Genomic DNA, 43,679 nt, shown 5'->3' with positions numbered 1-43,679 from the left:
ACATGCAGGTAGGGGTTTTGTCTTTGTGGGCAAAAAAGCCTGGGCTTGTTTGAATCTCTGTGAGCGCAGATGGCACCGGCTTTGCCGGTGTTCGCGGGTAAACCCGCTCCTACAAGGAAGGGTGCAACGCCAGGCAGGGGCGCGCACCCTCCAGGCAAATGCCGCCTCCCACAATTCGAGCCAGAACACTAGAATAGCCATCACGCACCTATTCAGAAGCGCCCTATGTCCAATTCTGTCGAACCTGAAACCTTGGCCCAGTTGCCGTTGGACGAGCTTGTCGCCTGCCATGAATGTGACCTGCTGCTGCGCAAGCCCGTGCTGCAGCATGATGAGAAAGCCCAATGCCCGCGCTGCGGCTACGAGCTCTATGCTCACCGGCACAATGTGGTCAATCGCAGCCTGGCCTTGGTACTGACGGCCCTTTTGCTGTTCGTGCCGGCCAATTTCCTGCCGATCATGCAGTTGCACCTGCTGGGTCAGACTTCGGACGATACGGTCTGGAGTGGTGTGCTAGGCCTGTACAACTCGGGAATGCGCGGTGTTGCCGTAGTGGTGTTGCTCTGTAGCATGGTCATTCCGCTGGCGAAGCTGCTCTGTCAGCTGGCCGTGCTGTTGAGCATCCGCTTGAACTTCGGGCGTGACTACGGCCTGGTCTTCTACCGCATCTATCACCACCTGCGTGACTGGGGCATGCTCGAGGTCTATTTCATGGGGGTGCTGGTGGCCATCGTCAAACTGGTGGACCTGGCCGAACTGACTGTGGGCCTTGGGCTGTTCTGTTTCATCAGTCTGTTATTGATCCAGGTGTGGCTCGAGGTGGTGATGTCGCCCCACCAGATCTGGAGTGCGCTATCGGGGGAGGACCTGCATGCGGGCGATTGACGCAGGCATTGTTGTCTGCAATGAGTGTCACGAGCTGAACAGGCAAGAGCCAGACAGCACTTCGCAAACCTGCACACGCTGCGGCGCTATTGTGCATGCACGCCGGCCGAACAGTATCGTGCGCACCTGGGCGTTGCTGATTGCGGCGTCGATCCTCTACATCCCAGCCAACATACTGCCGATCATGACCGTGAGTACCCTCGGTCAGGGCAGCCCGGACACCATCATGTCCGGTGTCATCACCCTGCTCAAGCATGGCATGGTGCCCATTGCGGCTGTGGTGTTCATTGCCAGTATCCTGGTCCCCACGTTCAAGCTGGTGGGCATCGGCTTGCTGTTGTATTCCGTTCAGCGCCGGCAACCGCTTTCGGCCCGGCAGCGGATATTGATGTACCGCTTCATCGAATTCATTGGGCGCTGGTCCATGCTGGATATCTTCGTCATTGCCATCCTGGTGGCAGTGGTGAATTTTGGCCGAATAGCCAGTGTCGAAGCCAACCTGGGCGCTGTCGCCTTCGCAACTGTGGTGATCCTGACAATGCTTGCCGCTTTAACTTTCGATCCCCGACTGATTTGGGATAACACGGAGTCGGATGACGACCATGAGTGACCTGCCAACGGCTAAAACCCGACCAGCCTCGAACTGGTCGGCCATCTGGATCCTGCCTTTGATTGCGCTGATGATCGGTGGCTGGCTCGCGTGGCAGGCCTACCGCGACGCTGGCGTGGAAATTGAAGTCCGCTTCGAGTCGGGAGAGGGTATCGTCGCCAACAAGACCGAGGTCATCTACAAAGGTATGCCGGTTGGCAAGGTGAAAAGCCTGGTGCTCGATGCCAAGGGCGACAGGCAGGGGGTGATCGCTACCATCGAGATGAACAAGGCCGCCGAGCCCCATCTGAACAAAGGCACGCGTTTCTGGCTGGTGAAGCCGAGCGTCAGCCTGGCGGGTATATCCGGCCTTGAAACATTGGTGTCGGGTAACTACATCGCTGTTAGCCCGGGGGAGGGGGAGCGTACCAAGCGCTTTGTGGCATTGAAGGTGGCGCCACCGCTCTCGGATTCTGAACCAGGCCTGCACTTGACCCTCAAGGCCGACAGGCTGGGCTCGCTCAACCGTGACAGCCCGGTGTTCTACAAGCAGATTCAGGTTGGCCGGGTGAAAAGCTACCGCCTGTCCGAGGACCAGAACACCGTCGAGGTGAAAGTCTTCATCGAGCCGGCGTACGCCAGCCTGGTGCGCAAACACACGCGTTTCTGGAACGCCAGCGGTGTCAGCATCGATGCTTCGCTTTCGGGTGTGAAGGTGCGCAGTGAGTCGTTGTCGAGCATTGTGGCGGGTGGTATTGCCTTCGCTACGCCGGAGTACCGCAAGGACAGCCCGCCCACCGATCCGAGCCTGCCGTTCCGCCTGTACGAGGACTTCGATGCAGCCCAGGCCGGTATCCGGGTAAAAGTGAAGCTGAGCGATTATGAAGGCCTGCAGGCGGGTCGCACGCCGGTCATGTACAAGGGCATCCAGGTGGGCTCGCTAAAAGCCCTGAAGATGGAAGACAACCTGGCCAGCGCTTCGGCCGAGCTGACACTCGACCCGCTGACTGAGGACTACCTGGTAGAGGGGACGCAGTTCTGGGTAGTCAAGCCGTCGATTTCTCTGGCGGGTATCACTGGCCTGGAAGCACTGGTCAAAGGTAACTACATCGCCATTCGTCCTGGTGAGAAGGGTGCACGGCCAGAGCGTGAGTTCGAGGCGCGTGCCAAGGCGCCGCCGCTCGACCTCAAAGCGCCGGGCCTGCACATGGTGTTGTTCGCCGACACCTTGGGTTCGCTGGAAATCGGCAGCCCGGTGATGTACCGCCAGGTGAAGGTGGGTAGCGTGCAGAGCTATCAGTTCGCCCGTAACAGCAACCGCATCCTGATCGGTGTGCATATCGAGAAGGAGTACGAGAAGCTGGTCAATGGTTCGTCGCGCTTCTGGAACGTCAGTGGGATCACCCTGACCGGCGGCCTGTCGGGCATCAAGATCAAGAGTGAGTCGCTGCAAACGCTGATGGCCGGCGGTATTGCGTTCGATACGCCACGGCTCGATGTTCCGCTCAAGCGACACATTCCACGCTTCCGCCTGCATGACAGCCAGGAAGCGGTAAACCGTGCGGGTACGTTGATCACCATCCGTGTAGAGCGTGCCGATGGCCTGAAGCCGGGCACGGCCATCCGCTTCCGCGGCCTGGATGTGGGCAGCATCGAGAGCGTCGACCTGACCGATGACCTGCAGGCGGTGCTGCTACGGGCGCGCATTACCGAAGCGGCGGATCGTATTGCCCGTGCCGGTACGCAGTTCTGGGTGGTCAAGCCGGCCCTGGGCCTGGTGCGCACTGAAAACCTGGACACCTTGATCGGTGGGCAGTACCTGGAAGTGCAGCCAGCCACCAAGAACCGTGGTCCACAGCGCGATTTCATCGCCTTGGCCGAAGCACCGCAGGTAGCAGGGCCAGAGGTAGGCCTGCCATTGACGCTCAGTGCGCCACGCCGCGGCTCGATCAAGCCGGGTGTGCCGGTCACCTATCGCGAGGTTACGGTGGGCAAGGTGACAGGCTTCGAGCTGGGCCAAAGCGCTGACCGCGTGCTGATTCATATCCTCATCGAGCCGCGCTATGCCGCCTTGGTGCGCAGCGGTAGCCGCTTCTGGAACAGCAGTGGTTTCGGTTTCGACTGGGGTCTGTTCAAGGGCGCTACAGTGCGTACCGAGTCGGTGGAAACCCTGATTGATGGCGGTATCGCCTTCGCAACGCCAGATGGCGAGCAGATGGGTAACCCGGCACGGCCGCAGCAGACCTTTGCCTTGTTCGAAAAGGCCGAGGATGAATGGCTGCAATGGGCGCCGAAGATTCAGATAGCCAAGTGATGTAAAAGCAGGGCCGCCACGCGCGGCCCCGCTTTTTTGTGGGGGCGACCCACATGGAGTTGTGCCCGCCAGCATAAATCGCAGGCAACAAAAAACCGACCCTAGGGTCGGTTTTTCGACTAGCGCGTCGCTTAGGCAGCTGCAGCTTCTTTCAGCGCCTTGATGTGGCCATTCAGACGGCCTTTGTGACGAGCAGCCTTGTTCTTGTGGATGATACCCTTGTCGGCCATACGGTCGATTACAGGTACAGCCAGAACGTAAGCGGCTTGCGCTTTTTCGGCGTCTTTTGCGTCAATGGCTTTAACTACATTCTTGATGTAGGTGCGGACCATGGAACGCAGGCTGGCGTTGTGGCTGCGACGCTTCTCAGCCTGTTTTGCACGTTTCTTGGCGGAAGGTGTGTTGGCCACCGTCGAGCTCCTCGAAAGACTTTAGGTAAATAGCAAACAAAATAGGCCGCGAATCATGCCGATCAGTCGAGCGGATGTCAAGGCCACCTGCAAGGTTCCGCCGAGCGGTGCGCCAACAAGCGGGAAAGATTCCTTTCTGCTGCGCGACCTGTACACTCGGGAATTTTTGGCTCCCCTGCGAAGGCGCGGGAGTATCGCACATTCGGACGCTGTCTGGCAGCGTCCTCTGTCATTGGCGTGAATCTTTTCGATGAACCTGCTCAAATCCCTGGCTGCAGTAAGCTCGATCACCATGATTTCGCGGGTGCTGGGCTTTGTTCGCGACACCATCCTGGCCCGCATCTTTGGTGCCGGTGTCGCTACCGATGCCTTCTTCATCGCGTTCAAGCTGCCCAACCTGTTGCGGCGCATCTTCGCCGAAGGCGCATTCTCCCAGGCCTTCGTACCGATTCTGGCCGAGTACAAGACCCAGCAAGGCGAGGAGGCGACGCGCACCTTCATTGCCTATGTCAGCGGCCTTCTGACCCTGGTGCTGGCCCTGGTGACCGCCATCGGCATCCTCGCTGCACCGTGGGTGGTGTGGGCGACGGCCCCGGGTTTTGTCGACAGCACCGAAAAATACGAGCTGACCACCGCCCTGTTGCGGGTGACGTTTCCTTATATATTCCTGATCTCGCTGTCTTCCCTGGCCGGGGCGGTCCTCAATACCTGGAACCGCTTTTCGGTGCCGGCCTTCACGCCCACGTTGCTGAACGTGGCGATGATCGCCTTCGCCGTATTGCTGACGCCGTACTTCAACCCGCCAATCATGGCGTTGGCCTGGGGCGTGCTGGCGGGTGGCCTGGCGCAGTTGCTGTATCAGCTGCCAGCGCTGAAGAAGATTGGCATGCTCGTGCTGCCGCGCCTGAACCTCAGGGACGCGGGTGTGTGGCGGGTACTGAAGCAGATGCTGCCGGCGATCCTGGGGGTGTCGGTGAGCCAGATCTCGCTGATCATCAACACTATCTTCGCCTCCTTCCTGGTGGCCGGCTCGGTGTCGTGGATGTACTACGCCGACCGCCTCATGGAGCTGCCTTCCGGTGTGCTGGGCGTTGCCCTGGGCACCATCCTGCTGCCGACCCTGGCCAAGACCTACGCCAACAAGGACCGCGAGGAGTACTCGCGGATTCTCGACTGGGGCCTGCGCCTGTGCTTCCTGCTGGTGTTGCCCTGCACCCTGGCGTTGGCCATTCTTGCCGAGCCGCTGACCGTTGCGCTGTTTCAATATGGCAAGTTCAGCGCGTTTGATGCGGCCATGACCCAGCGGGCGTTGATCGCCTATTCCGTGGGCTTGCTGGCGATCATTCTGATCAAGGTGCTGGCACCTGGCTTCTACGCGCAGCAGAATATTCGCACGCCGGTGAAGATCGCCGTCTTCACCCTGGTCTGCACCCAGCTGTTCAACCTTGCCTTGGTCGGCCCGCTTGCACATGCCGGCCTGGCATTGGCGATCAGCCTCGGTGCTTGCCTGAATGCCGGTTTGCTGTTCTGGAAGCTGCGCAGTCAGCAGCTGTTCGAGCCTCAGCCTGGCTGGGCAGTGTTCCTGCTCAAGCTCGTGTTGGCGGTGACGCTGATGTCGGCAGTACTGCTGGCGGGCATGCACTATATGCCGGCCTGGGAGCAGGGCATCATGCTTGAGCGCTTCCTGCGGCTTGGGGCGCTGATCCTGGCGGGCGTCGTGACGTATTTTGGCTGCCTGTACCTGTGTGGCTTCAGGCCCCGGCATTTCGCTCGCAAGGCCTTGCACTGAGGCTTTTGGCGGGTCAGGCGTCGGTTTTTCGCATTCCACGCCGCCCTTGGGCGCTGCTGCCTGTCACCAGCGCCCGGGTGTGGTTATAATCGGCCACTTTATGAGCAAGAAGCGCGTTATGCAGCTGGTTCGAGGTCTTCACAACCTGCGCCCCGAGCACCGGGGCTGTGTCGCCACCATTGGCAACTTCGACGGGGTTCACCGCGGCCACCAGGCAATCCTGGCGCGCCTGCGCGAGCGCGGTCAGGCCTTGGGCCTGCCGACTTGCGTGGTGATCTTCGAACCGCAACCACGCGAGTACTTCGCACCCGATACCGCGCCGGCGCGTCTGGCCCGGCTGCGCGACAAGATTGAGTTGCTGGCGACCGAAGGCATCGACCGGGTGCTGTGCCTGGCGTTCAACCAGCGTCTGAGCAAGCTCAGTGCCGATGCCTTCGTCAAGGCCATCCTGGTCGACGGCCTGGGCGTACGTCATCTCGAAGTGGGCGATGACTTCCGCTTCGGCTGCGACCGCGCTGGCGACTTTGCTTTCCTGGTCGAGGCCGGCGACGCGTACGGTTTTACCGTCGAGGCCGCCAACACGGTTATCCAGGACGGCCTGCGAGTCAGCAGCACCGAAGTGCGCAAGGCCTTGTCCGAGGGCAACTTCGAGCTGGCCGAACACCTGCTGGGCCGCCCGTACCGCATTACAGGCCGCGTGCTGCACGGCCAGAAGCTGGCCCGCCAGCTCGGCACACCAACCGCCAACATCCAGCTCAAGCGCCGTCGCGTGCCGCTGTCCGGGGTATATCTGGCCAGCATCGTGATCGACGGCAAAGCGTGGCCGGGTGTCGGCAATATCGGCGTGCGCCCCACCGTTGCCGGTGATGGGCGCCCGCACCTGGAGATTCATCTTCTGGACTTTGCCGGCGATCTTTATGGCCGGCGCCTGACGGTGGAGTTCCACCACAAGCTGCGTGAAGAGCAGCGATTCGCCTCCCTGGAGGCGCTGAAGTCGGCGATCGATGCGGATATCGCCGCCGCACGTGCACATTGGCACGCTCAACCGCTAACGAAGAGCCTGAAATGACCGACTACAAAGCCACGCTTAACCTTCCGGACACCGCCTTCCCCATGAAGGCCGGCCTGCCTCAGCGCGAACCGCAGATCCTGCAGCGCTGGGACAGCATTGGCCTGTACCAGAAGCTGCGCGAAATTGGCAAGGATCGTCCCAAGTTCGTCCTGCACGACGGCCCGCCCTATGCCAATGGCAAGATTCACATCGGTCATGCGCTGAACAAGATCCTCAAGGACATGATCGTCCGTTCCAAGACCCTGGCCGGCTTCGATGCGCCGTACGTGCCAGGCTGGGACTGCCACGGCCTGCCGATCGAGCACAAGGTCGAGGTTACCCACGGCAAGCACCTTTCCGCCGACCGTACCCGCGAGCTCTGCCGCGAGTACGCTGCCGAGCAGATCGAAGGGCAGAAGACCGAGTTCATCCGCCTGGGCGTGCTGGGCGACTGGGACAACCCCTACAAGACCATGAACTTTGCCAACGAGGCCGGTGAAATCCGCGCCTTGGCCGAAATGGTCAAGCAAGGCTTCGTGTTCAAGGGCCTGAAGCCGGTGAACTGGTGCTTTGATTGCGGTTCGGCGCTGGCTGAAGCGGAAGTCGAGTACGCCGACAAGAAGTCGCAGACCATCGACGTGGCCTTCCCGGTTGCCGATGAAGCCAAGCTGGCCGCCGCCTTCGGCCTGGCCTCGCTGGCCAAGCCGGCCGCCATCGTGATCTGGACCACCACCCCGTGGACCATCCCGGCCAACCAGGCCCTGAATATCCACCCGGAATTCAAGTACGCCCTGGTCGACACCGGCGAGCGCCTGCTGGTGCTGGCTGAAGAGCTGGTCGAGTCGTGCCTGAAGCGCTACAACCTGGAAGGTTCGGTCATTGCCACCGCCCAAGGTTCGGCGCTGGAGCTGATCAACTTCCGTCACCCGTTCTACGATCGCCTGTCGCCAATCTACCTGGCCGACTACGTCGAGCTGGGCGCCGGTACCGGCGTGGTGCATTCCTCGCCAGCCTACGGTGAGGACGACTTCGTCACCTGCAAGCGCTACGGCATGGTCAACGACGACATCCTTACCCCGGTGCAGAGCAACGGCGTATATGTCGAGTCGCTGCCCTTCTTCGGCGGCCAGTTCATCTGGAAGGCCAATCCGGCCATCGTCGAGAAGCTGAGCGAAGTCGGTGCGCTGATGCACACCGAAACCATCAGCCACAGCTACATGCACTGCTGGCGCCACAAGACCCCGCTGATCTACCGCGCCACTGCGCAGTGGTTCGTGGGCATGGACAAGCAGCCGAGCACCGGCGAGCCGCTGCGTGAGCGTGCGCTGAAGGCCATCGAAGACACCAAGTTCGTCCCGGCCTGGGGCCAGGCGCGCCTGCACGCGATGATCGCCAACCGCCCGGACTGGTGCATCTCGCGTCAGCGCAACTGGGGTGTGCCGATCCCGTTCTTCCTGCACAAGCAGACCGGCGAGCTGCATCCGCGCACTGTCGAACTGATGGAAGAAGTGGCCAAACGTGTCGAGCAGCAAGGCATCGAGGCCTGGTTCAAGCTGGACGCCGCCGAACTGCTGGGCGCTGAAGCCGACCAGTACGACAAGATCGCCGACACCCTCGACGTGTGGTTCGACTCGGGCACCACCCACTGGCATGTTCTGCGTGGCTCGCACGACATTGGCCATGCCACCGGCCCGCGCGCCGATCTGTACCTGGAAGGTTCCGACCAGCACCGCGGCTGGTTCCACTCTTCGTTGCTGACCGGTTGCGCCATCGATAACCATGCGCCCTACCGCGAGCTGTTGACCCACGGTTTCACCGTGGACGAGAACGGCCGCAAAATGTCCAAGTCGCTGGGTAACACCATCGAGCCGGAGAAGGTCAACAACACCCTGGGTGCCGATATTCTGCGCCTGTGGGTTTCGGCCACCGACTATTCCGGTGAAATGGCGGTTTCCGAGCAGATCCTGCAGCGCAGCGCCGATGCTTACCGGCGTATCCGTAATACCGCGCGCTTCCTGCTTTCCAACCTGTCCGGTTTCGACCCGGCCCGCGACCTGCTGGCCTCGGAAGACATGCTGGCGCTGGACCGCTGGGCCGTTGACCGTACCCTGCTGCTGCAGCGCGAGCTGGAAGAGCACTACAGCGAGTACCGTTTCTGGAACGTCTACTCCAAAGTGCACAACTTCTGCGTACAGGAGCTGGGCGGCTTCTACCTCGACATCATCAAGGACCGCCAGTACACCACCGGCGCCAACAGTGTCGCCCGCCGTTCCTGCCAGACCGCGCTGTTCCACATCAGCGAAGCGTTGGTGCGCTGGATCGCGCCGATCCTGGCATTCACCGCCGACGAAATCTGGCAGTACCTGCCGGGCGAGCGCAACGAGTCGGTCATGCTCAACGGCTGGTACCAAGGCCTGAGCGAGCTGCCGGAAGGCACCGAGCTTGGCCGCGCTTACTGGGACCGCGTGATGGCAGTGAAGGCATCGGTGAACAAGGAGCTGGAAAACCAGCGCACCGCCAAGGTCATCGGCGGCAACCTGCAGGCTGAAGTGACCCTGTACGCCGACGAAGGCCTGAGTGCCGACCTGGGCAAGCTGGGCGACGAGCTGCGCTTCGTGCTGATCACCTCGGCCGCCAGCGTGGTGCCGTTCGCACAGGCGCCGGCCGAAGCCGTAGCCACCGAAGTCGAAGGCCTCAAGCTGAAAGTGGTCAAGTCCGGCCACGCCAAGTGCGGCCGTTGCTGGCACTTCCGCGCCGATGTCGGCAGCCACCCGGAGCACCCGGAAATCTGCAGCCGTTGTGTCGACAACCTGAGCGGCCAGGGTGAGGTGCGCCACTATGCCTAACCCTGCAGCGGGGCGCTTCGGGCGCCTTGCATGGCTTTGGCTGAGCTTGCTGGTCCTGGTCATCGACCAGGCCACCAAGCTGTACTTCAACAACGCCCTGACCATGTACCAACAGATTGTGGTCATTCCCGACTACTTCAGCTGGACCCTGGCCTACAACACCGGTGCTGCATTCAGCTTCCTGGCTGATGGTGCAGGTTGGCAGCGCTGGTTGTTCGCCCTGATCGCCGTGGTGGTCAGCGCGGTGCTGGTGGTGTGGCTCAAGCGCCTGGGGCGCAACGAGACCTGGCTGGCCGTGGCGCTGGCGCTGGTGCTGGGTGGGGCGATTGGCAACCTGTACGACCGCATCGTGCTGGGCCATGTGGTCGACTTCATCCTGGTGCACTGGCAGAACCGTCACTACTTCCCGGCCTTCAACGTGGCCGACAGCGCCATCACCGTTGGTGCGGTGATGCTGGCGCTGGATATGTTCAAGAGCAAGAAGTCCGAGGATCCGGTCCATGACTGACACCCGTATCGGCCAGAACACCGAAGTCACCCTGCACTTCGCGCTGCACCTGGAAAACGGCGACACCGTCGACAGCACATTCGATAAAGCCCCAGCCACCTTCAAAGTGGGTGATGGCAACCTGCTGCCGGGCTTTGAAAACGCCCTGTTCGGCTTCAAGGCAGGTGACAAGCGCACCGTGGTGGTTGCCCCGGAGAACGCCTTCGGCCAGCCTAACCCGCAGAACGTGCAGGTCATGCCGAGGTCCAACTTCGAAGGCATGGAGTTGTCCGAAGGGCTGCTGATCATCTTCAACGACGCCGCCAACACCGAGCTGCCGGGTGTGGTCAAAGCGTTCGATGACGACCAGGTCACCATCGACTTCAATCACCCACTGGCTGGCAAGACCCTGACCTTCGAGGTGGAGATCCTCGAGGTGAAGGCCCTGTAAGCCTGGAGCCGAGCATGCAAATCAAACTCGCCAACCCTCGCGGCTTTTGCGCCGGGGTCGACCGGGCGATCGAGATCGTCAACCGCGCGCTGGAAGTCTTTGGCCCGCCGATCTATGTGCGCCACGAAGTGGTGCACAACAAGTTCGTGGTGGAAGACTTGCGTAACCGTGGCGCCATCTTTGTCGAAGAGCTGGACCAGGTGCCGGACGATGTCATCGTCATCTTCAGTGCCCACGGTGTTTCCCAGGCCGTGCGCCAGGAAGCTGCTGGCCGTGGCCTGAAAGTGTTCGATGCCACCTGCCCGCTGGTGACCAAGGTTCACATTGAAGTGGCCAAGTACAGCCGCGATGGCCGTGAGTGCATTCTTATCGGCCACGAAGGGCACCCGGAAGTCGAAGGCACCATGGGCCAGTACGATGCCAGCAACGGCGGCGCCATCTACCTGGTCGAAGACGAGGAAGATGTTGCCAACCTGCAGGTGCGCGACCCGGACCACCTGGCTTTCGTCACCCAGACAACCCTGTCGATGGACGACACCAGCCGCGTCATCGATGGGCTGCGTGCGCGCTTCCCGAACATCGGTGGCCCGCGCAAGGATGACATTTGCTACGCCACCCAGAACCGCCAGGATGCCGTCAAGCAACTGGCCGGCGAGAGCGACGTGGTGCTGGTGGTGGGCAGCCCGAACAGTTCCAACTCCAACCGCTTGCGCGAGCTGGCTGAGCGCATGGGCACCCCGGCCTACCTGATCGACGGTGCCGAGGACATGCAACGCAGCTGGTTCGACCAGGCCGCGCGGATCGGCATCACCGCCGGTGCTTCGGCCCCCGAAGTGCTGGTGCGTGGTGTGATCGAACAGCTCAAGGCCTGGGGCGCCACTGGCGCTGAAGAGCTGGACGGGCGTGAAGAGAACATCACCTTTTCAATGCCCAAAGAGCTGCGCGTTCGGTCGCTGATCTAACGGGCTGCACCTCCGCCAATGCAGGGGCTGCTTTGCAGCCCTTGCGCGACTCAAGACCGTTCCTGCAATGACCGCGCTAGCAGCGGTCATTGCTCCGGTCCTCCGTAAGCACCCTGACTCTGCCGCTTGATGCCAGCGCCACTTGATATCGGCTGCGAGCAGAGGCGCGTTCGCACATTTCCAGTGTTGCACCCAACCAGCTGTTGCCCGACGTCATCGGCACGCCCAGCGCACTGAATTTGAACTGCTCACCGCGATTGCTGGTTATTTTCAGCGGCTTGGAAAGGCGCTGTTCGCGTAGCATCTGGTGGTTATGCTCCAGCACTACCCGCCAACCATTCCCCCAATCACCGTCCAGCGCCAGCACCAGCACCGGCTGGCCCTGCAGCACGGCATGGCTGCGTGCACTGCGCAGCGCCTGCGCCAGATCACGGGCAGCCGCTGCCCTGTGCAGGTCATCGCTCATTCGGGCGTAGGCCGGCATGCCCAGCTGGGTCAGCAAGACCGCCACGGCCAAGGCCGACAACATTTGTATCAGTGTTACGCCGCGTTGCTTCACCGTGCATTCTTCCCTGGACGTGCTTGGCTATAGCTTCCTGGCGGTTGGGCAAGCGGTCCAGTCGCCCAAGTTGAAAGCAATGACGGGAAAAGTCGCAGGAGGTGCAGGGATGCACGCAAGACAATGGGGCATGACGCTCCTCGAAGTGTTGTTGGCGGTCGTGGTCGTGGCTGCAGGCCTGTTCGCAACGGCTGCAATACAGTTGCAGGCGTTACAGGCTGCGGACAGTGCGCGCCGGGATGGACAGGCGGCGATGGCACTGCACAGCGAACGTGAGCGCAGGCGGCGATGAGGCGTTGCCAGGCAGGGTTTGGATTGCTTGAGATGGTGGTGGCGCTGGCGATCGGATTGATGCTGCTGGCGGCGGCCAGTCAGCTTTTTGTGTCTGCGCACCAGACTTGGCGCCTGCAAAGTACGGCAGTGCACATGCAGGATGCTGCGCGGCTTGCATTGCTGCGCATGGCGCAGGATATCCGCATGGCCGGGATGTTCGGTTGCCTGCGCCTGACCCCAGACGACTTTCTGGTTCTCGGTGCGGAGCAGGCCTTTGCCCGGCCCTTGGCGAGCAGCCCGTCAAGTTTGAGTCTGGTCGTCGCTGAGTTGCCAGGGTATGCCGGCGACCCCGAATGGACCTTGCTGACAAACTGTATCGACACGGTGGAGGTACACAAGGCGCGCGCGCAAGGTAGCGACACGCTTATGGCCGTGCCTTTCAGCCGGCATCGCTATGTTCATATTGGAAGTACGCTTTACTTCGAGCGGCGCGGCCACAATCAGCCCTTGGTCGATCACGTGCGCGAACTGCGTGTGGTGCAGGTGGCTGGAGAGCGGATCGATCTTCAGCTGACATTGTATGAGCCGACCTTGCAACTTGAGCAGCACCATGCGCTGAGCGTGGCATTGCGCAACCCGGTGCCGGCTTCATGAACCGCCAGCGGGGTGTTGTCCTGTTGTTGGCGTTGGTGCTCAGCGTCCTGCTGGGTCTGCTTGCCACTTCTACCCTGCGCGACGCGTTGGTGGAAACGCGGATGACCGGCTACCTGAGCGATGGTCTGCTGGCGCTGGAAGAGGCTGAGGCCACTTTGCTGGCTGGGGTGCGCGAACTTGAACGCGCGCCCCCTAACTCTTGTAACGCGTGCCTGCCACCGCCCAGGCCGCATGATCTGGTTGGGCAGTGGCAAGGTACCCAGACCGGCTTTTTCCAGCTACAGAACCTGGGTGTCAGCAAACGTGCCGCGCACATGCCCGACGGGCAGCCGGTTAGCCTGTTCCGGATAACCGCCGTCAGCAAGCGAAGCCGCTCACGGCATGTACTGGAAGCGGTCTACGCCGTGGCCGGCAATCAGACACAACGCATCACCTGGCGGCAAAGATTGCGAGGAGACTGACATGCAGCAAGGCTTGAGCCTGATCGAGTTGTTGATTGTGCTGGCCGTGACCGGCATTCTGGCAGCCATTGCCTACCCCAGTTACAGCGACCAGCTTCGGCGAGCCGCGCGCAGCGAAGTGGTTGGCCTGCTGCACGATGCTGCCCTGCGCCTGGAGCGCCACCGCGTGCGCACTGGCCAATACGCCGAGGGCGACCTGGCCTTGCCCGAAGGTACCCGCTACTACAGCCTGCAGGCCCAGCGCGACAGTGACACCTTCACATTGCGCGCCCGGCGGCTACCGCATGGGCTTATGGCGCAGGATGGCTGTGGCGATTTCCAGCTCGACCAGGCTGGCGTGCAGCGCAATCCGGGTGCCGTTGAGCACAGCACGCACTGCTGGGGAAGCTGAAGGTTCAATGATGCCCGGTGCATCGCGGTTTTACTTCAGGTGTTGGATCGACAGATGAGCAAGCAAGTAGTGGTGGTTGGCGGCGGGGTGATCGGCCTGCTGACGGCATTCAACCTGGCGGCCAAGGTCGGCCAGGTGGTGGTGTGCGATCAGGGTGAGGTGGGCCGAGAGTCGTCCTGGGCGGGCGGAGGCATTGTCTCGCCGTTGTACCCGTGGCGCTACAGCCCCGCAGTAACCGCTCTGGCGCACTGGTCGCAGGACTTTTATCCACAGCTGGGCGAGCGCCTGTTCGCCAGCACCGGCGTCGACCCCGAAGTCCACACCACCGGGCTGTACTGGCTTGACCTGGACGACGAGGCCCAAGCCTTGGCCTGGGCCGCGCGCGAGCAGCGGCCGCTGAGTGCCGTGGATATTTCGGCGGCCTACGATGCGGTGCCGGTGCTGGGCCCCGGTTTCAAGCACGCCATCTACATGGCTGGCGTGGCCAATGTGCGCAACCCACGCTTGGTCAAGTCGCTGAAGGCGGCGTTGCTGGCGCTGCCAAACGTCACCTTGCGCGAACACTGCCAGATCACCGGCTTCGTGCAGGAAAAGGGGCGCGTGGCCGGTGTACAGACAGCTGATGGCGTACTGGCGGCGGATGAGGTTGTGCTCAGCGCAGGCGCCTGGAGTGGCGACCTGCTGCGTACCCTTGGCCTTGAACTGCCGGTGGAGCCTGTGAAGGGCCAGATGATCCTGTTCAAGTGCGCTGAAGACTTCTTGCCGAGCATGGTGCTGGCCAAGGGACGTTATGCAATCCCGCGACGTGACGGGCACATTCTGGTGGGCAGCACGCTGGAACACGCCGGGTATGACAAGACCCCGACCGGGGATGCGCTGGAAAGCCTGAAGGCATCGGCGGTGGAGTTGTTGCCTGAGCTTGAAGGCGCCACAGTGGTGGCGCACTGGGCGGGGCTGCGGCCGGGGTCGCCAGAAGGCATCCCGTACATTGGGCCTGTGCCAGGGCATGAAGGGTTGTGGCTGAACTGCGGGCATTATCGCAATGGGCTGGTGCTGGCGCCGGCTTCGTGTCAGCTGTTTACCGATTTGCTGACAGGGGCCGAGCCGATTATCTACCCGGCGCCGTATGCGCCAGAAGGGCGTTTGGGCTGAGGGCCTCTTCGCGGGTAAACCCGCTCCTACACGGAGCGGGTTCACCCGCGAAAGGGCCGCAGAGGCCAATACAGATTTCAACCAGTAATCGGTGCGTGTAGGAGCGGGTTTCACCCGCGAAAAGGCCGCAGAAGCCAACACAGATTTCAGCCAGTAATCGGTGCTTGCAAGTGCCGGTTCGGATAATGCTGCTCATACACCTTGCACACCCGCAGCACGTGCTCATCGGCAAAGCGCCCGGCCACCACCTGCAGGCCCACCGGCAACCCCTCGCGGGTAAACCCGCAGGGCACCGAGGCCGCCGGCTGTTGGGTCAGGTTGAAGGGATAGCTGAACGGCGTCCATTCCATCCATTGCGCCATCCCCGACCCAGGCGGCACGTTGTGTCCGGCTTCGAACGCCACCAACGGCAGCATCGGCGATACCAGCACGTCATATCGCTGATGAAAGGCATTCATCTTCGCAATCAATTCTGCCCGTGCCTCTAGCGCCTGGGTGTATTCGCCAAGGCTGATCTGTGCGCCTTGTTCGGCAATCCAGCGCAACCCCGGGTCAAGCACCGCTTTCTGCTCATCGCTCAAGGCACTTGCCAACCGCGCCGCACCGGCAAACCACAGGGTATTGAAGGTTTCCAGCGGGTCGCTGAAGCCCGGGTCCACTTCCTCCACCTGCGCACCCAGCCGCGCCAGGCGCTGCACCGCTTGTGCCACCAGTGCCTGGATCTGTGGGGCGACCTGCACGTAACCGAAGTTGGCGCTGTAGGCGATGCGTAGCCCACTCAGGTCTTGCTGCTGGCTGAGCCACGGCGCCTGCCGGGGTGCGCCGGCCAAACCGTCGCGGGCATCGGGGCGCGCGACGCAGTCGAGCATCAGCACCGAGTCGTCCACGGTACGGGTCATCGGCCCCAGGTGCGACAGCACGGTCATGGCGCTGGCCGGCCATTGCGGCACATAGCCGAAGGTCGGTTTGATGCCGAAGGTGCCGGTAAAGGCGCAGGGGATGCGAATCGAACCACCAGCATCGCTGCCCTGATGCAGTACCCCCAGGTTCAGCGCGGCGGCTGCCGCGGCACCACCAGACGAACCACCGGCAGTCAGCCTGGTATCCCAAGGGTTGCGGGTAATGCCGTAAAGCGGGTTGTCGGTCACGCCTTTCCAGCCGAACTCCGGCGTGGTGGTCTTGCCTATCAGCACTGCACCGGCTTCACGCATGAAGGCGCTGAAGGGCGCATCGATTTCCCACGGCCCGGTACCCGAGGTAGTACGCGAGCCCTTGCGGGTAGGCATGCCGCGGGTCAGGGTCAGGTCCTTGATCGAGGCGGGGACGCCATCCAGTCGACCACAGGGTTGGCCACGTTGCCAACGCTGTTCGCTGGCACGGGCGGCGGCGCGGGCACCTTCGCCGTCGACATGGCAGTAGGCGTTGACCGCCGGGTTATGCAGGTCGATGCGCGCCAGCACATCGTCGACCACCTCGACGGGTGACAACTGGCGGCGCTGGTACAGTTCGAGCAGTTCGACGGCGGTGAGTTCGCCAATCGCGGTTTTCTGGGTCATTTCAACGGGCTCCCGGGTTGGCGGCCTGGAACATGGCGCGCAACAGGACGTCGCAACCATCGGCCAGGTCCTGGGGCGCGGCATTCTCGATTTCGTTGTGGCTGATGCCACCTTCGCATGGCACGAAGATCATCCCGGCCGGGCCCAGTTCAGCGAGGAAGATCGCATCGTGACCGGCGCCGCTGACGATATCCATGTGGCTCAGGCCCAGCGCACGCGCCCCTTGGCGCACGGCCTCCACGCAATACTCGGCGAAGTACAGCGGCGGGAAGTCGGCTGTCGGGGTCAGCTGATAGCTCAGGCCATGTTTCACCGTGCTGGTTTCGATGGCTGCGCGCACTTCGCTGACCATGGCGTCGAGGTGCCCAGGGTCGAGGTGGCGCAGGTCGATGGTCATGTGCACCTGGCCGGGGATAACGTTGCGCGAGCCTGGGTGCAAGGTCAGGCAGCCGACCGTGCCGCAGGCATGTGGCTGGTGCGCGTGAGCGACTCGGTTGACCGCAGCCACCACCTCGGCTGCGCCGACCAAGGCGTCCTTGCGCAGGTGCATGGGCGTGGGACCGGCATGCGCCTCGACCCCGGTCAGAACCAGGTCGAACCATTTCTGCCCCAGGCAGCCCTGGACCACGCCGATGGTGGTGCGTTGGTCTTCCAGCACCGGGCCTTGTTCGATATGTGCTTCGAAGTAGGCGCCCACGGCATGCCCGGTAGGCACGCGCACGCCGGCGTAACCGATGCGCTGTAGTTCCGCGCCGACCGACAGGCCCTGTTCATCGACCTTGTCCAGGGTTTCCTGCAGGCCGAACTTACCGGCAAACACGCCCGAGCCCATCATGCAGGGCGGGAAGCGCGAACCTTCTTCGTTGGTCCACACCACCACTTCCAGCGGGGCTTCGGTGGTCAGGTGCAGGTCGTTGAGCGTACGCATCACTTCAAGGCCGGCCATGACGCCGTAGCAGCCATCGAACTTGCCGCCGGTGGGTTGGGTGTCGATGTGGCTGCCGGTCATGATGGGTGGCAGGGCAGGGTTGCGACCGGGTCGGCGTGCGAAGATATTGCCGATGGCGTCGACGCTGACCGTGCAGCCGGCCTCTTTGCACCAGTGTACGAACAGGTCGCGAGCCTGGCGGTCGAGGTCGGTCAGGGCCAGGCGGCATACACCGCCCTTGGCAGTGGCGCCGAGCCGGGCCAGGTCCATCAGCGATTGCCAAAGGCGTTCGTGGCTGACCAACGGGCCTTGGCCAAGCAGGTGCTGCGAGGGATCGATGCGGGTGTTCATGGTTCATCTCTCCTGAAATTACTGGGTTGCTTGTACCGGCCTATTCGCGGGTGAACCCGCTCCTACAAAGGCCTGGCAGGGGCCGGTACAGGTAAGCACGGTCGGGTCAGGCGCTAAGGGCCAGGTAACGGTTCTTGATGCTCGGGTCCTCGCGGAACTGCGCCGCACTGCCCTGGTAAGCGACGCGGCCCTGCTCCAGGACATAATGGCGATCAGCAAGGGCATCGCAGACCATCAGGTTCTGCTCTACCAGCAGGATCGACAGCCCTTCGTCCTTGATCCTTCGCAGGATCTTCACCAGTTCATCGACAATCACTGGGGCCAGGCCTTCGGTTGGCTCGTCGAGGATCAGCAGCCTGGGGCCGTTGAGCAGGGCGCGGGCAATGGCCAACATTTGCTGCTCGCCACCGGACAGGGCGAAACCACCGTTGCGGCGCCGCTCCTTGAGCCGCGGAAACATGCTGTACACGTCCTCCAGCTGCCAGCGGCTGGCCTTGCGCACGGCAATCTTCAGGTTCTCCTCCACGCTGAGCTGGCGGAAAATGCCGCGGTGTTCCGGCACCAGAGCAATGCCGAGCCGGGCGATATCGAAAATTTCACGGCCGACCAACTGCTGGCCGTTGAAGCTGATCTGTCCCTGTCGTGGGCGGACGATGCCGAGGATGCTGCGCAAGGTAGTGGTCTTGCCTGCACCGTTGCGCCCAAGCAGCGTTACCAGTTCGCCTGCCTCGACCTTGAGCGAGACACCTTCGAGCACATGGCTCTTGTCGTAGTAGGAATGGATCGAATCGACGTTGAGCATCAGGCGGCCTCTCCGAGGTAGGCGGTGCGTACGCGCTCGTCATTACGCACCTGTTCAGGGGTACCCTCGACCAGAATCTGGCCGTGACTCATCACCGTGATGCGCTGGCTGATCGACATGACAATGCTCATGTTGTGCTCGATCAGTAGCACGGTATGGTCGCGGCCAAGGTCGCTGATCAGGTCAGTCATCACCGGGATGTCGTCGATGCCCATGCCCGAGGTGGGTTCGTCGAGCATCAGCAGGGTGGGCTTGGCGCAGATCGACATGCCCACTTCCAGCACTCTTTGCTGGCCGTGCGACAGCTCGCCAGCCAGTGTTTCGGCACGGGCGCTCAGTTTCAGGCGCTCCAGTACCTGGTCGGCGGTGTTCCAGTGGCTGCGCTTGTGCTCGAGGCTGCGCCAAAAGTTCAGCGCGCTCAGGCCATCACGGCCCTGGGCGGCCAGGCGCAGGTTCTCGCGCACTGAAAGGTTCTGAAACAGGCTGGTAAGCTGAAACGAACGCGCCATGCCAAGCGCCACCCGCCCGTGGGACGGCTTGCGAATGATGTCCTGGCCATTGAACAGGATCTTGCCGGCAGTGGCCTGACGTTCGCCGGTCAGGCAGTGGAACAGGCTGGTCTTGCCGGCGCCGTTGGGGCCGATAATGGTGTGGATGGTGCCGGCTCGCACTTTGAGGTCAACGCCCGCGACCGCCTTGAAGGGCCCGTAGGCCAGCTCCAGGTGGCGGGTTTCCAGGAGGTAGTCGCTCATCACAGGGTCTCCTTGGTCTTGGCCTGGGGTTTGTCATTGGCATTGCGGGAGGCCAGCAGGCGCTTGCCCAGTTCGGTCAGGCCGCCCCACAGGCCGCCACGCATGAACACCACCACCAGAATCAGGATCACCCCCAGCAGCATCAGCCAGCGTGGCCAAAGTTCCGACAGCACGTCACCCAGCAGTACGATGGCGCCGGCCCCCAGCAGCGAGCCGAACAGTGAGCCGGTGCCGCCGACGATGGTCATGATCAGGATGTTCTCGCTCATCATCAGGTCGATGTTCGACAGCGGCGCAAAGTGCAGCAGCATGGCGTACAGCGCCCCGGCGATGCCGGTGATGGCGCCCGACAGCATGAACACCAGAATCTTGAAATGGCGGGTGTCGTAGCCGATGGCGGCGGCGCGGGTCTCGTTCTCGCGGATAGCCAGCAGGGTGCTGCCGAATGGCGAACGGATCACCCGCAGGGCTGCGGCGAAGATCAACAGGAACAGCACTGCGACGAACACATAAAAGTGCCGCGGATCGGCCAGGTCGACCAGCACATGGCCGGCGATCTCGAGATTCGGCCGTGGCACATCAAGCAGGCCGTTGTCACCGCCGGTCCAGCCGCTGAGGGTATAGGCCAGGAAGTAGGCCATCTGGCTGAAGGCCAGGGTCAGCATGACGAAGTAGATGCCCGTGCGACGGATCGCCAGTGCGCCCACCAGCAGCGCGAGGAGGGCGCCGAACACAGCTGCGCCAAGCAGCGCGGCGAACATGCCCCACTGCAGGTGGATCATCAGCAGCGCTGCGCCATAGGCGCCCACGCCAAAGAAGATGCCCTGGCCGAACGATAGCAGCCCGGTGTAGCCGAGCAGCAGGTTGCAGGCCAGTGCGGCCATGGCAAAGATCAGGATCTCGGTGGCCAGGGTGGCCGAGGGCAGCAACAGCGGCAGCGCCACAAGGCTGGCAACGACCAGCGACAGCAGCGCCGGGGCGCGGCCCTTGGCGACTGGCAATGGGTTTTTCTCGCTCATCTCAGGCTCTCCCGAACAGGCCGTAGGGACGGACCAGAATCACTGCTGCCATGGCGCCATAGATCATCAGGCTGGCGCCTTGCGGCCAGAGACTGGTCATCATGCTCTGCACCACACCCACCAGCAGGCCACCAACCAGCGCCCCGCCGAACGACCCCATGCCGCCAATCACCACCACCACGAAGGCAATGCCAAGGATTTCCGGGCCGACGAAGGGCTGGGCGCCCCGTAGCGGCGCGAACAGCACACCCGCCACACCCGCCAGACCCACGCCCAGGGCGAAGGTCAGGGAGAACAGGCGGAAAATGTTGGTGCCCAACAGCGACACGGTTTCGGTGCTTTCGCTACCGGCCCGCACCAGTGCGCCGAAACGGGTGCGTTCCAGCAGCAGCCACAGGCCAATACCGATCAGCGCTGCGAAGCCGATCAGGAACAAGCGGTAGTAGGGGTAGATGAAGTCGCCGAGTATCAGCACCCCGCGCAGTTCGGGTGGGACGGCAATGTTCTTGCCCACTGGGCCCCAGATCAGCACCGACGCTTCCTGGATGATCAGCGCGATGCCGAGGGTGACGAGAATCTGGAAGGTGTGCGGCAGGTGGTAGATGCGCTTGATCAACAGGCGCTCGACCGCCCAGGCCAGCGCGGCCACCACCAGTGGCGCAATCAGCAGCGCCAGCCAGAAGTTGCCGGTGATGGCCACGGCGGTGTAGCACAGGTAGGCGCCCAGCAAGAAAAACGCGCCGTGGGCGAAGTTGACGAAGTTGAGCAGGCCGAAAATGATCGTCAGGCCCACGGCGATGAGGAAGTAGATCATCCCCAGGCCCAGGCCGTTGAGCAGTTGGAACAGGTACAAATCGAGCATGAGTGTGCCCTCGACAGCGCGCAGGGCGGCTGCCTGTACAAGTGTTGGTGACTAACGCCGCAGCTTCAGGCCAGGGCGCAACCGGTGTGATCGACCTCGACGAACGAGCGGCCCGAGCTGATGACTTCGGCCAGGTCGTCCTCGTCGCGCATCTGCCCCTGGGGCTTGCCGCGCAGCAGGTAGTAATCCTTGAGCACCTGGTGGTCACCCGGGCGGATCAGTTCTTCGCCGGTCGGGCCCTGGAAGCGCATGCCCTGCAATGCCGCAGACACGGCGGCCCCATCCAGGCTGCCGGCTTTGACGATGGCCTCGAGCATCACCTTGGTGCCGATGTAGTCGGCGGCCAGCGGATAGTTGGGGTTGATGCCATAGGCCTTGCGGGTGGCGGCGACCAACTGTTTGTTCAGCGGGGTGTCGACCTGGTGCCAGTACTGCGCACCCAGGTACACGCCCTCGAGCACGTCACTGCCCAGCTCCTGGAACTGGTCGAGGCCGGCAGACCACACCATCAGCACTTTCATACGGTCCTTGATGCCGAAGTTGACCGCCTGGCGCAGGGCGTTGGAGGCCTGGCTACCGAAGTTGAGCAGTACTAGCACGTCGGGCTTGGCGGCGATCGCGTTGGTCAGGTAGCCGGAAAATTCTTGCTCCTGCAGCGAGTGGTAGCTGTTGCCGATGTGTTCCACGCCGAGCTCGGCGAACACTTTGCGGGCGTTGTCCAGCAGGGCATCGCCAAATACGTATTGCGGGGTGATGGTGTACCAGCGCTTGGCCTGGGGCAGCTGGCGGCTCATCGGCACCAGGGTTTCGCGGATGGCACCGTAGGTGGGCACCGACCAGCGGAAGGTTGAGGCATTGCAGTCCTTGCCGGTGATTTCATCGGCGCCCACAGGCGTCATGAACACGCCGCCAGCCTTGTGGATTTCCTTGGACACCGCCAGTGCCGAAGACGACAGGGTGCACCCCTGGAAGAAGCGTGCGCCATCCTGGCCGATGGCTTCCTGCACCTTGCGCACCGCCTTGCCGGCGTTGCCTTCGGTGTCGATGACCTTGTACTTGAGCGGATGGCCGAGCAGCTGTGGGTGCTCGGCGATGGCCAGGCGCGAGCCCATGTCGGCGTACTTGCCGTAGCTGGCGAAGGCGCCCGACATGGACTTGAGCCCATAGAAGGTCAGCGGTTGGTCGGCGAATGCCCGGTGTGCCCCCAAGGGGAGGCTACCTAAGGCACCCAGGGCAAGGCCTGCCTTGAGCAGGGTACGTCTTTGCATGAGTAACTCCTTGTTTGTGGTTATTAGGCAGGAGTGGCAATGACAAAGCGGGTACGGCCGGGCCTGTGTGCAGGCCTCTTTACAGACGCATCAGTGGTGGTGATCGAACTCCAGCAGGAAGTTGCGGGCGACCTCGCCTTCCAGCGCGGTCATGTGGTGCTCGGCGTCGCACATGTGTTCGTGCATCAGCCGGCGTACGGCGGGTTCGTCGCTGGCGCGCAAGGCGGTCAGCAGTTGCTTGTGGTAGTCGATGTTGGCGGCGGCGAATTGCTGGCGCTTGGGCAGGTAGGCCTTTTTCAGCACCACCAGGTCGCGCAGCAGGTCGTTAAGGAACACCGCCATGAAACGCAGCAACGGGTTGGGGCAGCGGTCGGCCAGCAGGGTGTGGAATTCAAGCTCTGCCAAGCGCTGCTCACGCTGGCCTTCTTCGCTGTCTTCCGGTGCGCTGCAGAAGTCGATGTTGGCCTGCAGCGCGGCATAGTCGGCTTCGCTCAGTTTGCCCATCACCGACACCGCCAGTTCTACCTCGATGACTTTGCGCAGCTGGTACACCTGTTCGCCGTCCAGGTGCTGGAAGTGCAGGTAGTTGCGCAGCGCGCGGCTGGCGGGCTCGGTGCCCACTTCGTTCAGGTAGGCGCCCCCGGTCGGGCCGGTGCGGGTGCTGACCAGGCCTTCTACCTCCAGTGCCTTGAGCGCTTCGCGGGCGGTGCCCTTGGAGCATTCGAAATGCTCCATCAGCTCCCGCTCGGTAGGCAGGCGGTCGCCGGGGTGCAGCGCTTCGGTGACGATCGAGCGCTTGACTGATTCGACGATCACATCGGACAGCTTCTGGCGCTTGCGTTTGGGTTTGAGCATTTCGCTATTTTTCATATTTATGCGGATAAATAGGATTTAGCGAATTTTGGCCGGATGGGTCAATGCTGGCGGTGGAGAGGGGTCGTAAATGGTGTGAAAGGGTCGGGGAGGGATATGTGGGGAGGGGGCTGTAAGGATGGGGGCCGCGAATGCTGCAGTGGGGCTACTGACGCATCCGCGGGTGAACCCGCTCCTACACAGGGCCCTGCTGCAGGTGTGCCTGGCTGCAATACCACTCATTGCCCTGCTGCAGCGCCCGGTCGTTGGGCAGGTGCACGCCGCAATGGGCACAGCGCACCATCTTCAGCGGCGCATCCAGCTTCGCCTCGGGGTGCGACTGCTGGCTGACTTTGAACTTGCGCCACAGCCAGAACGCGGCGGCGATCAGGGCGATCCAGAAAAGTAGGCGAACCATGGTGTCCAGCTTGTCGGTTGAAGAAGCCGACAGTCTAGGACGCGGCCATAAAAAAAGGGAGGCCTGGCCTCCCTTTCATTTACCACTGTGGGTCAGTCGAACAGACCAAAGGTCATGTAACTGAACCAGGAACGGTCTTTCTCGGCTTCTTTCGGGCCTTCCGGCACGACCGGGTCGCCGTTCTCGTCTTTAGGCAGCAGCTCTCGCGGCATCTCGTCGCGTGCGTCCTGGAACTGCTTGACCACGTCCTGGTTGGCGCGGGTTTCGCCTGGCGGCAGCGGGGTATCGGTTTCGATCAGGCCCAAGGTGGCCTTGGACAGCCAGCCGCGGCCGTCAGACTCGGTCTGCTTGGGCTGGAACTCGCCGTCGACCAGGCTCGGGTGGTCCGGGTAGTTGAGCTTTAGGGTTTCCAGGCTCGTGGCGGCCAGTTCGTCCAGGTGAAGCTTCTGATACGACTCGACCATCACTGCCAGGCCGTCACCCACGGACGGGGTTTCCTGGAAGTTTTCGACCACGTAGCGGCCACGGTTGGCAGCCGCTACATAAGCCTGGCGGCCCAGGTAGTAGTCGGCCACGTGGATTTCGTACGAAGCCAGCAGGTTGCGCAGGTAGATCATGCGCTGCTTGGCGTCTGGCGCGTAGCGGCTGTTGGGGAAGCGGCTGGTCAGCTGGGCGAACTCGTTGTACGAGTCGCGGGCGGCGCCCGGGTCACGTTTGGTCATGTCCAGCGGCAGGAAGCGCGCCAGCAGGCCGCGGTCCTGGTCGAACGAGGTCAGGCCCTTGAGGTAGTAGGCGTAATCGACGTTCGGGTGCTGCGGGTGCAGGCGGATGAAGCGCTCGGCGGCCGACTTGGCGGCCTCGGGCTCGGAATTCTTGTAGTTGGCGTAGATCAGCTCGAGCTGCGCCTGATCGGCATAGCGGCCGAACGGGTAGCGCGACTCCAGGGCCTTGAGCTTGTTCACGGCGCTGGTGTAGCTGGAGTTGTCCAGATCAGCCTGGGCCTGCTGATACAGTTCGGCCTCGCTGAGGTTCTCGTCAATGACCTCTTTATTGGAGGAACAGGCCGCGGTGAGCCCGAGGATGGCGATCAGCAGCAGGTGTTTCACTTGCATGGCGGCTTGCGTCCCTTTGACGGCCGCTGTCTTGGGCGGTGCCGTCCTGTTATGATGAGCGCCCCGGCCAACCCCGGGACAAAAGAAGCCGTATTTAACCACAAGCTCGCAGCCGAAACCAAAGGCTGTGCGCCCGCCGAATCGAGCATGTCCGAGATCATTCAACTTAGCGCAGAGGTACCGTCCGAACTGGGCGGCCAACGCCTCGACCAGGTCGCCGCCCAATTGTTCGCCGAGTACTCGCGTTCGCGGCTAACTTCGTGGATCAAAGAGGGCCGCCTGACGGTCGATGGTGCAGTCGTGCGCCCTCGAGACCTTGTTCATGGTGGCTCTTTGCTTGCCCTGGAGGCCGAACAAGAGGCCCAGGGCGAGTGGATCGCAGAAGATATCGAACTGGATATCGTCTACGAAGACGACCACATCCTGGTGATCAACAAGCCTGCCGGGCTGGTTGTGCACCCGGCGGCCGGGCATGCCAGCGGTACACTGCTCAACGCGCTGCTGCACCATGTGCCAGACATCGTCAACGTGCCGCGTGCCGGTATCGTGCACCGCCTGGACAAGGACACCACCGGCCTGATGGTGGTGGCCAAGACCCTGCAGGCGCAGACCAGGCTGGTCGAGCAGATGCAGGCCCGCAAGGTTAGCCGCATCTACGAGTGCATCGTGATTGGCGTGGTGACTGCCGGTGGCAAGATCGACGCGCCCATCGGCCGCCACGGCGGCATGCGCCAGCGCATGGCTGTAACCGACGGCGGCAAGCCGGCGGTCAGCCACTACCGCGTACTCAAGCGTTTCCGCTCGCACACTCATGTGCGGGTCAAGCTGGAAACCGGCCGTACCCACCAGATTCGCGTGCACATGGCCCACGTGGGGTTCCCACTGGTAGGCGACCAGACATACGGCGGGCGCTTCCGTATTCCGCCCGCTGCCAGCCCGACCATGGTCGAGGCGGTCAAGACCTTCCCGCGCCAGGCGCTGCATGCGCGTTTCCTCGCCTTGGTCCACCCGATTACCGGTGAAGTCATGAAGTGGGAATCGCCACTGCCGGATGACTTCGTCTGGTTGTTGTCGCTGCTGAACCAGGACCGCGAGAGCTTCATCGGATGAGTGGCCTGACGCAGGCGTTGCTGTTCCCCGACTGGCCGGCCCCGGCCTCGGTGCGCGCCTGTGTCACCACCCGTCAGGGCGGCGTCAGCCTGCCGCCTTACGAAACCTTCAACCTCGGCGACCATGTTGGGGACAACCCCGCTGCGGTCGCCGAGAACCGCCGCCGCCTGAGCGAACAGTTCGCCATCCAGCCGGCCTGGCTCAAGCAGGTGCATGGCCTGGTGGTGGCGGATGCCGACCCTGCCGTGGTGGCCGAGGCCGATGCCAGCTGGACCCGCCAACCTGGCATTGCCTGCACCGTGATGACCGCCGATTGCCTGCCTGCGCTGTTCTGCGACCGGGCCGGTACGCGTGTGGCGGCGGCGCATGCTGGCTGGCGCGGGCTGGCGGGTGGTGTGCTGGAAGCTACGCTGGACCGGCTGGCGCTGCCGCCCGAAGAGGTACTGGTGTGGTTGGGGCCTGCCATCGGCCCGAAAGCGTTCGAAGTGGGGCTGGAAGTGCGTGATGCCTTTACCGCCGTGCACCCGCAAGCAGCTCGGGCATTCGTCGACGGCGAACGGCCAGGCAAGCTGTTGGCGGATATCTATGAGCTGGCGCGTATTCGCCTGGCTGCCCGTGGAGTGACGGCTGTTTATGGCGGTGGCTTGTGCACGGTCAGTGATACGCGGTTCTTCTCCTATCGCCGTACCCCGCAGGGTGGGCGCTTCGCTTCCCTGGTGTGGCTGCAACCCCGCTAACCTGCACCGGCCTCTTCGCGGGCTGGCCTGCTCCCGCAGTGTAAGGCTGTTGGTGTACCTGTGGGCATGCCCGCGAATGGCCCCCTTTAGTCCAACAGGTTGACTTCGGTCAATCCCGCTACGCTTGAATCTTCCAGAATCAGCCTTATCTATAAGGTCATCTCAGGCAGGTTTCTTTATAAACAGGCGCTGTCCATCGCTCCGACCTGCCCTTTAAAGGAAGGTACACCATGCGAATAGACCGTTTGACCAGCAAGCTGCAACTTGCAATATCCGATGCCCAGTCTTTGGCCGTTGGCATGGACCACCCTGCCATCGAGCCCGTGCACCTGTTACAGGCGCTGCTCGAACAGCAGGGCGGCTCCATCAAACCGCTGCTGATGCAGGTAGGCTTTGACATCAATGGCCTGCGCCAGGGGCTGGTGAAAGAGCTCGACCAACTGCCAAAAATACAGAACCCTACCGGCGACGTGAACATGTCGCAGGACTTGGCACGCCTGCTTAACCAGGCAGACCGCCTGGCACAGCAGAAGGGCGACCAGTTCATTTCCAGCGAGCTGGTGCTGTTGGCCGCCATGGATGAAAACAGCAAGCTCGGCAAGCTGCTGCTGAGCCAGGGCGTGAGCAAGAAAGCGCTGGAAAATGCCATCAACAACCTGCGTGGCGGCGCGGCAGTGAATGACGCCAACGCCGAGGAATCGCGCCAGGCGCTGGATAAGTACACCGTCGACCTGACCAAGCGTGCCGAAGAGGGCAAGCTGGACCCGGTCATTGGCCGTGACGATGAAATCCGCCGTACCGTGCAGGTGCTGCAACGCCGTACCAAGAACAACCCGGTGCTGATCGGTGAGCCTGGCGTGGGTAAAACCGCCATCGCCGAGGGCCTGGCCCAGCGCATCATCAATGGTGAAGTGCCTGACGGCCTCAAAGGCAAGCGCCTGCTGGCGCTGGACATGGGCGCGCTGATTGCCGGTGCCAAGTACCGCGGTGAGTTCGAAGAGCGCTTGAAAAGCCTGCTGAACGAACTTTCCAAGCAGGAAGGCCAGATCATTCTGTTCATCGACGAACTGCACACCATGGTTGGCGCCGGCAAAGGCGAGGGGGCCATGGACGCCGGCAACATGCTCAAGCCGGCCCTGGCCCGCGGCGAGCTGCATTGCGTAGGTGCCACCACGCTGAACGAGTACCGCCAGTTCATCGAAAAGGACGCCGCCCTGGAGCGCCGCTTCCAGAAGGTGCTGGTCGAGGAGCCGAGCGAGGAAGACACCATCGCCATCCTGCGTGGCCTGAAAGAGCGCTATGAAGTGCACCACAAGGTGGCCATCACCGACGGCGCCATCATCGCTGCGGCCAAGCTCAGCCACCGTTACATCACCGACCGCCAGCTGCCGGACAAGGCCATCGACCTGATCGACGAAGCGGCCAGCCGCATCCGCATGGAGATCGACTCCAAGCCGGAAGTGCTCGACCGCCTTGATCGCCGCCTGATCCAGTTGAAAGTGGAATCCCAGGCGCTGAAAAAGGAAGAGGATGAAGCGGCGAAAAAGCGCCTGGAGAAGCTGACCGAGGAAATCGAGCGGCTGGAGCGTGAGTACTCCGACCTGGAAGAAATCTGGGCGTCGGAGAAAGCCGAAGTACAGGGCTCGGCGCAGATCCAGCAAAAGATCGAACAGGCCCGCCAGGAGCTGGATGCCGCTCGTCGCAAAGGCGACCTGAACCGCATGGCCGAGCTGCAGTACGGGGTCATCCCCGACCTGGAGCGCAGCCTGCAGATGGTCGACCAGCACGGCAAGACCGAAAACCAGTTGCTGCGCAACAAGGTGACCGAGGAAGAAATTGCCGAAGTGGTATCGAAGTGGACCGGCATTCCGGTTGCCAAGATGCTGGAAGGCGAGCGCGAGAAGCTGCTGAAAATGGAAGCGCTGCTGCACCAGCGCGTGATCGGCCAGGGCGAGGCGGTAACCGCCGTAGCCAACGCCGTGCGCCGCTCGCGTGCCGGGTTGTCTGACCCGAACCGGCCAAGTGGCTCGTTCCTGTTCCTCGGCCCGACCGGTGTGGGCAAGACCGAGTTGTGCAAGGCGCTGGCCGAGTTCCTGTTCGACACCGAAGAGGCGATGGTGCGCATCGACATGTCCGAGTTCATGGAGAAGCACTCCGTGGCTCGCCTGATCGGTGCACCACCAGGCTATGTCGGTTATGAAGAGGGTGGTTACCTGACCGAGGCTGTACGGCGCAAGCCTTACTCGGTGGTGCTGCTGGACGAGGTGGAAAAAGCCCACCCGGATGTGTTCAACGTGTTGCTGCAGGTGCTGGAAGACGGCCGCCTGACCGACAGCCACGGGCGCACCGTGGACTTCCGCAACACCGTGATCGTGATGACCTCCAACCTGGGCTCCGCGCAGATTCAGGAACTGGTGGGTGACCGCGAGGCACAGCGTGCGGCAGTGATGGATGCGGTGGGGGCACACTTCCGTCCGGAGTTCATCAACCGCATTGACGAAGTGGTGGTATTCGAGCCGTTGGGCCGCGAGCAGATTGCCGGTATTACCGAAATCCAGCTCGGCCGCCTGCGCAGCCGCCTGCTGGAGCGCGAACTGTCGCTGAGCCTGAGCCCAGAGGCGTTGGACAAGCTGATTGCCGTGGGTTACGACCCGGTGTACGGCGCACGGCCGCTGAAGCGGGCGATCCAGCGCTGGATCGAGAACCCGCTGGCGCAGCTGATTCTGGCCGGCAAGTTCCTGCCCGGTACGGCGATCACCGCCAAGGTGGAAGGAGACGAAATCGTCTTTGGCTGATTGTGTTGCACCATGAGCCCCGCGTTTGCGGGGCTTTTTTTGGCTGTTGCCCATGCCGGCACAGCCCAGCTATTTCGGGCCTTTGCGCCAATCCGGGATAACCGCCTGAAATTTTTGAAATTTTTGCTTGCATCAATTTTAGAGTGCCCCTAATATACGCCGCGTTGTCAGGCACTAAGCGAATCACCAGCAACATCAGTGATCGCAAAACAACTTACAAATCAGTAAGTTGAATGAAAAAAAGTGGTTGACAAGCAAAACGAAGAATGTAGAATAGCCGGCCTCAGCAGCGACAACGCGAAAGCGAAGAAGCCAAAGAGTCCGAAGCGAACACAGTCTTCGGAGTTGTACCGAAGTTCAGTTCCGCGATAGCTCAGTCGGTAGAGCAAATGACTGTTAATCATTGGGTCCCTGGTTCGAGTCCAGGTCGCGGAGCCAATCTCGGGGTGTAGCGCAGTCCGGTAGCGCGCCTGCTTTGGGAGCAGGATGTCAGGAGTTCGAATCCCCTCACCCCGACCATTTTCCGGGTCGTTAGCTCAGTTGGTAGAGCAGTTGGCTTTTAACCAATTGGTCGTAGGTTCGAATCCTACACGACCCACCATGTAGAAAAGGGCATCTCCAAAGAGATGCCCTTTTTTTTGAAACACTCGGGGTGTAGCGCAGTCCGGTAGCGCGCCTGCTTTGGGAGCAGGATGTCAGGAGTTCGAATCCCCTCACCCCGACCATTTTTGGGTCGTTAGCTCAGTTGGTAGAGCAGTTGGCTTTTAACCAATTGGTCGTAGGTTCGAATCCTACACGACCCACCATGAACAAAGGGCATCTCGCATGAGATGCCCTTTTTCTTTTGGATTTAAAAATGCACCCATCGGTGCAATCCCACCTGCATCTATATGCCACACCGCCCCTTGTGTAGGAGCGGGTTCACCCGCGAATGCGGCAGTGCAGCACCATCGCATCCGCGGTCAAACCCGCGCCTACAGGGCATGGGGGCGCCTGCTAGTGCAGCTTCAGGCGCGGCTCTGTGCCCCGGCCAATCTTGCTGCCCAGCATCATCAACGCCGTGCGGAAGAACCCGTACAGCGCCATCTGGTGCATGCGGTACAGCGACACGTAGAACATCCGCGCCAGCCAGCCTTCCAGCTTCACGCTGCCCATCAGGTTACCCATCAGGTTGCCCACCGCCGAGAAGCGCGACAGCGACACCAGCGAGCCATAGTCCTTGTACTCGTAAGTCGGCAGGGCCTTGTTCTCCAGGCGCGCCTTCAGGCTTTGCGCCAGCATCGAAGCCTGCTGGTGCGCCGCCTGTGCGCGCGGCGGCACGTTACGGTCGCTGCCAGGTTGCGGGCAGGCGGCGCAGTCACCGAAGGCGAAGATGTTGTCGTCGCGGGTGGTTTGCAGGGTAGGGCGCACGACCAGCTGGTTGATGCGGTTGGTTTCCAGGCCATCAATGTCCTTGAGAAAACCTGGCGCACGGATACCGGCTGCCCACACTTTCAGGCTGGCCTGGATCACTTCACCGTCCTTGGTTTTCAGGCCGTCCTCGGTCACTTCACTGACTGCGGCGTTGGTCATCACCTTCACCCCGAGTTTTTCCAGGGTTTTGTGAACCGGTACGCTGATGCGCTCCGGCAGCGCCGGCAGCACGCGCGGGCCCGCCTCGATAAGGGTGATGTGCATGTCCTTGGGCTGGATGCGGTCCAGGCCATAGGCCGCTAGCTCGTGGGCCGCGTGGTGCAGCTCGGCCGCCAGCTCTACACCGGTGGCACCGGCGCCGACAATGGCTACGCTGATTTTCTCGCTGGCCACGTCGCCGGCGTGGGCACGCAGGTAGTGGTTCAGCAGTTGCTGGTGGAAACGCTCGGCTTGCTTGCGGGTATCCAGGAACAGGCAGTGTTGCGCTGCGCCCAGGGTGCCGAAGTCGTTGGTGTTGGAGCCCACGGCGATCACCAGGGTGTCGTAGCCCAGGGTGCGCGCAGGCAGCAGCTCGCGGCCCTCTTCGTCGAGGGTGGCAGCCAGTTGGATCTGCTTGCCTTCACGGTCCAGGCCGCTCATGCGCCCCAGCTGGAAATTGAAGTGGTTCCACTTGGCCTGGGCCACGTAGTTCAGCTCGTCTTCCGAGGAGTTCAGCGAGCCGGCAGCCACTTCGTGCAGCAGTGGCTTCCAGATGTGCGTGAGGTTGGTGTCGACCAGGGTGATTTCGGCCTGCTTGCGCTTGCCCAGGCTTTTACCCAGGCGGGTCGCCAGTTCCAGGCCGCCGGCGCCGCCGCCGACAATCACGATGCGATGAGTCATGGGGATATCTCATAAGGTTTACGGAATGCGTGGCCCTGGGGGCCGGCCGCAAACTGCACGAGGGGAGGGCGAGCGCGAAGCAGCTCATAGCACCAGTCCACTCAGCAGGCGGCTGATGAGACCCAACCCGATGGTCACGGCCAGCACCAGCACAAGGAGCAGCCACGGCCGGAAGGGCCTGCGCTCGACTTGGTGCTGGGGGGCTCGCAGATACTCATCGACACGACGCTGATCTTCCGGGTTCAGGCGGCTGGTCATGGTGGGCCTCGTCAGGTAGACGTATGTGACTGTGCAAACGCTACAGCGTTCGCGCAGGCGCTTGAAACAAATGATAATGCTTTCTATCCCTGGCGCCGAGTGTACGCCATCGCAAACAGTCGCTGCACTGGATCAAAGACTGATGCCGACGTCGAAGACGATGCTGCGGCCCAGGTTGCTGCGCAGGAAATCCGGCGCATCGGGGTGGGCAAACAGTACCCGGGCAAAGGTTGGCCCGACCAGCGACAGCGAGCGCCAGCCTTGGCGCAGGTATTCGGTAGGCGGCGGGAAGTGGGTGTTGAGGTCGAGCACTTCGCGCTTGAGGCTGGAGAACGCGATGATGTCCAGCTCGTTCAGCTCCAGCCCGCGTTCCCGGTAATTGTGCGCCTTCTTGCGCAAGGTGGGCGCCAGGCGCCCCAGCAGTTCGGTGGCACTGATGCGCCGCGGGCGTGCTTCGCGGCGTACCAGCTGCGCCAGGGAAAACGCACTGCGCCGCCGCTGCAGCTCTTCGCGCCATTCATCGTTCAGCCGGCGGCCCTCATCGAGCACGAAAAACACCTCGAAGGCGGCGTCGCGGAACAGCACGTCGGGTGGTTCCTGCCCCGCCGGGGTGAAGTCCTCGCTGCGGTAGGGAATGTTCAGCCCCTGCAACAGGCGCTGGCACACCCAACGCTCCCGCTCCCACTTCCGGGCGTTGGAGAGAAAGGCATTGGCTTGTTCGGCCTGGATAGTAAGCAGGCGCAGGTAGTCTGAGTCATCCATGCAGACAAGCTTAGCCGCTAATCGATGACGGTAAGATGCTGTTTAAGCGTGAGAATCACCCCAGCACCGGCCACTGCTGCACCAGCCCCACCAGATGCACCACACCAAAGCCCAGGCAGATCAGCGAACTGACCACGATAAAACGCTGCGAACGCCCAGTGCCTGCCAGCAATACTGGCCCCAGCAGGCCGCGTAGCAAATACACCAGGGTGATCAGGCAGAGGGCTGGCAGCAGCAACGGCAGCCGCCCGATCGCCCCGGCAGCCGACAGTGCATAGGCAGACCAGGCCAGCAACACGCAGGCGATGGCGGCGGTGATCAGCGCCGGGTAAAAGCGGCCCTTTTCGGCGGCCACCGCCATGCGCTCACCGGCCCCGAACAAACGGTACCAACGCGGCCCCACGGCGATGATGACCAGGTGAAGTACGCCAATGATGGCGTTGAGTGCCGCTGCCAGCAGCAGAGCGGGGTTGGTTCCTTCCAGCATGACCAATGCTTCCTGCATCGAATGGAAGCGTCAGCCTACCGCAGCCGAAGGAAAGGGAGAATGGGTGTAGACTCGGTCTTATCCACATGGCTGCAAAGGGTATTGTTCAGGTGATCAGCGCGCAGGTGTTATCCGGCACCACCCTTACCCTTGGCTGGCTGGGTTATGTGCCGTTGCTGGTCTGGGCGGTCAGCCGGGTTCGCTGGGTGGAACTGTTTACCGACCGGCGCCGCCAGCATTTGCTGTTTGGCACGGTGTTCTGCCTGTTCGCGCTGTGGCTGGTGAGGCGCGATTTTGATACCGGGGTGTCATACCACTTTATTGGCATGACGGCGGTCACCCTGTTGCTGGACTGGCCGCTGGCGGTGCTGGGTGGGTTCATGGCCCAGCTCGGCTTGCTGGCACTGGGGCGTCAGGACCTGGCGGCGCTGGGGTTGAATGGTTTGTTGCTGGTTGGCTTGCCGGTGCTGATTACCGAGGTGTGCGCGATAGTGGTCGAGCGCGCCCAGCCGCGAAACCTGTTCGTTTATATCTTCTGTTCGGGGTTCTTCCCGGCAGCGCTGACCGTACTGGTTTGCGTGCCTGCGGCGTTGGGGTTGTTGTGGCTCGACGGGCGTTTTGCCCTGCCGGAGTGGCTCAGCGACTTTGTTGGCTACCTGTGGCTGATGATGTTCCCCGAGGCGTTCATCAACGGCATGGTGATCAGTGCGCTGGTGGTGTTTTGCCCGGAGTGGCTGGAAACCTTCAACCGCACACGGTATCTGCAGGCGCCCTGGAAGGACGATGAGCGTTGAATCTGTGGTGGCTGTGCCATCATATCTAAAACCTGACGCGGTCTCTGTGGGAGCAGCCCTTTCGCGACACAAGGCCGCTCCCACAGGCCGGCACAGCCGCCTTGCAATCAGCTCAATGCCGCGGCTCCAGGTCCCCCGAATACAGCTCATCTTCGGACTCTTGCGACCCCGCAATCTTGTGCTCCTCGGCTGCCCAGGCGCCCAGGTCGATCAGCTTGCAACGGTCCGAACAAAACGGCCGGAATGCGTTTTTTTCGTTCCATTCCACAGGGGCGCCACAGGTCGGGCAATCGACGGTCAATGGCTGGCTCATGGCTGGCCTCCTTTCAATGTCAGGTAAAAATGGTGCAGGCGGTCAATCTGCTCATGCAGCGCGGCCAGGTCACGGTCGTTGACCACCACATCATCGGCATGGCGCAGGCGTTCCTCACGGGCCAGTTGGGCCTGAAGAATCGCCTGCACCTGCTCGGCGCTGGTGTTGTCCCGCGTCAGGGTACGTGCCATTTGCAGGTCCTGCGGGGCATCGATCACCAGCACACGCTGGGTCTTGTGGTGTTGGCCCGATTCGATCAGCAGCGGCGACACATATACCGCATACGGCGACTGCGCCTTGGCCAGATAGCTGAAAATCTCCTGACCGATCAGCGGGTGCAGCAGTTGTTCCAGCCATTTGCGTTGCGCCGGGTCGGCGAAAATCAGCTGGCGCAGGGCCGCGCGATCGAGCTGGCCGTCGCCCTGCAGCACGCCCGGGCCGAAGCGCTCGACGATGCTGGCCAGGGCTGGGCGACCAGGTTCGACAACCCAGCGCGCCGCCTGGTCGGCATCGACCAGGTGCACGCCAAGCTCGACAAAGCGCTCGGCAGCGGCGCTTTTGCCGCTACCAATGCCGCCGGTCAGGCCGAGAATCCAGGGGGTAAAGGCCGCAGTGGTCATCAGTATCCAAGCAGTTGCATGTATGAGGCGTATATTTCATCACCCCAGAGCACGGCAATCCACCCCGCAATTGCCAGATAAGGGCCAAACGGGATTGCCGTGCCCATGGCATGCCGGCGAAAACGCAGCAGGCACAGGCCAACCAGCGCCCCCACCACCGACGACAGCAGCAGCGTCAACGGCAGCACCTGCCAACCCCCCCACGCCCCGATCAGCGCCATGAGCTTGAAATCGCCATAGCCCATGCCTTCCTTGCCGGTGACCAGTCTGAACACCCAGTACACCGTCCACAGGCTGAGGTACCCGGCCACTGCGCCCCACAGTGCGTCGGCCAGGGGCACATGGACGCCAAAGGCATTGACGATCAGCCCTAGCCACATGGTCGGCAGCACCAGCACATCCGGCAGCAGCTGGTGGTCTGCATCGATCAGGCTCAGCGCCAGCAGGCACCAGGTTAGTGGCAACGCCAGCAACGCCTCTACCGAAGCGCCAAAGCGCCAGGCCACTACCAGCGACAGCAGCGCGCTGGCCACTTCCACTACCGGGTAACGCAGGCTGATGCGGTTTTTGCAGGACGAGCAGCGCCCGCCCAAGGCCAGGTAGCTGATGACCGGAATGTTTTCCCACGCACGAATCCGGTGGGCGCAGTGCGGGCACCGGGAGGCGGGCAGGCACAGGTCGAAACGCGCGTGCTGCGTGGCCGGCAGCCCCAATACCTCTTGCGCCTCACGCTGCCACTGCCGCTCCAGCATGATCGGCAGACGATACACCAGCACGTTGATAAAGCTGCCCACCAGCAGGCCGAGCACCGCGGAAAAAGTCAGGAAATACGATGGCTGTTCAGCCAGCAAAGCCCATAAAGTCATGTTCAGATCAAACTACCCAACTGGAAGATCGGCAGGTACATCGCCACCACCAGGCCACCCACCAGCAAGCCCAGGATCAGCACGATGGCCGGCTCCAGCAGGCTGGTCAACTGGTCCAGCGCCTGGCTGACCTGTTCCTCGTAATGGCTGGCGGCTTTTTCCAGCATCTGGTCCAGCGTGCCGCTGGATTCACCGATGGCCGTCAACTGCACCAGCAAGGGGGGGAACAGCGGTTCACCGGCCATCGCCTGGTTCAGCCCTTGCCCATTGGCCATGCCTTGGCGCAGCCGCAACACCGCCTGCTCGTGCAGGGTGCCACCCGTTACCCGGGCCACCGTACCCAGCGCATCCAGCAACGGCACCCCGGCGCCGTAGGACGTGGCCAGGCTGCGCGCAAACCGCGCCAGTGCGGCCTGCCCCAGCAGCTTGCCAAACACGGGCAAGCCCAGCACCCGCCAAGATATCCACAGGCGCGCTGGCGCATGCTGTCGATAAAGCTGGCGCACGGCCAAACCCAGCACCACTCCCATCACCAGCAACAGCGGCGCAAACCGGCTCAGCCCTATGGACAAGTCGATCACCCACTGGGTAAATGCCGGCAACGCCGCGCCCATGCCCGAGAACATGCTCTCGAATTTCGGAATGACCTCCAGCAACAAGATCGCCGACACCCCCAGCCCGGTCAACAACAGCAGCAGCGGGTAGATCATCGCCTTGCGCACCTTCTTGTGCAGCACTCGACGCTGTTCCAGCATGCCCGCCAGTTGCTCCAGCTGCCGGTCGAGCGTACCGGACTGCTCGCCCACCCGTACCAGGTTGCAATACAGCGCATCGAACCATGCCGGGTGACGCTGCAACGCATCCGCCAACCCCAGGCCCGAGGCCACATCCTGTTTCAATCTTTCCAGCAACGCCGCCTGCGCCGCATCGCAACCACTGCGCTCCATCACCTCGAACGCCTGCAGCAGCGGCACGCCGGCCTTGAGCAACGTCGCCAACTGCCGGCTGAACCCCGCCGGGTCAGCCTTCTGGCGCCGCTTGGGCCAGCTGAACGCCAGCCCGCTGGCCGGCCGCAAACTGGCTACCGTGATGCCCTGGCGGATCAGCCCGGCGCGCACATAAGCCGGGCTGCGCCCGGGTGTTTGGCCGCTGACCGGCGTGCCGTTGGCGTCGGTGCCGTGCCAGCGGTAGAGAAGTGAAGATGAAGTCATGCAAAGGTCCTTGTTCAGCCCCGGCGACAAGCCTGGAAACAGCTTGCCGCGTCCATGCAAGGGCACGCGTCCGTGATGCTCACTAGAGTAGTTCAGCGAAGATGACGCCCGTGCGGGCAGGGGTGACAAAAGGTGTCTGTTCAGGCCTACTGCGCCGCTGCCGGTTGGGGCGCAACTGACCTCAATGTGTAAGCGAATCAAAAAGGAACTACGTTCATGAAAGGGCAACGCGGTATCACCCTGATCGAACTGATGATCGTTGTCGCGATCATCGGCATTCTGGCGACCATCGCCTTACCGATGTACACCAACCACCAGGCGCGCTCCAAGGCCGCGGCCGGGTTGCTGGAGATCAGCGCCCTGAAGACGGCGATGGATCTGCGGCTGAATGACGGAAAGGATGTAGCGGACGTAGCCGCGCTGGGTGGCCAGCCGGCGACCGCGCATTGTGCGATCACGGCCAGCGGCAAGGCCGCAGATGGCAGCGGTAGCGTTGTGTGCACCCTGGTGGATGCGCCGGCCAACGTGCTGGGCAAGGCCCTGACCCTGACGCGTTCGGCCAGCGGCTGGGCGTGCACGACCGACATCGACGAAGACCTGGCGCCCAAAGGGTGCAAGGGGGCTTGAGGGCAGGGCAATAAACCAGCGGAAACAGGGGTTTGCGTTACGGGTGTGAGCAGTGGTACGTTGCGCTACACGCCGGTGTAGCTCAGTCGGTAGAGCAGCGCACTCGTAACGCGAAGGTCGCAGGTTCGATTCCTGTCTCCGGCACCACATCCAGCTCCACTGCATTCCACTGAATGCTTTGGAAGCCCTCTAAACCGGCCTTCTGGCCGGTTTTTTATTTCCACGACCCTCCGTCGGGAACCAACAAAATCCCCAATAACCGGGGGTATTTTTGGGGTACAGCGTCTTTCCTGAATGGAGAACGTACACCAATGCCACGCCTAGCCACTCCGCTCAGCGACCTCAAATGCCGCACGGCCAAAGCGCGTGATCGCGCCTACAAACTGTTCGACGGCGGGGGTATGTACCTGTACGTCGCGCCCAGTGGCTCGAAGACTTGGCGGCTGCGGTATTTCAAACCCAACGGCAAGGAAGGCACGCTGATCATCGGCAAGTACCCCGTCGTTTCGTTGGCCGTCGCGAGGACCAAGCGCGATGAGGCCAAGGCTCTGTTGCTCGACAACCTTGATCCGATGGAGGAAAAGCAGAAGGCCAAGATCGCAGCCCAGCGAGCTAGCCTTCTCTTTGAAACCGTTGCTCTGGAGTGGCACGTCGAAATGTCCCGGCGCTGGACCGAGAGCCATGCCAAGACGGTGCTGAGCAGGTTGCGCACCCATGTGTTTCCCCTGATTGGCCAGCGGCCTATCGCTGAACTCGACACCCATGATCTCCTTGAGGTCACTCAGCGGATCAAGGATCGCGGCACCATGGATGTAGCGCTGCGTGTGCAGAACTATCTATCCACGATCATGCGGGGTGCGAAGCGGGCGCGGCAGATTACTCAGAATCCGGCGCTCGATCTGGCTGGCTCGATTCAAGCGCCGCGCACCGTGCACCGTCCTGCACTCTCGCTGAACCGCCTTCCTGAATTGTTGGATCGAATCGACAACTACACCGGTCGCGAGCTGACTCGGCTCGCAGTGCTGCTGACGCTGCATGTGTTCGTGCGCTCCAGCGAACTGCGCTTCGCCCGGTGGGATGAATTCGACCTGCAACGGGCGATGTGGGAGATCCCCGATACCCGCAAGCCGATTGAAGGCGTCCGCTATTCCACGCGCGGGACCAAGATGAGTGGGGACATTCAGATAGTGCCGCTGTCGCCTCAAGTCATCGAGATCCTTGAACGGCTGCGTAGCTTGAATCGCTTCTCTGAACTGGTGTTGCCCGGTGATCACAGGTACTGGAAGCCCTTGTCAGAAAACACGGTTAACCAGGTGCTGCGCAATATGGGGTACGACACCACCAAGGATGTGTGCGGGCATGGTTTCAGGACCATGGCTTGTAGTGCTTTACTCGAATCTGGGCTGTGGACGGACGCGGCGATTGAGCGGCAGATGAGTCATCAGGAGCGGAACCGCGTGCGTGCCGCATACATCCACAAGGCCCAGTTTCTGGAGCAACGTCGGTTGATCATGGCGTGGTGGAGTAACTACATTGATGCCAACAGATCGGGCCATGTTACCCCGCATGAGTTCGCCCATCCGGCTGGCGACAACGTCACCGCCTTGCCAAATGGTCATGGCGCATTCAATCGCGGGTGAGCCTGCAAGATTGGCGCTGGCTGCTTTTTCAGGCGGGTCCATCCAAACAGGGCTGCAAAGCCGCCCTGTTTGGATGGACCTTATTTTGAAGAGCTAAAAGCCACGAGTTTGTCCGGCGTTTACCACGGAATTCCACCGGTGGATAACCGCTTTTCACGTCCCAAGCAGCGGTGAGTTCCGACCCTTGACCGGGTTTATCCACAGGCGTAGAACTGGCCGTGCAAGCGCTGTCGATGACAGCACCCCAGGTGGCCCGAACCTTCAAGGCCATGCCGCTCTCGCGGTGGTTCTACCCAAGGGCGATTAGCATTCGGTAGCTCGCCCGGTCACTACCCATGTGATGAATGCTCTTACACATATAGCGCTCGTGCGCCAGATACTCCGTACCTCGCTGCCCTGCAGCAATCTATCCGCTTGGCCGAATCTTGCGCCAACCTGTGCCCGTCTCTTTCTCTGGAAAGAGACGGGCACTTCTAACACTGCTGCAGCCCTGATCGCACATGGCTTTGCGGCAATCCCCCTCGTGACAATCGGCGTGACAAACGCCGATGTCACCAGCAACAGCCATGCAGATGATGGTGCCGCAGACCAAGGAGTGGACTGCACCTGACTGACAGTCAGGCATGCCCCGGTCATCGCATTGCTGCTTGCACATGGCTCAGGATCTTCAGGTGCTGGTCTCGTCAGCCAGTGCTGCCTCCACCCGCCCACCGGTAACGGTGTTCAGGAGGCCAGATCATGAGATGCCCTTGCTCCCGGTTGTAAGGAGCCGCCAGTCCCGCGTAGTGGACATTCCCCACAGGTCGCAGGGGCCTTAATCCCTGATAACACTCAGCATTCTTGGCGGGATGACGTGGGGCGAGGATCGGAGAACGGTAGATGAGGTGACTGACATGGCATTGGTAGGTAGGCGGGATGGACGCAATTTCGGCTACGGCAGGCAATTAAGCTACGCAGGGCCGCAGGCGCTGAAAGACATGTTCGGCGGTGGCCACTACGGTACGGTCAAGACGCACTGTGATCGATGGCAGGCATTCGTCAAATGGTGCCGTTCCGAACAGGGGCCTGGTATCAATGATGCGCGGCAGATTGATCGAAAGGTGTTGACCGACTACGCGGCGTATCTGCGCGCCATGGTTAGGTGCGGTGATCTCGCCGTCAGCACCGCACAAAACCGGCTATCCAGCGTTAACAGGACCATGGCGGCGCTTCGCGGTGATCAGTACGTGAAGTTGCCAAGTCCGAGCAAGGCGTTGGGTATGCAGCGCACCGGGGTTCGCCAGTCTGTGCCGCAGGGCCAGGACCGCGAACAGGTGAAGCAGATCGTCGATGCGCTTTGCAGCCAAAATCTGCTCCGGGCCGCCGCGATCGTTCTGTTGGCGCGAGCCACCGGCATGCGCTTGCGTGAAGCCATCTTGGCTGACCTGCCACGGCTAAGTCGGGAGGCTGAAGCCTTCGACAAGATCAATATCCAAGACGGCACCAAAGGCGGCCGCGCCGGCGCCTCAGCGCCACGTTGGATCGCAGTGAACGACCATGTTCGATGTGCATTTGAGTTTGCACTATGGGTGTCGCCTGCCGGTAGTCGCAACCTGATTGCGCCACACGAAAGCTACTTTGACGTTCTGCAGAACGTCGTTCGCCCGGCACGGGACACCCTGCATGCACAGAACCTCAAATGCTTCCATGAGCTACGAACGGCGTACGCATGTGAGCGCTACGAGCAGATCACCCAACACCCCGCACCAATCAGCGGCGGCCAATGTTGCCAGGTAGATAGGCACCTAGATCGTGAGGCCAGAAGGCAAATCAGCTACGAGCTGGGGCATGGTCGGATCGATGTGGTCGCGGCCTATATTGGAGGACGGTCATGAGCAAGCCATTCGATATGGAGTTGTTCTTGGCTGGCATACTGACCGGGTCGCACGCGACTCGCCAACGCCATATACACCAGGCGGAACTCATCCAAGCAGAAATCTCAGAGCGTTGGCATCGACTGACGCCTTGGGCTTGGCAGAAAAAACATGTGGATTGGTTTCTTGAGCATCGCCTAAACCGACGCAGCGAGGCGACGCGTTATTACTATCTGCTGACCGTGCGGCTGCTCGCCCGTCGTTTACAAAAAGCATGGGTGTTCAACCTCTGAGCGAGGTGCTGCTATTGATAGGTACGACTGGCAGCAATCGACCCAAAGCTGCCCTTCACCACTGACAGCTAACGGCAAATAGCTGACTTTGCGGGGCGGTTGCTGCTGGCTGGGCGCAAGTAGTAAAAGTTGCTCTCTTTCTGACCCCACCTAGACATGCTGGTGTCGAATTGCCATCCTGTGGGGGCAGAAAGAGAGATGCGTAGGACTATGCCAAGGAGGAGTCAGGGTGTCGATCATTCAGGAAATTCACGCATGGTCCAAGGGGCTGCCTGCTTGGCAGCAAGATGCGATCGCTCGGCTCTATCAAGATCGTACGCTTAGTGCGGCCGATCTGGATGATCTCTACGCATTGGCTAAGGCCGACGTGGGGATCGCTGATCCAGATGACCGGAAGCCCAGGGTGCTCGAGGATGCTCAGATAGCTCCGCCGGCCGATCCAACCCGAGTTGTTCAGCTAGCAGCGATTAAGGATCTCCAGAATGTTAACGCCCTAGCGAACGGTGGCAGCGTTCCGATTGCAGTGTCAGGTCTGACGGTCATTTACGGGGAGAATGGAGCTGGGAAGTCCGGCTACTCCAGAGTATTCAAGCATGCATGCCGTGCGAGAGATCGTCGTGAGCCCATACTGCCTAACGCAAACTTGGATCCCAAGATTGCCGGCGTTGCCCAAGCGGTTTTCGAGGCTGTAATCGACGGCACGGCTACTGACCTTGCTTGGCGGTATGGAATAGCGGCGCCTGAACCGCTTTCTGACATTTCCATCTTCGACACCCATTGCGCCCGTGCTTACATTGATAACCACGGCGATTTCGCTTACGCCCCATACGGACTGGATATCTTGGAGGGGTTAGTAGGCGCGTGTAACAAGCTCAAATTGCGTGCAACGCAAGAAAAGACAGCGAATGCTCCAAGTGACGCCGCGTACGCCGTACTTGCGAAAGAGCAGACCGCGGTAGCCACTACGCTACTGGGTATCCCTACTAGGACTAATCCCGAGCATATCGAAGCTTTAGCCATGCTCAGCCAGGCGGACAAGGATCGGCTGCTCTTATTGACACAAACCCTAGCTGAAGCTGATCCGAAGCAAAAAGCCCAAACGCTGCGTCAGAAGGCGACGCGCTTCTCAGGGTTGAATGATCGAATCGCAGCAGCAATTGCGTTGATCAACGATGAAAAGATCACCCAACTCAGAGAGCTAATTAAGAAGTCGAAAGCGGCCAAAGCCGCAGCGGAACTGGCTGCCACGGAGTTCAAGCAGACGCCAGGTCAGCTTGTTGGCACAGGTGGCGATGAGTGGAAGGCTTTGTTTGAGGCGGCTCGAATTTTCGCCGGGCTTAGTCATCCGGATCATGAGTTCCCGGCGATTCCAGAAGACGCCGCATGCCCCCTTTGCCAGAACCGACTTGGGGAAGAAGGTGCCTCGCGACTAGTTAAGTTTGACGCCTTCATTAAGCATGCTGCCGAAAAGACTGCGAAAGACGCCCGTGAAACTGCCGCCACTGCCTACAGGGCGATTCAGAGCGCCGCCTTGGATGTAATGTTCCGCGATGCTTTGGTTGAGGAGCTTGCGGAAATTGATCCTGAGCTCTCTGCGGCGTGTTCATCAATGCAGGAGTGTCTGCACTCCCGTCAGAAATCAATACTGCAAGCCGCTGCGGCTGAGATCCAGTGGGAGGAGGTCCTGAAGTTGCAGGCCGATCCGCAACTAGGCTTAAAGCACATTATTGAAGGCCTACAAGGCCAAGCCGCTGCGCTGGAGGCAACGGCCGATGAGAAAGTCCGGGCTGAAATGGCGACGGAGAAGCGAGAGCTTGATGCACGAGT

Annotated in this window: 43 protein-coding genes and 6 tRNA genes; 29 read left to right on the top strand and 20 right to left on the bottom strand. The window is 61.8% G+C overall.

Annotated elements, in window-relative coordinates:
- Positions 1-225 precede the first annotated feature (225 nt).
- The 3 genes from LVS58_RS24125 to LVS58_RS24115 are packed head-to-tail and all read left to right on the top strand — an operon-like array spanning position 226 to position 3,788.
- On the top strand, positions 226-885 hold the full coding sequence (locus tag LVS58_RS24125; RefSeq protein WP_020190949.1) for a paraquat-inducible protein A: 660 nt from the start codon (positions 226-228) through the stop codon (positions 883-885).
- Complete coding sequence (locus LVS58_RS24120; RefSeq protein WP_014589576.1) at positions 872-1,495, top strand: paraquat-inducible protein A; 624 nt, start codon at positions 872-874, stop codon at positions 1,493-1,495. The genes LVS58_RS24125 and LVS58_RS24120 overlap by 14 nt, the downstream gene beginning before the upstream one ends.
- Complete coding sequence (locus LVS58_RS24115; RefSeq protein WP_233693119.1) at positions 1,488-3,788, top strand: PqiB family protein; 2,301 nt, start codon at positions 1,488-1,490, stop codon at positions 3,786-3,788. Before LVS58_RS24120 ends, LVS58_RS24115 begins: the two co-directional genes overlap by 8 nt.
- A 131-nt stretch (positions 3,789-3,919) precedes the next feature.
- Here LVS58_RS24115 and rpsT read toward each other — a convergent pair whose 3' ends face one another.
- Entirely contained in the window at positions 3,920-4,198 is a 279-nt protein-coding gene (rpsT, locus tag LVS58_RS24110) for a 30S ribosomal protein S20 (RefSeq protein WP_003247625.1), read from the bottom strand.
- Positions 4,199-4,448: 250 nt separating this feature from the next.
- Between rpsT and murJ the strand changes: the two genes are divergently transcribed.
- The 6 genes from murJ (at position 4,449) to ispH (ending at position 11,784) form a co-directional block, all read left to right on the top strand.
- Positions 4,449-5,987, top strand: a complete 1,539-nt coding sequence (gene murJ / locus LVS58_RS24105) for a murein biosynthesis integral membrane protein MurJ (RefSeq protein ID WP_233693118.1) — start codon at positions 4,449-4,451, stop codon at positions 5,985-5,987.
- 118 nt (positions 5,988-6,105) lie between these two features.
- Positions 6,106-7,056, top strand: coding sequence for a bifunctional riboflavin kinase/FAD synthetase (gene ribF, locus LVS58_RS24100; RefSeq protein ID WP_233693117.1), 951 nt, complete (start codon positions 6,106-6,108; stop codon positions 7,054-7,056).
- Positions 7,053-9,884 carry an isoleucine--tRNA ligase gene (gene ileS / locus LVS58_RS24095; RefSeq protein ID WP_233693116.1) on the top strand — a complete coding sequence of 944 codons (2,832 nt, stop codon included), beginning with the start codon at positions 7,053-7,055 and terminating at the stop codon, positions 9,882-9,884. Before ribF ends, ileS begins: the two co-directional genes overlap by 4 nt.
- Positions 9,877-10,392, top strand: coding sequence for a signal peptidase II (gene lspA / locus LVS58_RS24090; RefSeq protein ID WP_003247609.1), 516 nt, complete (start codon positions 9,877-9,879; stop codon positions 10,390-10,392). Before ileS ends, lspA begins: the two co-directional genes overlap by 8 nt.
- Positions 10,385-10,822, top strand: coding sequence for an FKBP-type peptidyl-prolyl cis-trans isomerase (gene fkpB / locus LVS58_RS24085; RefSeq protein ID WP_003247607.1), 438 nt, complete (start codon positions 10,385-10,387; stop codon positions 10,820-10,822). Before lspA ends, fkpB begins: the two co-directional genes overlap by 8 nt.
- Positions 10,823-10,836: 14 nt before the next feature.
- Positions 10,837-11,784 (top strand): 4-hydroxy-3-methylbut-2-enyl diphosphate reductase, encoded by a 948-nt coding sequence (ispH, locus tag LVS58_RS24080; RefSeq protein WP_233693115.1) that lies wholly within the window; start codon positions 10,837-10,839, stop codon positions 11,782-11,784.
- A 76-nt stretch (positions 11,785-11,860) separates the two neighbouring features.
- Here ispH and LVS58_RS24075 read toward each other — a convergent pair whose 3' ends face one another.
- The gene (locus tag LVS58_RS24075) at positions 11,861-12,343 is read right to left on the bottom strand and encodes a GspH/FimT family pseudopilin (protein WP_233693114.1); all 483 of its coding nucleotides are present in this window, start codon (positions 12,341-12,343) and stop codon (positions 11,861-11,863) included.
- Between the two features lie 109 nt (positions 12,344-12,452).
- On the opposite strand from LVS58_RS24075, the gene LVS58_RS24070 reads away from it, so the two are divergent.
- From LVS58_RS24070 to thiO, 5 genes are read left to right on the top strand one after another with little or no spacing between them, the layout of a single operon-like run.
- Positions 12,453-12,635, top strand: coding sequence for a prepilin-type N-terminal cleavage/methylation domain-containing protein (locus LVS58_RS24070; protein WP_233693113.1), 183 nt, complete (start codon positions 12,453-12,455; stop codon positions 12,633-12,635).
- Positions 12,632-13,270: a PilW family protein gene (locus LVS58_RS24065; protein ID WP_233693112.1), complete on the top strand. Its 639-nt coding sequence runs from the start codon at positions 12,632-12,634 to the stop codon at positions 13,268-13,270. Before LVS58_RS24070 ends, LVS58_RS24065 begins: the two co-directional genes overlap by 4 nt.
- Positions 13,267-13,731: a hypothetical protein gene (locus tag LVS58_RS24060; RefSeq protein WP_233693111.1), complete on the top strand. Its 465-nt coding sequence runs from the start codon at positions 13,267-13,269 to the stop codon at positions 13,729-13,731. Before LVS58_RS24065 ends, LVS58_RS24060 begins: the two co-directional genes overlap by 4 nt.
- Position 13,732: 1 nt before the next feature.
- A complete protein-coding gene (locus LVS58_RS24055; RefSeq protein WP_233693110.1) occupies positions 13,733-14,122 on the top strand; it encodes a type IV pilin protein in 390 nt (129 codons plus the stop codon).
- A 54-nt stretch (positions 14,123-14,176) separates the two neighbouring features.
- Positions 14,177-15,274 (top strand): glycine oxidase ThiO, encoded by a 1,098-nt coding sequence (gene thiO, locus LVS58_RS24050; protein ID WP_233693109.1) that lies wholly within the window; start codon positions 14,177-14,179, stop codon positions 15,272-15,274.
- Between the two features lie 146 nt (positions 15,275-15,420).
- Here thiO and LVS58_RS24045 read toward each other — a convergent pair whose 3' ends face one another.
- The 10 genes from LVS58_RS24045 to LVS58_RS24000 all read right to left on the bottom strand — a co-directional run bounded on the left by LVS58_RS24045 (position 15,421) and on the right by LVS58_RS24000 (position 25,194).
- Positions 15,421-16,830, bottom strand: coding sequence for an amidase (locus LVS58_RS24045; RefSeq protein WP_233693108.1), 1,410 nt, complete (start codon positions 16,828-16,830; stop codon positions 15,421-15,423).
- A gap of 1 nt (position 16,831) precedes the next feature.
- Complete coding sequence (locus LVS58_RS24040) at positions 16,832-18,109, bottom strand: Zn-dependent hydrolase (RefSeq protein ID WP_233693107.1); 1,278 nt, start codon at positions 18,107-18,109, stop codon at positions 16,832-16,834.
- A gap of 106 nt (positions 18,110-18,215) precedes the next feature.
- Complete coding sequence (locus LVS58_RS24035; RefSeq protein WP_020192256.1) at positions 18,216-18,911, bottom strand: ABC transporter ATP-binding protein; 696 nt, start codon at positions 18,909-18,911, stop codon at positions 18,216-18,218.
- Positions 18,911-19,663, bottom strand: coding sequence for an ABC transporter ATP-binding protein (locus LVS58_RS24030; RefSeq protein WP_233693106.1), 753 nt, complete (start codon positions 19,661-19,663; stop codon positions 18,911-18,913). Before LVS58_RS24030 ends, LVS58_RS24035 begins: the two co-directional genes overlap by 1 nt.
- Positions 19,663-20,682, bottom strand: a complete 1,020-nt coding sequence (locus tag LVS58_RS24025) for a branched-chain amino acid ABC transporter permease (RefSeq protein WP_233693105.1) — start codon at positions 20,680-20,682, stop codon at positions 19,663-19,665. Before LVS58_RS24025 ends, LVS58_RS24030 begins: the two co-directional genes overlap by 1 nt.
- Before the next feature lies 1 nt (position 20,683).
- Positions 20,684-21,544: a branched-chain amino acid ABC transporter permease gene (locus tag LVS58_RS24020; protein WP_233693104.1), complete on the bottom strand. Its 861-nt coding sequence runs from the start codon at positions 21,542-21,544 to the stop codon at positions 20,684-20,686.
- A 65-nt stretch (positions 21,545-21,609) separates the two neighbouring features.
- Positions 21,610-22,812, bottom strand: a complete 1,203-nt coding sequence (locus tag LVS58_RS24015; protein ID WP_003247562.1) for an ABC transporter substrate-binding protein — start codon at positions 22,810-22,812, stop codon at positions 21,610-21,612.
- Positions 22,813-22,902: 90 nt separating this feature from the next.
- Positions 22,903-23,667 (bottom strand): FadR/GntR family transcriptional regulator, encoded by a 765-nt coding sequence (locus LVS58_RS24010; RefSeq protein ID WP_003247561.1) that lies wholly within the window; start codon positions 23,665-23,667, stop codon positions 22,903-22,905.
- A gap of 193 nt (positions 23,668-23,860) precedes the next feature.
- The gene (locus tag LVS58_RS24005; protein ID WP_180688886.1) at positions 23,861-24,082 is read right to left on the bottom strand and encodes a PP0621 family protein; all 222 of its coding nucleotides are present in this window, start codon (positions 24,080-24,082) and stop codon (positions 23,861-23,863) included.
- A gap of 92 nt (positions 24,083-24,174) precedes the next feature.
- The gene (locus tag LVS58_RS24000; RefSeq protein WP_233693103.1) at positions 24,175-25,194 is read right to left on the bottom strand and encodes an outer membrane protein assembly factor BamD; all 1,020 of its coding nucleotides are present in this window, start codon (positions 25,192-25,194) and stop codon (positions 24,175-24,177) included.
- Between the two features lie 147 nt (positions 25,195-25,341).
- On the opposite strand from LVS58_RS24000, the gene rluD reads away from it, so the two are divergent.
- The 8 genes from rluD (at position 25,342) to LVS58_RS23960 (ending at position 30,642) form a co-directional block, all read left to right on the top strand.
- Complete coding sequence (gene rluD / locus LVS58_RS23995) at positions 25,342-26,304, top strand: 23S rRNA pseudouridine(1911/1915/1917) synthase RluD (RefSeq protein ID WP_233693102.1); 963 nt, start codon at positions 25,342-25,344, stop codon at positions 26,302-26,304.
- Positions 26,301-27,041 carry a peptidoglycan editing factor PgeF gene (pgeF, locus tag LVS58_RS23990; protein ID WP_233693101.1) on the top strand — a complete coding sequence of 247 codons (741 nt, stop codon included), beginning with the start codon at positions 26,301-26,303 and terminating at the stop codon, positions 27,039-27,041. The genes rluD and pgeF overlap by 4 nt, the downstream gene beginning before the upstream one ends.
- A 230-nt stretch (positions 27,042-27,271) precedes the next feature.
- Positions 27,272-29,836, top strand: coding sequence for an ATP-dependent chaperone ClpB (clpB, locus tag LVS58_RS23985; protein ID WP_233693100.1), 2,565 nt, complete (start codon positions 27,272-27,274; stop codon positions 29,834-29,836).
- Between the two features lie 362 nt (positions 29,837-30,198).
- Positions 30,199-30,274: transfer RNA gene (locus LVS58_RS23980), tRNA-Asn, on the top strand.
- Between the two features lie 4 nt (positions 30,275-30,278).
- Positions 30,279-30,355: transfer RNA gene (locus LVS58_RS23975), tRNA-Pro, on the top strand.
- A 6-nt stretch (positions 30,356-30,361) separates the two neighbouring features.
- Positions 30,362-30,437 (top strand) — tRNA-Lys (locus LVS58_RS23970).
- Positions 30,438-30,484: 47 nt separating this feature from the next.
- Positions 30,485-30,561, top strand: a tRNA-Pro gene (locus tag LVS58_RS23965).
- Positions 30,562-30,566: 5 nt separating this feature from the next.
- A tRNA-Lys gene (locus tag LVS58_RS23960) sits at positions 30,567-30,642 on the top strand.
- A gap of 190 nt (positions 30,643-30,832) precedes the next feature.
- Here LVS58_RS23960 and LVS58_RS23955 read toward each other — a convergent pair.
- The 4 genes from LVS58_RS23955 to LVS58_RS23940 form a co-directional block, all read right to left on the bottom strand.
- Positions 30,833-32,128 (bottom strand): NAD(P)/FAD-dependent oxidoreductase, encoded by a 1,296-nt coding sequence (locus tag LVS58_RS23955; protein ID WP_003247549.1) that lies wholly within the window; start codon positions 32,126-32,128, stop codon positions 30,833-30,835.
- Between the two features lie 84 nt (positions 32,129-32,212).
- Positions 32,213-32,386 carry a DUF3094 domain-containing protein gene (locus tag LVS58_RS23950; protein WP_008091951.1) on the bottom strand — a complete coding sequence of 58 codons (174 nt, stop codon included), beginning with the start codon at positions 32,384-32,386 and terminating at the stop codon, positions 32,213-32,215.
- A 132-nt stretch (positions 32,387-32,518) separates the two neighbouring features.
- Positions 32,519-33,148 carry a DUF1780 domain-containing protein gene (locus tag LVS58_RS23945; RefSeq protein WP_201207926.1) on the bottom strand — a complete coding sequence of 210 codons (630 nt, stop codon included), beginning with the start codon at positions 33,146-33,148 and terminating at the stop codon, positions 32,519-32,521.
- Positions 33,149-33,203: 55 nt separating this feature from the next.
- Positions 33,204-33,635 (bottom strand): hypothetical protein, encoded by a 432-nt coding sequence (locus LVS58_RS23940; protein WP_233693099.1) that lies wholly within the window; start codon positions 33,633-33,635, stop codon positions 33,204-33,206.
- An 86-nt stretch (positions 33,636-33,721) separates the two neighbouring features.
- On the opposite strand from LVS58_RS23940, the gene LVS58_RS23935 reads away from it, so the two are divergent.
- Positions 33,722-34,429, top strand: coding sequence for an energy-coupling factor ABC transporter permease (locus LVS58_RS23935; protein WP_233693098.1), 708 nt, complete (start codon positions 33,722-33,724; stop codon positions 34,427-34,429).
- Between the two features lie 112 nt (positions 34,430-34,541).
- Here LVS58_RS23935 and yacG read toward each other — a convergent pair whose 3' ends face one another.
- From yacG to LVS58_RS23915, 4 genes are read right to left on the bottom strand one after another with little or no spacing between them, the layout of a single operon-like run.
- Entirely contained in the window at positions 34,542-34,742 is a 201-nt protein-coding gene (gene yacG, locus LVS58_RS23930; protein WP_233693097.1) for a DNA gyrase inhibitor YacG, read from the bottom strand.
- Entirely contained in the window at positions 34,739-35,362 is a 624-nt protein-coding gene (gene coaE, locus LVS58_RS23925; RefSeq protein WP_233693096.1) for a dephospho-CoA kinase, read from the bottom strand. The genes yacG and coaE overlap by 4 nt, the downstream gene beginning before the upstream one ends.
- Positions 35,362-36,228 (bottom strand): prepilin peptidase, encoded by an 867-nt coding sequence (locus LVS58_RS23920; protein WP_233693095.1) that lies wholly within the window; start codon positions 36,226-36,228, stop codon positions 35,362-35,364. Before LVS58_RS23920 ends, coaE begins: the two co-directional genes overlap by 1 nt.
- Before the next feature lie 2 nt (positions 36,229-36,230).
- Complete coding sequence (locus LVS58_RS23915; RefSeq protein ID WP_233693094.1) at positions 36,231-37,439, bottom strand: type II secretion system F family protein; 1,209 nt, start codon at positions 37,437-37,439, stop codon at positions 36,231-36,233.
- 216 nt (positions 37,440-37,655) lie between these two features.
- Between LVS58_RS23915 and LVS58_RS23910 the strand changes: the two genes are divergently transcribed.
- The 6 genes from LVS58_RS23910 to LVS58_RS23885 form a co-directional block, all read left to right on the top strand.
- Positions 37,656-38,066: a pilin gene (locus LVS58_RS23910; RefSeq protein ID WP_233693093.1), complete on the top strand. Its 411-nt coding sequence runs from the start codon at positions 37,656-37,658 to the stop codon at positions 38,064-38,066.
- A 71-nt stretch (positions 38,067-38,137) separates the two neighbouring features.
- Positions 38,138-38,213: transfer RNA gene (locus LVS58_RS23905), tRNA-Thr, on the top strand.
- Between the two features lie 164 nt (positions 38,214-38,377).
- Positions 38,378-39,706, top strand: coding sequence for a tyrosine-type recombinase/integrase (locus tag LVS58_RS23900; RefSeq protein WP_233693092.1), 1,329 nt, complete (start codon positions 38,378-38,380; stop codon positions 39,704-39,706).
- Between the two features lie 893 nt (positions 39,707-40,599).
- Complete coding sequence (locus LVS58_RS23895; protein ID WP_085722878.1) at positions 40,600-41,580, top strand: integrase domain-containing protein; 981 nt, start codon at positions 40,600-40,602, stop codon at positions 41,578-41,580.
- The gene (locus tag LVS58_RS23890) at positions 41,577-41,852 is read left to right on the top strand and encodes a hypothetical protein (RefSeq protein ID WP_085722874.1); all 276 of its coding nucleotides are present in this window, start codon (positions 41,577-41,579) and stop codon (positions 41,850-41,852) included. The genes LVS58_RS23895 and LVS58_RS23890 overlap by 4 nt, the downstream gene beginning before the upstream one ends.
- A 229-nt stretch (positions 41,853-42,081) precedes the next feature.
- On the top strand, positions 42,082-43,679 hold a 1,598-nt coding region (locus LVS58_RS23885), incomplete at its 3' end, for an AAA family ATPase (RefSeq protein ID WP_442796509.1).

The organism is Pseudomonas sp. JR33AA (genome assembly GCF_021378985.1).
Classification (GTDB): Bacteria; Pseudomonadota; Gammaproteobacteria; order Pseudomonadales; family Pseudomonadaceae; genus Aquipseudomonas; species Aquipseudomonas alloputida.
The sequence above is the reverse complement of the archived record's forward strand: the minus strand, read 5'-3'. Positions and strand labels throughout refer to the sequence as shown.

Coding starts and splice junctions, on each gene's coding strand:
- clpB (WP_233693100.1), top strand. CDS start 27,272: ATGCGAATAGACCGTTTGACCAGCAAGCTGCAACTTGCAATATCCGAT.
- LVS58_RS23955 (WP_003247549.1), bottom strand. CDS start 32,128: ATGACTCATCGCATCGTGATTGTCGGCGGCGGCGCCGGCGGCCTGGAA.
- LVS58_RS24040 (WP_233693107.1), bottom strand. CDS start 18,109: ATGAACACCCGCATCGATCCCTCGCAGCACCTGCTTGGCCAAGGCCCG.
- LVS58_RS23935 (WP_233693098.1), top strand. CDS start 33,722: ATGGCTGCAAAGGGTATTGTTCAGGTGATCAGCGCGCAGGTGTTATCC.
- LVS58_RS24005 (WP_180688886.1), bottom strand. CDS start 24,082: ATGGTTCGCCTACTTTTCTGGATCGCCCTGATCGCCGCCGCGTTCTGG.
- LVS58_RS23940 (WP_233693099.1), bottom strand. CDS start 33,635: ATGCTGGAAGGAACCAACCCCGCTCTGCTGCTGGCAGCGGCACTCAAC.
- LVS58_RS24015 (WP_003247562.1), bottom strand. CDS start 22,812: ATGCAAAGACGTACCCTGCTCAAGGCAGGCCTTGCCCTGGGTGCCTTA.
- LVS58_RS23920 (WP_233693095.1), bottom strand. CDS start 36,228: ATGACTTTATGGGCTTTGCTGGCTGAACAGCCATCGTATTTCCTGACT.
- ileS (WP_233693116.1), top strand. CDS start 7,053: ATGACCGACTACAAAGCCACGCTTAACCTTCCGGACACCGCCTTCCCC.
- yacG (WP_233693097.1), bottom strand. CDS start 34,742: ATGAGCCAGCCATTGACCGTCGATTGCCCGACCTGTGGCGCCCCTGTG.
- LVS58_RS23900 (WP_233693092.1), top strand. CDS start 38,378: ATGCCACGCCTAGCCACTCCGCTCAGCGACCTCAAATGCCGCACGGCC.
- murJ (WP_233693118.1), top strand. CDS start 4,449: ATGAACCTGCTCAAATCCCTGGCTGCAGTAAGCTCGATCACCATGATT.
- LVS58_RS24060 (WP_233693111.1), top strand. CDS start 13,267: ATGAACCGCCAGCGGGGTGTTGTCCTGTTGTTGGCGTTGGTGCTCAGC.
- LVS58_RS23945 (WP_201207926.1), bottom strand. CDS start 33,148: ATGGATGACTCAGACTACCTGCGCCTGCTTACTATCCAGGCCGAACAA.
- ribF (WP_233693117.1), top strand. CDS start 6,106: ATGCAGCTGGTTCGAGGTCTTCACAACCTGCGCCCCGAGCACCGGGGC.
- lspA (WP_003247609.1), top strand. CDS start 9,877: ATGCCTAACCCTGCAGCGGGGCGCTTCGGGCGCCTTGCATGGCTTTGG.
- LVS58_RS24010 (WP_003247561.1), bottom strand. CDS start 23,667: ATGCTCAAACCCAAACGCAAGCGCCAGAAGCTGTCCGATGTGATCGTC.
- LVS58_RS23915 (WP_233693094.1), bottom strand. CDS start 37,439: ATGACTTCATCTTCACTTCTCTACCGCTGGCACGGCACCGACGCCAAC.
- thiO (WP_233693109.1), top strand. CDS start 14,177: ATGAGCAAGCAAGTAGTGGTGGTTGGCGGCGGGGTGATCGGCCTGCTG.
- LVS58_RS23910 (WP_233693093.1), top strand. CDS start 37,656: ATGAAAGGGCAACGCGGTATCACCCTGATCGAACTGATGATCGTTGTC.
- LVS58_RS24020 (WP_233693104.1), bottom strand. CDS start 21,544: ATGCTCGATTTGTACCTGTTCCAACTGCTCAACGGCCTGGGCCTGGGG.
- LVS58_RS23950 (WP_008091951.1), bottom strand. CDS start 32,386: ATGACCAGCCGCCTGAACCCGGAAGATCAGCGTCGTGTCGATGAGTAT.
- LVS58_RS24125 (WP_020190949.1), top strand. CDS start 226: ATGTCCAATTCTGTCGAACCTGAAACCTTGGCCCAGTTGCCGTTGGAC.
- LVS58_RS24120 (WP_014589576.1), top strand. CDS start 872: ATGCGGGCGATTGACGCAGGCATTGTTGTCTGCAATGAGTGTCACGAG.
- coaE (WP_233693096.1), bottom strand. CDS start 35,362: ATGACCACTGCGGCCTTTACCCCCTGGATTCTCGGCCTGACCGGCGGC.
- LVS58_RS24000 (WP_233693103.1), bottom strand. CDS start 25,194: ATGCAAGTGAAACACCTGCTGCTGATCGCCATCCTCGGGCTCACCGCG.
- LVS58_RS24045 (WP_233693108.1), bottom strand. CDS start 16,830: ATGACCCAGAAAACCGCGATTGGCGAACTCACCGCCGTCGAACTGCTC.
- LVS58_RS24115 (WP_233693119.1), top strand. CDS start 1,488: ATGAGTGACCTGCCAACGGCTAAAACCCGACCAGCCTCGAACTGGTCG.
- LVS58_RS24055 (WP_233693110.1), top strand. CDS start 13,733: ATGCAGCAAGGCTTGAGCCTGATCGAGTTGTTGATTGTGCTGGCCGTG.
- LVS58_RS23895 (WP_085722878.1), top strand. CDS start 40,600: ATGGCATTGGTAGGTAGGCGGGATGGACGCAATTTCGGCTACGGCAGG.
- LVS58_RS24065 (WP_233693112.1), top strand. CDS start 12,632: ATGAGGCGTTGCCAGGCAGGGTTTGGATTGCTTGAGATGGTGGTGGCG.
- LVS58_RS24035 (WP_020192256.1), bottom strand. CDS start 18,911: ATGCTCAACGTCGATTCGATCCATTCCTACTACGACAAGAGCCATGTG.
- pgeF (WP_233693101.1), top strand. CDS start 26,301: ATGAGTGGCCTGACGCAGGCGTTGCTGTTCCCCGACTGGCCGGCCCCG.
- LVS58_RS24025 (WP_233693105.1), bottom strand. CDS start 20,682: ATGAGCGAGAAAAACCCATTGCCAGTCGCCAAGGGCCGCGCCCCGGCG.
- LVS58_RS24030 (WP_233693106.1), bottom strand. CDS start 19,663: ATGAGCGACTACCTCCTGGAAACCCGCCACCTGGAGCTGGCCTACGGG.
- rluD (WP_233693102.1), top strand. CDS start 25,342: ATGTCCGAGATCATTCAACTTAGCGCAGAGGTACCGTCCGAACTGGGC.
- LVS58_RS24070 (WP_233693113.1), top strand. CDS start 12,453: ATGCACGCAAGACAATGGGGCATGACGCTCCTCGAAGTGTTGTTGGCG.
- LVS58_RS23890 (WP_085722874.1), top strand. CDS start 41,577: ATGAGCAAGCCATTCGATATGGAGTTGTTCTTGGCTGGCATACTGACC.
- fkpB (WP_003247607.1), top strand. CDS start 10,385: ATGACTGACACCCGTATCGGCCAGAACACCGAAGTCACCCTGCACTTC.
- ispH (WP_233693115.1), top strand. CDS start 10,837: ATGCAAATCAAACTCGCCAACCCTCGCGGCTTTTGCGCCGGGGTCGAC.